We start from the raw sequence: 55,199 nt of genomic DNA, 5'->3' as shown, positions 1-55,199 counted from the left end.
AGCGAGCTCACGCTCGCCGTCGAGGCCGTGCACGCGGCCCTCGACGACGCCGGACTCACTCCCGCCGACGTCGACGGGATGGTCACCTTCACGATGGACACCAGCCCCGAGATCACCGTCGCCCAGGCGGCCGGCATCGGCGAGCTGTCCTTCTTCTCCCGCGTCCACTACGGAGGTGGCGCCGCCTGCGCCACCGTCCAGCAGGCGGCCCTCGCCGTCGCCGCCGGGGTCGCCGACGTCGTCGTCTGCTACCGGGCGTTCAACGAACGCTCGGGCCGCCGCTTCGGCTCGGGCGTCCAGCAGCGGGAGCCCTCCGCCGAAGGGGCCGCGCTCGGCTGGCAGCTTCCCTTCGGGCTGCTCACCCCCGCCTCCTGGGTCGCCATGATCGCCCAGCGCTACCTCCACGCGTACGGCCTGACCCCGGACGCCTTCGGGCATGTCGCCGTCACCGACCGGCGGTACGCGGCCCGCAACCCCGCCGCGTACTTCTACGGCAGACCGATCACCCTCGCCGAGCACGCCGCCTCGCGCTGGATCGTCGAGCCGCTCCGGCTCCTCGACTGCTGCCAGGAGACGGACGGGGGGCAGGCGATCGTCGTCACCTCCGCCGAACGCGCCCGCGATCTGCGGCATCCGCCCGCGGTGATCGTCGCCGCGGCCCAGGGCGCCGGCCGGAACCAGGAGGCGATGACCAGTTTCTACCGCGACGACCTCACCGGTCTGCCGGAGATGGGCGTGGTGGCCGGTCAGCTGTGGCGGACCTCGGGGCTCACGCCGGCCGACATCGACGTGGCCATCCTCTACGACCACTTCACCCCGTTCGTGCTCATGCAGTTGGAGGAGTTCGGCTTCTGCAGGCGTGGTGAGGGGGCCGACTTCGTCGCGGCGGACGCGCTGCCGCTGAACACGCACGGGGGTCAGCTGGGGGAGGCGTACCTGCACGGGATGAACGGCATCGCGGAGGCGGTACGGCAGGTGCGGGGCACATCCGTGAACCAGACACCCGGCGCGGCGAGGACACTGGTCACGGCAGGCACCGGGGTCCCCACGTCCGGTCTGATCCTCGGCACGGACGACTGAGGCGCCCCGGGTCACCCCAGCCCCCGGGTCACCCCAGCGCCCCGGCCGCCCCGGCGTCCACCCCCGCGCCCGGGCCAGGCGCCCCCAGTCATCCCAGCGCCCCGGCCAACCCGCGTCCACTCTCCCGCCCGGCCACCCCACGCCCGCCCCCGGCCACCGGCGCGCCCGGACCCGCCCCCCGCGCCCGGACCCGGCGCCGGCCGGTGGCCGACCCTGAGTACCCCCTCCCTCGGCCTCCACCTTCAGGAGGTCCAGCTGTCCCCACCCCTACAACCTGAGGCGGAGTGCGGTTCGGGACCTGGGGCCGATCCGCCGCCACGTAGCCGCTCCTAGCGTGGAGTCATGACTCCGCCACCCTCCGGCCCCGTCTGCGTCGGTGCCTCCACGGCCGCCGGCTACCCGTCGTTCTCCTCGTACGTGCGGGCCCGCGGGCCCGTCCTCCTGCGTACGGCCCGCTCGCTCACCGCCAACCCGAGTGACGCCGAGGACCTGCTGCAGACCGCCCTCGCCAAGACGTTCGTCGCCTGGGAGCGGATCGAGGACCATCGCGCCCTGGACGGCTACGTCCGCCGGGCCCTGGTGAACACCCGGACGTCCCAGTGGCGCAAGCGCAAGGTCGACGAGTTCGCCTGCGAGGAGCTGCCGGAGCCCGTCGGGCTGCCCGAGCCGGACCCGGCCGAGCGGCAGGTGCTGCACGACGCCATGTGGCGCGCGGTCATGAAGCTCCCCGACCGCCAGCGGGCGATGGTCGTCCTGCGGTACTACGAGGACCTCACCGAGGCCCAGACGGCGGAGGTGCTCGGCGTCTCGATCGGCACGGTCAAGAGCGCCGTGTCCCGCGCGCTGCACAAGCTCCGCGAGGACCCCGAGCTGGCGCCGGTACGGTGACGGCCGGCCTCTGCCAGTAATCACTGGCAATTTCAGTACTCCCGGGTAGTGACATACCGCGTGGTATGTGCGCAGAATCTGCACACCCTTACTACGGCCACGTAGCGCCCACCGGGAGGACGCCGTGCTGAGCACCATGCAGGACGTACAGCTGACCGTGACCCGCATCCTGAAGCACGGGATGACGATCCACGGGAAGTCACTGATCACCACCTGGACCGGTGAGCCGGAGCCGCAGCGCCGCACCTTCGCGGAGACGGGAGCCCGCGCGACCCAGCTGGCGAACGCCCTGCGCGACGAACTCGGTGTGACCGGCGACCAGCGCATCGCCACCCTCATGTGGAACAACGCCGAGCACGTCGAGGCGTACTTCGCGATCCCCTCCATGGGCGCGGTCCTGCACACCCTCAACCTGCGGCTCCCCCCTGAGCAGCTGGTCTTCATCGTCAACCACGCCGCCGACCGGGTCGTCCTCGTCAACGGCTCGCTGCTCCCGCTGCTCGCGCCGCTGCTGCCGCACCTGCCGACCGTCGAGCACATCGTCGTCGCGGGCCCCGGCGACCGCTCCGTCCTGGACGGCGTGGCGCCCCGCGTGCACGACTACGAGGAGCTGATCGCGGGCCGCCCCACCACCTTCGACTGGCCCGAGCTGGACGAACGGTCGGCCGCCGCCATGTGCTACACCTCCGGCACCACCGGTGACCCGAAGGGCGTCGTCTACTCCCACCGCTCCATCTACCTGCACTCCATGCAGGTCAACATGGCCGAGTCGATGGCCCTCACGGAGAAGGACACGACCCTCGTCGTCGTCCCGCAGTTCCACGTGAACGCCTGGGGCCTGCCGCACGCCACCTTCATGACCGGCATCAACATGCTCATGCCGGACCGGTTCCTGCAGCCCGCGCCGCTCGCCGAGATGATCGAGCGCGAGAAGCCCAGCCACGCGGCCGCCGTTCCCACCATCTGGCAGGGCCTGCTCGCCGAGGTCACCGCCAACCCGCGCGACCTCTCCTCCATGAAGCAGGTCACCATCGGCGGCGCGGCCTGTCCGCCCTCCCTCATGGAGGCGTACGACAAGCTCGGCGTCCGCCTCTGTCACGCCTGGGGCATGACGGAGACGTCCCCGCTCGGCACCATGGCCCACCCGCCGGCCGGACTGACCGACGAGGAGCAGTGGCCGTACCGCGTCACGCAGGGCCGCTTCCCGGCCGGCGTCGAGGGCCGGCTGGTCGGCCCCGGCGGCGAACACCTGCCGTGGGACGGCGAGTCGGCCGGCGAGCTGGAGGTGCGCGGCACCTGGATCGCCGGCTCGTACTTCGGCGGTGTCGACGGCGAGGCGATCCGCCCCGCCGACAAGTTCAGCGAGGACGGCTGGCTGAAGACCGGCGATGTGGGCGTCATCAGCCCGGACGGTTACCTCACCCTCACCGACCGCGCCAAGGACGTCATCAAGTCGGGCGGTGAGTGGATCTCCTCGGTCGAGCTCGAGAACGCGATCATGGCGCACCCCGAGGTCGCCGAAGCCGCCGTCGTGGCCGTACCGGACGAGAAGTGGGGCGAGCGCCCGCTCGCGACCGTGGTCCTCAAGGAGGGCGCGACGGCCGACTACGAGTCGCTGAAGGTCTTCCTGGCCACCGAGGGCGGCATAGCCAAGTGGCAGCTGCCGGAGCGCTGGGCGATCGTGCCGGCGGTGCCGAAGACGAGCGTCGGCAAGTTCGACAAGAAGGTGATCCGCAAGCAGTACGCGGAGGGCGAGCTGGACGTCACCCAGATCTGACGCGCCCGCGGGGTCCGGGTCCCGGCCCGGGCCGCGCACGGGGGGTCCGGGTCCCGGCCCGGGCCCTGACCCGATGTCGGGCCCGGGACCGTTCAGAGTCCTGACCCGAGCTCCGGCCCGGGCCCGATCAGAGACCCCCCGAGTCCTGGCCCGCTCAGCGTCCTGTTCCGGCGACTCGGCTTGGGCCCGGGCCCGACCAGAGTCCCGCCCCGAGTCCCGCCGCCGGCCCTCGGCCCGCTCAGCGTCCTGCCCCGGGCTCCGAGCTCACATCGGCACCAACCGGCTCCACGGAGCTAGTTGGTGCCGATCTTCGCGAGCAGGTCGACGATCCGGGCCTGGACCTCGTGGCTGTTGGAGCGCTCCGCCAGGAAGAGGACCGTCTCGCCGGACGACAGCGTCGGCAGCTCGGCCTCGTCGAGATCCGCCGAGGTGTAGACGACGAGCGGCGTGCGGTTCAACTGCCCGTTCGCCCGCAGCCAGTCGATGATCCCGGCCCGGCGGCGGCGTACCTGCATCAGGTCCATCACCACCAGGTTCGGCCGGACCTGCGCGGCCAGCGTGACGGCCTCGGTGTCCGTCGCCGCCCGCGACACCTGCATCCCGCGCCGTTCCAGGGTCGCAGCGAGCGCCTGCGCGATGTCCTCGTTCTCCTCGATGAGCAGCACCCTCGACGGGTGCTGCTCGCTGTCGCGGGGCGCCAGCGCCTTGAGGAGGACGGCGGGGTCGGCACCGTACGCCGCCTCCCGCGTCGCCTGGCCGAGCCCGGCCGCGAGCAGCACGGGCACCTCGGCGGCGACGGCGGCCTGGCGGAGCGACTGGAGCGCGGTCCGGGTGATGGGCCCGGTCAGCGGATCGACGAAGAGCGCGGCCGGGAAGGCGGCGATCTGGGCGTCGACCTCCTCGCGGGAGTGGACGATCACCGGGCGGTAGCCGCGGTCGCTCAGCGCCTGCTGCGTGGAGACGTCCGGCGCGGGCCAGACGAGCAGCCGGCGCGGGTTGTCCAGCGGCTCCGGGGGCAGTTCGTCGTCGACGGGCTGCGGGAGGGGCTTGTTGGCGACCTCGACCGCGCCCCCGGGGCCGTCGAGCGGCTCGGGGCCCTCGGCGGCGCCCTCGGCGGGTGCCCCTATGGCGTACGCGCGTCCTTCGGGGGCCGCCGGAGCGAGCGGGGCGAGCTTGGGCTGCGGATGCGGCTTGGCGGCGGCCTCCGGCCCGACCCCCGAGGCGGGGGCGGGGGTCGAGGCCGGAACCGGACGGTCGCCCTCGGGCGGGGTGGCGAGCTTGCGCCGACGCCCGGAGCCGTTGCTCTGCCCGGTCGGCTGCGCGCCGGTCGGCTGGGTTCCGGTCTGCTGCGTGCCCGTCTGCTGCCCGCCCGCCTGCTGGGCGGCGATCTGCTGGGCGAAGGGAACGCCCTGCCCGAGCGTCCGCACACTGAACGCACGCCCACTCTGCGTCGTGTCCTTCGGCGCGGCCGTCGGCGGGACCTGCGCGGCAGGCGCGGGCATCTCGGGAGGCAGCGGTACGGATCCGGTGCCCGTACGGGTCTCGTCGGCGACACCCGGTCCCCGGCGGCGACCGGTCGGCCCGGGCACCGGGTGCGGCTGCGGAGGCGTGTGGTCGGCGTCCGGCGCGGAGCGCACGGCGTCGTGCCGCCCCTCGTCGCTCACCGGCATCGGCATCGGCGTAGGCAGGGGCTGCGGCTGCGGCTCCGGGAGGGGCTGAGCGGCGGGCATCGCCTGCGGCGCGGGTACGGGACCCGGCGCGGGCGGCGGCTCGGATTCCGGGGCGCGGTCCGCGTCGGCCGGAGGCAGCGCGAATGGGGTACGCGGCCCGGCCTCGGCGGCCGCGGTCCGCTCCTGCGCGGCGAGCGCGCGACGCGCCCGCCGACCGGTGGGCCGGCCCTCGGCCGCCTGCTCCCCACTCGCCACGGCCGGAAGGGCCGCCCGGGAGAGGGCGGGGGCCTCGGCGGGAGCGCCCTGGGCGGGTACGGGAACACCCTGCGGGGGCACGGCTTGTCCGCGCGCGGCGCGTCCCTGCGCGCCCTCGGCCGCCATCACCACGGCGCCCTCGGCGGGCCGGCCACGACGGCGCCCGGTCGGCTCGACAGCATCCGTGTCGCCCGCGTTCTGGGCGGGGATCAGCTCCGCGGGGGCGGCCGGAGCCTCCTCCGTACGACCCCGGCGACGGCCGGTCGGCCCGACCGCACCGGCCCCCGCGCCCGTCCCGGCCCCGGTTTCCGCGCCTGTCCCCTCGGGGACCACCGGGCTCTCCAGGAACGCGTCGGTGGACGCCCGCCGGGCGCGCCGCCGTCCGCCCCCCTGGGTCTCCGAGGCCTGCGCGGGCAGCGCGAGCTGCCCACCGGAAGGCGCGCCCTGCACCCCCGCGCCGGACCGCGTCTCCGCGACACCCGACCCCGACCGCGTCTCCGCGGCGGGCGTGGCGGGAGCTCCGGGCACGGCAAGCTGGGCGGGCGCGGCGGGCGCGGTGGGCGGGGCGGCGACGGTGCCCTTGCCGGCGCCGAGCGGCACCTCCAGGACGTACGCGCCGCCGCTCGTCCCCGGAACCTCGTGCGTCTGCACCACACCGCCGTGCGCGGCCACGATCCCGCGCACGATGGGCTGGTGGACCGGGTCGCCGCCGGCGTACGGCCCGCGCACCTCGATCCGTACGACGTCACCGCGCTGCGCCGCCGCCACCACGATCGTCGAGTCGGCGTATCCGGCGCCCGGCACCACCCGTGCCTTGCCGGTGGAGTCCACACCGGCGACGTCCGCGACGAGGTGCGCGAGCGCGGTCGCGAGCCGTCCCGCGTCCACCTCGGCCTCGATCGGCGGCGCGTGCACGGCGAACTGGGCCCGGCCGGGTCCGATGAGCTCCACGGCGCCGTCGACACCCGCCGTCACGACCCCGTCGAGCAGGACGACGGACTTGTCGAGCGTCTCCACCCCGGTGTCGAGCCGCTGGTAGCCGAGGACGTTGTCCACCAGGGTGGTCATCCGGGCGTACCCGGCGGCCAGGTGGTGGAGCAGCTGGTTGGCCTCCGGCCACAGCTGGCCGGCGTCGTCGGCGGCGAGGGTGGCCAGCTCCGTGCGCAGCTCCTCCAGGGGCCCGCGCAGCGACTCGCCGAGCACGGCCGTCAGCTGCTCGTGCCGGGCGGCCAGCGCCTCGTACCGCTCCTTCTGCCGCTCGGCCTCCCTCGCGTGCCGCTCGGTGAGCTCCGCGAGCTCGGCGGCGTGCTTCGTGGTGAGGCCGGCCAGCTCGGCCGCGTGCTCCTCGGTGAGCTGCTCGTACGGCCGGCGGTCCGTGAAGGTCATCACCGCGCCGACGAGCTGGTCCCCGTCCCGTACCGGCGCGGTCGTCAGGTCGACCGGTACCCGCGAACCGTTCTTCGCCCACAACACCTGCCCGCGGACGCGGTGCTTGCGCCCCGACTTGAGCGTGTCGGCGAGCGGCGACTCCTCGTACGCGAACGGCTCGCCGTCCGCCCGCGAGTGCAGGATCAGCGGGTGCAGCTCCTTGCCGCCGAGGTCGCTGGCGCGGAAGCCGAGGATCTGCGCGGCGGCGGGGTTGACGAGGACGACCCGCCCGTCGGTGTCCGTGCCGACGACTCCCTCGGCGGCGGCGCGCAGGATCATCTCGGTCTGGCGCTGCGAGCGGGCGAGTTCGGCCTCGGTGTCGAGGGTGCCGGTGAGATCACGGACGACGAGCATGAGGAGTTCGTCGCCGGTGTAGGCGCTGTACGAGTCGTAGGCCTCGCGCCCGTCCTCGAGGCTGGCGCTGGTCACCTCGACGGCGAACTCACTGCCGTCCGTACGCCGGGCGATCATCCGCGTCGGCTTGGTGCGGCCCCGCTCGTCGGCGCCCTCGGGACGCCGCATGGAGCCGGGGATCAGCCGCGAGTCGAAGCTCGGCAGCAGATCGAGCAGCCCGCGCCCGACGAGCGCGGTGCCAGGGGTCTCGAACATGCCGAGGGCGATGGTGTTGGCGTTGACGACCGTGCCGTTGCAGTTGACGAGCACGAGGCCGTCGGGGAGGGCGTCAAGTATGGCTGCGAGGCGAGCAGCGCCTCGGGATGGCCTGCTGCTCACGACGACGCTTCCTCCCTGACCCACTGCACCTTGCCCGGCTGGCCGGCCCCATCTTGCCCCTCGGGCCGCAGCCTGTCACTGCAAGGAGTCTAAGGGCAGCGCGGGCGGTCGCGGGGGGAGGTCTCATGCCCCCGGCAACATCCGAACGTCATCCTCACCTCATCCGCGCACGCGGGGCAGCACGGGCTCCAGGTTCTCCCAGCGGTCGATCTCGCACCCGTTGGCCCGGGAGAAGCGGGCGTCGACGGGGCGCCCCTGCCAGTCGCCGGTGACGTGGGCGAGGGCGGACCCGCCGTACTGCTGGGAGCAGAGGGCGTCCGCGGCGACGGGCTTGAAGGGGTCCTGCCCGTCCTTGGCGAGCCGGGCGAGGCGCGCGCAGGCGCGGTCGGCGGCGGGGTGGTCTCCGCGGGGCGTGCTGCCGCCGCAGTCGAGCCGGTACGTGCCGTCGGCGCCCGGGTGCCTGCTCTCGCTGATCGTCACGGTGAGGACGTCGGGCGGCGACAGCAGGGACAGGGGCGGCACGGGCCCGAGCCCGGCGGCGCCGGCGGCGGTCGTGGCGAGGGCGGCGAGGACGAGGCGGTGCAGCATGCGTACTCCAGAGAGGCGGGTCGGTGCGATGGGCTCGGGCCCGTCTCCTCTAACGCTCCGTACTGCCGTTCGTTGCGCAACCGGGATGGGCCGAGGGGCTTTGCTCTCGGCCCCGGAGGGCTAGTACGGTGAAAGCGATTGGTGGCACGCGGCTCGCCTGTGTCATCATCTGCACGCACCACTCGCGCCCGCGCGAGAGATGCGGGGAGGCGTCGCCTAGTCCGGTCTATGGCGCCGCACTGCTAATGCGGTTTGGGTCTTAAAGCCCATCGAGGGTTCAAATCCCTCCGCCTCCGCCCCACCCGAAGCCCCGGCCCACACGGCCGGGGCTTCGGCCGTTTCCACCCCTGGTTTCTCCCCCGCCCCCACCTGGCCTCACCGGCTGCCGACTCGCCGGGGACCACCCGTACGGCGGACGCGACGGACCTGCCCGAGGAGCGCCCGAATGGCGTTTCCGCAGGTCAGAGGGGGTGTGGCTAATGGATTTCGCACTACGGCGCAGGTCATGTAATGTTGTCCACGCAACGCCGACCGGCAAGAAAAAAGCCGGGAAGCACAAGCACTCGTAGCTTAACGGATAGAGCATCTGACTACGGATCAGAAGGTTGCAGGTTCGAATCCTGCCGAGTGCACAGCCTGAGAGGCCCCGGACGAGAGTCCGGGGCCTCTGGCGTTGGGGCCCTACAGCAGTGGAGTGCGGCAACCGGATGAGCCGGAGGGGCGGACGTGGCTGAGGGTGGAGGGTCGCGGTCCCCGCGACGCCTCGGTCAGAGCGTGGGGTGTATAGCCCGCCCAGGAGCTCCGGGGGCCCAGGGAACGGGCGGCCGGCCGAGGATCACCCACCGGGTGACGCGGGTTCTGGCGTCCTGTGGTCGCGGCGACTCGAGGAGGTCCTGGCGGTGTTCCGGGCCGGTGGGGCCGGGCGGAACGGGGCGACAGGGCACCGCGTCAGAGGTGGCCGCTACAGTCGCGGCCATGGGGGATCGGGTGCGCGTGAAGCAGTGCAAGTGGTGCCATCGGCCGCTGGACGAGCGGAGTCGATGGCGGAGGCCGAAGCGGTTCTGCAGCCGCCGGCATCGCGTGAAGTACTGGCTCGGGGAGATCGCGGACCTCCTGTGGGGCTAGCCCCCGCCCAGCCCGGGGATCGGGCCCGGGCCGGCCGGGGCGTGACCGTTAGTCTGAAGATCGTTCTCTTTTCTGATCGTGGGGGTTGGGCATGGCATTGTTCGGAAACGCACACAAGATAGATCCGGCGCAGGCGCAGCAGGACTACGCGCGGCTGCTCGGTCAGGGGGAGCAGATCCACGCCGCGTATCTGCTGATCCGCGACACCATCTTCTTCACGGACCGGCGGCTGGTCCTCGTCGACAAGCAGGGCCTCACCGGCAAGAAGGTCGAGTACCACTCGATCCCGTACCGGAGCATCACCCACTTCGCCGTGGAGACGGCCGGCACCTTCGACCTCGACGCCGAGCTGAAGATCTGGATCTCCGGCAACTCCGTCCCCGTCCAGAAGACCTTCACCAAGGGTGTCGACATCTACGAGGTGCAGGCGATCCTGACGCAGTTCGTCGCGCGCTAGTCCTGCTCGTCCCGCCGCGGCGGTGCGCGTGAGGCCCCCGGTTCCCCGGGGGCCTTCTTCTTTCGGGTGAACGTCCCTTGATTTCATGACAATTGAATATGCCGTCGGCCTACCTTCCCCGGTGGAGGTGAGGCTCGATGGACGAGCAGTACAGGCAGGACGAGCAGTACGGGCAGATGAAGGACGCGATCGACATCAACGACTTCGTGTACGCGGCGACGGGCGCGCGCATGCGGAGGCTGACGATGCCGGACGGGACGCACTGGTTCCCGGCGGTCGATGTGGCCGGGAGTCTCGGGTACGCCAACACGCGGGACGCCCTGAGGCACACCGTCTCGCCCCACCACGCAACATCCGTCGGAGATCTCGTACGAAGCGTCGGCCAGGGCGACGCTTCGCGCGACATCGCGGGTCACGGCTTCAAGAAGTCCCTGCGCATGGTGAATCTCCAAGGGCTCCTCCAACTCGTCAACGCCTGCACCAAGCCCGAGGCCGAGCCCTTCAGGGCCTGGGTCTCCGACGTCGTCGCCACCGTCCAGCGCGAGGGTTCCTACGCCCTCGAAGCGTCTCCCGTGCACTCCGGGTACGCCATGCCCCAGGCCGTCGCCGACATCATCGTGCGGCTCGAGGAGTGGAACCTGCGGCGCGACGAGGAGTTCGCCGCTCGCGAATCGGAGCGCATCGCGGTCATGCGGGAGCAGAACCGGAGCCTCTCGCGCATCGCCGACTCCCTCGAGCGGCTCGCCGTCCCCGCCCAGCGCGACCGGCCCCCCATGACCCCCCAGGAACTCCTCGCGTCCTGGCACGCCGACCATCTCGCCGTCACCGGCGACGTGCACGCCGTCGCCGCCTATCTCGCGCCCGCGCTCGTGCGCGGTGGGGCGCGGTACCGGCTGGAGGAGATCGCACAACGGACCGGGCTCGCGGTCGAGCGTGTGCGGGACTGCGTCGGGCTGCTCGTCGAGCGCGGGTGCATGCGGCAGACCGGGTCCGCCGGCGGCGGGGCGCGGATCTACGTGCTGCCGTAGCGGAGGCCGTAGCGCTAGCCCCGGCGGAGGCCGTGGTGGAAGCCCCGGCGGAGGCGGTCGCGGAGGCCGTAACGGAAGCCCCCGCGGAGGCCGTAACGGAGGCCCCGTGCTGCGGAGACCGCGCCGGAGAGCGCACCGCCCGGTCGCCCGGCTGCGAGACTGGGCAACGACGACCGACGGGTGGAGCGAGCGCGTGGTGTGGCGGTGTGCCGGGATGACGTGGGCCGGGGGTGTGCCCGGGCTCCGTTGGGAGGGCGGGCGCGTGTCCCTGCTCGCGTACGGGCAGGAGATCTCCTTCCGGGCCGTCGGCCGGCGGCTCTGCCCGGGCGCTCGCGGCAACCCCTGCCCGCTGGAAGCGTCCGTTCCCGCGCGGGCCACCGGCGCCCAGTGCCCCGAGTGCGCGCGGCTCGACCGAGCCCACTCGGTCGCCGCCGACACGATCGCCGACGATCCGCGGACGTACCGCGTGTACCTCGCCTGGTTCGGACCCGGGATGACCAAGGTCGGGATCACCGCCGAGCAGCGGGGTGACGCCCGGCTCCTGGAGCAGGGGGCCGTCGCCTTCGGCTGGCTCGGGCGAGGGCCGCTCATGGCCGCGCGGCGGACCGAGGAGCTGCTGCGGCACGCCCTCAAGGTGCCCGACCGGATCCCGTACGCGCAGAAGCGCGCCGTCCGGCACGAGCTGCCGGCTCCCGATGCCCGCCGCCGCGAGATCGAGGAGCTGTACGGGCGGGCCACCACTCTCGCCGGGTGGACCGAGACTCTGGAGCGGCTGGAGTTCCAGGCGTACGACCACGGTGAGGCGTTCGGCCTCGCGGGGCTGCCCCCGCTCTCCGGGACCGTCACCGAGCTCCGCGACGACGGGCTCGTCGCCGGACGTCTCCTCGCCGCCGCCGGTCCCGACCTGCATCTGCTCGACTCCGAGGGGCACTGCCTCGCCCTCGACACCCGTCTGATGCGCGGCTGGGGCCTCGTCGCGGCGGAGGCCGGCACGCCGTCCGTCACCGTGCCCGTCAGGAGGGCGAACACCGACGTCCAGGACGGGCTCTTCCCCACCTGACGGGCTGATCCCCCTGTGAGGACAGGGCCGTCCCTCCCGTAAAGACTTGGATGCCTTCCGGCCGTCGGTATGGACACCCCCGGTCCGCCCGACGGAGGCTGATCCACATGACCCCACGCCTGGTGGCGGCCCTCGAACCGCCGTACCGCACCGCCGTCCTCGCCGCCCGAGCGGAGCCACGGCGTTGACCGGGGAAGAGCCGACGGAGATCGTCGCGCGGCTCGGGATCCCCGGGCTCGTCGACGTCCACACCCACTTCATGCCCCAGAACGTCCTCGACAAGGTCTGGGCGTACTTCGACTCCGTCGGCCCCCTGACCGGCATGGAGTGGCCCATCACCTACCGCGAGGAGGAGGACCGGCGGGTCGCCCTCCTCCGGGAGTTCGGGGTCCTCGCCTTCACCTCGATGCTCTACCCGCACAAGGCCGGTATGGCGCGGTGGCTGAACGGCTGGGCCGCCGACTTCGCCGCCCGGACGCCCGGCTGTCTGCACACCGCCACCCTCTTCCCCGAGCTGGACGCGACGGCATACGTACGCCGGGCCATCGACGGCGGAGCCCGCGTCTTCAAGGTGCACCTCCAGGTCGGGGCGTTCGATCCCAACGACCCTCTGCTGAGCGGTACATGGGGTCTGATCGAGGACGCGGGCGTGCCCGTCGTCATCCACTGCGGTTCCGGGCCCGCCCCCGGAAAGTTCACCGGCCCCGGGCCTGTCGGACAGCTGCTCGCCCGCCACCCCCGGCTGCGGTTGATCGTCGCGCACATGGGGATGCCGGAGTACACCGACTTCCTCGACCTCGCCGAGCGGTACGAAGGCGTCCACCTCGACACCACCATGGCCTTCACCGACTTCAGCGAGCGCCTCGCGCCCTTCCCCGCCGCCGAGCTGCCCCGCCTGCGGGAGCTGGGGGACCGGATACTGCTCGGCTCCGACTTCCCGAACATCCCGTATCCGTACTCCCATCAGCTCCACGCCCTCGAACGGCTCGGGCTCGGGGACGACTGGATGCGGCGGGTGCTGTACGGCAACGGCGCGGCGCTCTTCCCCGAGGTTTCTCAGGGAATTCACAGGTAAGGGAAAGGGAGCTTTCAGTACCTCCGGTCAGCGTGGCCGTATGACTGCGACCAAGCCCCGGGGGCGTGCCGACCGGCGTACGGACCGCCCCACCGACCGGTCCACTGACCGGTCCACCGACCGGCCCGAAGACCGGCGTGCCGACCGGTCCACCGACCGGCCCGAAGACCGGCGCACCGACCGGCGTACCGACATGCTGCGGCCCGACGGCTCCGCCGTCCGCGTCCTCGTCGTGGACGACGAGGCATCCCTCGCCGAGCTCCTCTCCATGGCCCTGCGCTACGAGGGCTGGCAGGTGCACAGCGCGGGCGACGGCGCGGGAGCCCTGCGCGCGGCGCGGGAGTTCCGGCCCGACGTCGTGATCCTCGACGTGATGCTGCCCGACATGGACGGCCTCTCCCTGCTCGGCAGGCTACGGCGCGAGCAGCCGGAGGTGCCGGTGCTGTTCCTGACCGCCAAGGACGCCGCCGAGGACCGGATCGCCGGCCTGACGGCGGGCGGCGACGACTACGCCACCAAGCCCTTCAGCCTGGAGGAGGTCGTGGCGCGGCTGCGCGGGCTGATCCGGCGCTCCGGCGCGGCGCAGGTGCGCGGCGGGTCGCTGCTCGTCGTCGGCGACCTGACCCTGGACGAGGACAGCCACGAGGTCACCCGGGGAGGCGAGTCGATCCACCTCACCGCCACCGAGTTCGAGCTGCTGCGCTACCTCATGCGCAATCCGCGCCGGGTGCTCAGCAAGGCGCAGATCCTCGACCGGGTGTGGTCGTACGACTTCGGCGGTCAGGCCAACATCGTCGAGCTGTACATCTCCTACCTGCGGCGGAAGATCGACGCCGGCCGGTCCCCCATGATCCACACCCGGCGCGGGGCGGGCTATCTGCTCAAGCCCGGCGAGTAGCCCGCCGATGCGCCGCCCCCGCTCAGGCGCGCTCCGTGCCCGCGGGTCACGGCCGTCTTCGAGCAGGTGACGGTCGACGGGGCCACCCTCTGCGACCTGCCCCGCGCCAGCTAATCGCTATACAGCGTACGAGAGTCCTTGTACGGTGTACGAGACCGAGTCCCGTACACCGTACAAGGAGTGCTGTCCCATGACGGCGACGACCGCCGCGAACGAACCCACCGCCGGGAAGGCCACCCCCGGCGGACACCCGCAGCGCTGGCTGATCCTCGGCGTCATCTGCCTCGCCCAGCTCACCGTGCTGCTCGACAACACCGTCCTCAGCGTCGCCATCCCCTCGCTGACCTCCGAGCTCCACGCCTCGACCAGCGACATCCAGTGGATGATCAACGCGTACTCGCTCGTCCAGTCGGGCCTGCTCCTCACCGCCGGCAACGCCGCCGACCGCTACGGCCGCAAGAAGCTCCTCGCCGCCGGTCTCGCGCTCTTCGGACTCGGCTCGCTGGCCGCCGGACTGGCCGACTCCACCGCCCAGCTGATCGCCGCCCGCGCGGGCATGGGCGTCGGCGGTGCGCTGCTCATGACCACCACGCTCGCCGTCGTCATGCAGATCTTCGAGGACTCCGAGCGGGTCAAGGCCATCGCGCTGTGGGCCACCGTCAGTTCGCTCGGCTTCGCCGCCGGACCCCTGATCGGCGGTGTCATCCTCAACCACTTCTGGTGGGGAATGATCTTCCTCATCAACATCCCGGTCGCGGTCGTCGGCCTGATCGCCGTCCTCAAGCTGGTCCCCGAGTCGAAGAACCCCCAGGGCGAGCGTCCCGACCTGCTCGGCGCGCTGCTCTCCACCGTCGGTATGACCGCCGCCGTGTACGCGATCATCACCGGCCCGGAGCACGGCTGGACCTCCGCCGAGGTGCTGGTCCCGGCCGCGATCGGCGTGGTCGTCCTCGGTGCCTTCGCCCTGTGGGAGCTGCGCGTTCCGTATCCGATGCTCGACATGCACTTCTTCCGCAACCAGAAGTTCGTGGGCGCGGTCGCCGGCGCGATCCTCGTCATGTTCGGCATGGGCGGCTCGCTCTTCCTGCTCACCCAGCACCTTCAGTTCGTCCTCGGGTACGAGCCGCTCGAAGCCGGTCTCCGGATGGCCCCGCTCGCGCTGACCGTCGTCGCTCTCAACCTCACCGGTGTCGGCCCGCGGATCGTCATGAAGCTCGGCACCCCGCCCACCGTGGCGGTCGGCATGACCCTGGTCGCGGGCGGTCTCGCCTCGATCGCCCTCATCGGCGGCGGCACCGACGGCAGTTACTGGGGCATGCTCCTCGGCCTGGTCCTCATGGGCGTCGGCCTCGCCGTCTCCAACCCCGCCATGGCGAACGCGATCATGAGCGCGATCCCGCCGGAGAAGGCGGGCGTCGGCGCCGGGGTCAACGGCACCCTCGCCGAGTTCGGCAACGGCCTGGGCGTCGCCGTCCTCGGCGCCGTGCTCAACGCGCGCTTCGCCGCGCTCGTCACCGTCACCGCGACCTCGCTGCCCGCGGCGCTCGCGGCGGCCGGGAGCGCCGCCGAACGGGCGGCGATCTCCGACGCCTTCGCCTCCGGGCTCCAGACCAGCCAGCTGGTCGGCGCGCTCGCGGTCTTCGCGGGCGGCCTGCTCGCGGCGGCGCTGCTCAGGCGTGCCGAGCGCGCGCAGGGTACGCCGGGCGGGGAGGGTGCGGAGCGTACGCAGGGTATGGAGCGCGCGGAGGGTACGGAGGGCGTGGAGGGCGCGAAGAGCATGGACGGCGCCGGGAAGCGGGAAACCGCTGCATAGCATGGGGACGGACCGCTGACAGACGGAGGAACGCGATGGTCAAGGCAGCCGACCGGGCCAGGAACCCGGCGCGTTCCAGCGTCTGGCTGGAGAAGCGGGCCGCCCGCGCGGGGGGCGGCCCGGCCGGGCTCGATCGCGATCGGATCGTGGCGACCTCGATCCGGCTCCTGGACGAGGAGGGCCTCGGCAAGCTGTCGATGCGCAAGCTCGCGGCCGAGCTGGGCGTCACGGCGATGTCGCTCTACTGGTACGTGGACACCAAGGACGACATCATCGAGTTCGCGCTCGACGCCGTCTACGGGGAGATCGACCTCGCCGCCGTCGACGCCGCCGAGGGCTGGCAGGGCCGGATCCGCGCGCTCGCCCTCGCCTACCGCCGGATGCTCGCGCGCCACGCGTGGGTCTCGCCGTGCGCCGGCTCGTTCCTCAACATCGGACCGAACGCGATCGCCGTCGGCACCAAGATCCAGGAGGCCGTGAGGGACACCGGCCTGCCGCTGCGCGGTCAGCCGGGCGCGATGTCGGCGGTGTTCCAGTTCGTGTACGGCTACGGGACGCTGGAGGCGCAGTTCGGGCGGCGGGCGGCGGAGGCCGGAATGTCGCAGGACGACTTCTACACGGAGTCGGTCTCGGCCTTCCGCGACGACCCGGAATTCGGGGTCCAGATCCAGGACATGAAGGAGATCCTGGACGAGCGCGCCACGCACGGCAGCGTCAGCGACATCTGGGAGCGGGACTTCGACTACGCCCTCGACATCCTCATCGCCGGCATCGAGGTCATGGCCGGCCGCCTTTCCTGACACCCGTCCTGCCCTGACACCCCGCCTTTCCTGACACCCGGCCTGTCCTGACACCGGCCTGTCCTGACACCGGCCTGCCCTGACACCCGTCCTGCCCTGACACCCGGCCTGTCCTGACACCCGGCCTGTCCTGACACCCGTCCTGCCCTGGGCGCCCGTCTCGCCATGACCGCCCGCCCGTGACGATTCGGTCGGGCGGTCAGGGCCCCGGGACTTCCCGTACCGCCTGGATGTCCAGCGTCACCCGCAGCGTGGCGCCGATCGCCGCGATGCCCGCCGACACCACCTGGTTGTACGTCATGGCGAAATCCTCACGCCGCAGTTCGGCCTCCGCGCGGAACGCCGCCCGCGACCCGCCCCACGGATCGGCGCCCGTACCGAGGTAGGTCAGGTCCAGCGGGACCTGCCGCGTCACGCCGCGCAGGGACAGCTCGCCGTCCACGGTCCACCGGTCCGGGCCCGCCGCCCGCAGGCCCGTGCTGCGGTACGTCATCTCGGGGAAGCGGTCCACGTCCAGGAAGTCCTCGGACCTCAGATGCTTGTCCCGCAGGCCGTTGCCCGTGTCGACGGACGCGGCGGCGATCACGGCCTCGACCCGTGACGCCAGGACGTCCGGCGCGATCTCGATCCGGCCGGTGAACTCGGTGAACCGGCCGTGCACGCTGGAGATCCCCAGGTGCTGCGCCACCGCGCCCACCGACGAGTGCGCCGCGTCCAGGATCCAGGCACCGGGCGGCGGCAGTTCCGTACCGCCCGCGCGGGCCAGCACGACCGTGCCCACCTCCGCCCGTCCGGCGCCGCCGACCAGGGCCGTCCGCGCGTCCGGCGCGTAGCCGAGGGCGGTCACGACCACGGTGTACGCACCGGGAGCCAGCGTGCCGTCCGTCCGTACGACTCCGTCCGCGTCCGCGGCCGCCCGCAGGACCTGCCCGCCCGACCCGTCCGTCACGGTCACCACCGCGTGCTGGACCGGCCACCCGTCGCGGGTCCGTACCTGTGCGTGCAGTCCCATCCGTACCCTCACTCTTCCCAAGAACAACGGGGCGGCAGGCAGGCGGTCCGGCCGTCCCCTGCCTTCTCGCCCGCCCGCCTGCCGCCCCGGACCCGGCCGCGCCTCCGCTCGACGCGCGGCCGGGGGTCGGTCACTCGCCCGGGTGGGCGAGTTCGATGTCGTGGCCGTCGACGCCCGTGCCGCTCACGGTCAGCCGTCCCGCCACGGGCGGGTAGCCGGTCGCGATGAGCGTGTACTCGCCGGTGTCCAGGTCCGCGAAGGCGTACGCGCCGTCCGCGTCCGTCGTCGCCGAGGCCGTCACGTTCCCGGCGGCGTCGACCAGCGTCACGCGGGCGTCCGCCAGCGGCCGGTGGTCGCGGCCCGCGCGGACCGTCCCGTGGACGACCGCCCCGGCCTCGAGGGCCACGTCGAGCCGGGTCACGCCCTGGCCGCCGATCTCGACCGGCAGCGCCTGCGGCCGGCGGCCGGTGGCGGTGACCGCGACCGTGACCGCGCCCGGCACCAGCTCGCCGAAGGCGAAGCCGCCGTCCGCGCCGGACTTCCCGGTGGCCAGCACCTCACCCCGTACGTCCGTGATCACGACCATCGCGCCCTCCACGGGCGCGCCGCCGTCCGCGGCGGTCACCGAGCCGGTGAGCCCGCTGGTGCCGGTCAGGAGCACGTCGTGGGTGAGCGGACCGTCGTTCACGACGACCGTGGAGGCCTGCGGCTGGAAGCCGTCGGCCGAGGCGATGAGGACGTACGAGCCGGCGCCCGGGGCGTCCACGGCGTACCGGCCCTCGTCGCCGACGGCCGAGCGGCCGAGCTGCTGCCCGCCGAGCGAGATCAGCGTGAGCGTCGCACCGGCGACGTCCGTGCCCTCGGCCGTACGGACCGTTCCGCCGATGGTCAGACCGGTGGAGAGGGCGACGGGCGTGTGCGGGGCAGGCGCTTCAGCCGCCGCGGGGGCGGTGGGGGGTGCGGGGGTTGCGGGGCCCGTACCGCTCTTCAGCGCGACCTCCTTGATGAACAGCGTCACCAGGAAGGCGAGCAGGGCGAACGGCGCCGAGTAGAGGAAGATGTCGGCCACACCGTGTCCGTACGCGTCCTCCATGACGGTACGGATCGGGGCCGGCAGCTTGTCCATGTCCGGGATGGAACCGCTCGTACCGCCACCGCCACCGCCGTTGCCCAGGCCCGCGGCCTTCGGGCCGAGGGCGGCCATGCCGTCCTGGACGTAGTGCGTGACCCGGTTGGCCATCACCGCGCCGAGCGCCGAGACGCCGATCGCGCCGCCCAGGGAGCGGAAGAAGGTGACGACGGAGGAGGCGGAGCCCAGGTCGGCCGGGGCCACCTGGTTCTGCGTGCACAGCACCAGGTTCTGCATCATCATGCCGAGGCCGAGACCCATCACGCCCATGAAGAGCGCGATGTGCCAGTACTCCGTGTCGTAACGGATCGTGCCGAGCAGACCGAGGCCGCCGGTCGTCAGGGCGCCGCCGCTGACCAGCCATGCCTTCCACTTGCCGGTCTTGGTGATGACCATGCCGGAGACGGTGGAGGAGACGAACAGGCCCGCGATCATCGGGATGGTGAGGACACCGGACATGGTCGGCGACTCATTGCGGGCCAGCTGGAAGTACTGGCTGAAGAAGACGGTGCCGGCGAACATCGCGACGCCCACGAAGAGCGAGGCGAGCGAGGCCAGGGTGATGGTGCGGTTACGGAAGAGGCGCAGCGGGATGATCGGCTCGTCGGCCCTCGACTCGACGAGCACGAAGAGCGCGCCGAGCACGATGGAGCCGCCGACCATGGCGGCCGTCTGCCAGGACATCCAGTCGTACTTGTCGCCCGCGAAGGTCACCCAGATCAGGAGGAGGGAGACCGCGGCGCTGATGACGAAGGCACCGGTCCAGTCGACCTTGACCTTGCGCTTCACCACCGGCAGCTTCAGGGTCTTCTGCAGCACCAGGAGCGCGATCAGCGCGAAGGGCACGCCGACGTAGAAGCACCAGCGCCAGCCGAGCCAGTCGGTGTCGGTGATGACACCGCCGAGCAGCGGGCCGCCGACCGTGGCGACGGCGAAGGTGGCGCCGAGGTAGCCGCTGTACCGGCCGCGCTCACGCGGGGCGATCATGGCGGCCAGGATGATCTGGGAGAGGGCGGTCAGACCGCCGACGCCGATGCCCTGGACGACGCGGCAGGCGATGAGCATGCCGGTGTTCTGGGAGAGCCCGGCGACGACCGAGCCGGCGACGTAGATCAGCAGGGCTATCTGGACGAGCAGCTTCTTGGAGAAGAGGTCCGCGAGCTTGCCCCACAGCGGGGTGGTCGCGGTCATCGAGAGGAGCGCGGCCGTGACGACCCAGGTGTAGGCGGACTGGCCGCCGCCGAGGTCGGTGATGATCTGAGGGAGGGCGTTGGAGACGATCGTCGAGGACAGGATGGCGACGAACATGCCGAGCAGCAGCCCGGAGAGCGCCTCCATGATCTGCCGGTGCGTCATGGGCGCCCCGCCGGAGGCGTGGCCGCCCGCCTCCTTCGACGGAGCAGGGGTTGTCGTGGCCATGAACTTCCTTTGCTTCTACGCGTGGTGGGCCCGGCAGTCCCCGAAGGAGTCGCGGAGGCGGGCGAGCAGGGTGGTGAGCAGTGCGACGTCTTCGTCGGACCAGTCCGCGAGGTTGTGCGTGAGCATGGCGGTCAGTCGGCGGTCGAGCTCGGTGAGCTTTTCCCTGCCCTCGGGGGTGAGGTGGAGGATGCGCGAGCGCCGGTCGGCCGGGTCGGGCAGCCGCTCGACCCAGCCGCGGTCGACGGCGTGGGAGACGTGCCGGCTGCTGACCGACATGTCGACGGCCATCCGCTCCGAGATCCGGCTCATCCGCATGTCCCCGTCGTGCTTGAGCAGGGCGAGGACGATGGCGGTCCCGCTGGGACAGTCGGCGGGCAGGGAGCGGGCCATGCCGCGCTTGACCGCGCCGATGGCGCTCACCTGTCGGGCGAGGTTCTCGTACCGGTTGTCCACTGTGACCTCATGACCCCATGCATCTTGTTGCTTAGGGCAACCATAGAGATGGATGGTTGCTCCAGGCAAATTAAATCGGTCAAACGGCGCTAAAGAATCGGCAAAGGGGAGCCGGTGGGGTGGCGCGGCGGTGCGTCGGGACCCGGCGGACCTGGGGGAATCGGTGCCTGAGCCGTGCCTGTGCCGTGCTGGAGCGGTGCCCGAGCGGTGCTGGAGGCTGTCGGGGCTTGGGCAGGGAAGCCGGGGTTCGCTAGGGTCCTGGCTCATGGCACACAACCCCCAAGCTCCGTACGGTCAGGGCCCCGGCCCCGAGGGCAACTACGACCCCGCCGGCAGCACCCAGATGTTCCGCGCCTTCGTCGACGAGGGCGCCCCGCAGGGGGGCGGCCGTCAGGCGGCGGCGCCCCCGTCCTCCGGCCCCCGGGTGGGCCTCATCGTCGGCGTGATCGCGGCGATCGTGGTCGTGGCGGCGGTGGCCTGGCTGGCGCTGGCCTGACGTCTGGGGTGGGTGTGTGGGCCGGCCCCGGGCGGCTCCGGGGTTCCGGGGCGGTCCTCATGCCCCACCGGTCACCGTTCGGTGGCCGACTGAGAGAACGGTGAACCGTGGACGAGGACGAGTGGCTGAGACGTCACGGCCTGCAACCTGACGAGCGCGGACTCGACGAGGTGCGCGCGCTGCTCGCCGAGCAGATCCGGCTCGAACGCCGAGCGCAGGGCGACGGCGACACGATCCTGATGAAACTCTGCTGCGTCCAGCTCTTCCGGGCGGGCGCACTCGATGACGTGCTGCTCATCTGGCGCGCCAAGACGGCCAGCTTCGACGCCGATTGCTCGATCGACGTCCAGCTCCTGTGCGGCGCCGGGCTCGAGCGCACCAAGGCGTACCTGGCCGCGCACGGCTCGGAGGAAGCGGCGTCGGCGCTGAAGCGCGTGCGGTATTGCGAAGCGGCGGAGGACTTCGACGACTTCTCTCCGGAGCAACGGTTCGCCTATTACGCCGGGTACTACGCGTAGTCGCGCCCGCAGCCGCTCCCGTGCAGGGCCCCGTGGGTCGTCGAGCCGCTGACCGAGTACGGAGCCCCCGGACGTGGTGGACCTGGTCGAGGGGCCCGACTACGCGTCGATCCAGCGCCGTACCGCGTCGATGGTGGTCTCCGGCGAGGTGTTGAAGCAGAGCCGGATGCCGGGTACGGCCTCGGTGAGGACGTTCACGAGCCGCTCGAACAGCAGGGTGTGCTCCGGAATCATGCGTACGCCACCGCCGATCATCGCCAGGCCGAAGTCCCCGCCCTTCAACCGCTCCCGCACGGCGGCCTCCGCGCTGTCCGGGGAGGGGTCGACCAGACAGGTCACGACATCGAGCCCCGCATCGCGCAGCGCGGCCTTCCCCACCGCGATCCGTGCGGTGAGGGCCGGCTCGTCCATGCCGTCGGGCAGCGTGCTGTAGTCGAGCGAGCGGGGATGCAGCCCGATGGACAGGACCTTCGTGGTCTTCTCCATCAGCTGCTCCTCACCCGGGTTTTCGCGGCGGTCAGGTCGTGCCTCTGCATGCTGCCCGTACCCTTCCCTCAACTCGCCTACGAGAGCGGCGGATTCGCGGGCGGACAGCGCGTCCGCCCCGGGCACATCATAGGTCCGGGCGTGCCGCGCGGAGAGGGACGGAACGTCACCGGGACGGACACGGTCCGGCCGGAGCGCGCAGGCGGAGGGCGCGCGTGTGGCCGCGGCGCCCCCGGGAGCGCGCACCACCCCCTACGTTCCGTGGTCGATCCTCTTCTCCCGCATCAGCTCCTCCAGCTCCGCGTCGGACAGCGGATGCAGGGTGTCCAGCAGCCGGCGCAGCCCGGCCTCGTCGGGGGTCTCGCTGGTGACCTCGGCCTCCGCGTTCCCGACACGGCGGGTGAGCGTGAGGGCGCGGGAGGCGCCGTGGACCGTGCGCAGCTCGCCGCGCGCGTTCGCCGTGCAGGTCACGCCGGGCGCCAGGAACTCGGGACAGCGGAGGGTGGGGGTGAGGACCGGGCGCAGGGTGAGAGCCACGTACGCGAACGTGTCCTCCCGGACCGCGCGGTAGTCGACGGAGAAGTACGCGGGGCCGGCCGTGGCGCGGGACACCCGCATGCCGGGTGGCGCGGTGCCCAGGTACAGCAGCTCCGAGCGCTCGCGGTACCGGGCGATCTCCGCCTCGTGCCGGCGGTGCTCCGCCTCCGCCGGGCCGACGTAGCCCCCGTAGGCGACCGCGGCCGCCAGTGTGGCCACCGCGCCGACGCGGACCCATCGGTCCGGTACGAACAGCGCGGCGGCCACGGCGTACGGCACGCCGACCAGCGCGAACCGGACGCCGGCGCTCCCGAGGTCGGCGCCCGCACCGTAGGCGGCGAACCCCGCCCCGACGCCGAGGGTGCCGAGGACGAGGACCAGGGCCGCCCAGCCGAGCCGCAGCGGCACGGTGCGGCACAGGGGCACCAGGGTCCGGGCCGGTGTGCCGGACATGGCCAGCAGGCCCACGGTCAGTGCCCCGCCCAGCGCGAGGAGGGGCAAGGCCGCACCGGGCCCGCCGCCCCAGCCGGCGGCGAGCAGTCCGAAGCCGAGCGTCGGCACCACGGCGGTCATGGTGGCCCAGACCAGGAGGAGATGGAGGGCCGTCGGCGCACGTCTGCCACTCGTCATACCGCGGATGGTGTCAGCCGGTGGCCCGGCGGCACATGGGTTTTCGTACTCAGGGTGGAGATGCCCGGGCCTGCCCGGCGGATGGTGCCGGACAGGTCCGGGCGAGGGAGACCCGAGCGGACCCGAGAGGGCTAGCGCTTCAGCGTGAAGGTGAAGTCGCCGGAGAGCCTGCCGCTCAGCCGGACCGCCGACACGAGATTGCCCTCCGTGATCAGCCGCTCGACCTCGGCCCGTGAAAGACCGCAGCCGTCAGCGATCAGCCGCACCGGCCGGACGGGGATCCGGGCCGCGAAGCGGACCGCGATGTCGATCACCTCGCGGTCCAGGTGACCGGATCCGCCGGTGTCGAGGCGCCAGGCGCCGGACCAGTCGAGGGCGATGCGGTTACGGCGCCGCACCACCGGGTCCCGCAGTAGCTCGGCCGCCAGGCCGGGGTCGTTGTCGTGCATCCGGTCCAGCAGCTCGGGTCGTACGGAGCGCACGGTGGCCCGCTCCAGGATCGTGAGCTTCGCCGTCTCCCCACAGCCTGTGCAGAGCACGAGGAGCCAGGCGTCGAGGAGCTTGTGATGGGCGTTGACGCGGAACTTGCCGTTCGCCCGGAAGCGTTCGGACGCGCACGCGTGGCAACGGCGGAGGACAAGCGGAAGGCAGGTGGGCATGACCACCCAGTTTTCGAGCACAGAAATACACCGGTCTCAGTGAGAAGTCCGCAGCAAAAAGGAGCGCGGCGCAGATGCGCGACGCGCGACAGATCAGCTCTCGGGAGGTCTCACACGGTGTACAACGGGGCGTCCTTGCCTGGGCGACGTGGTCGGCAGCACGGTAGTGGCGCCCGGCGGCGTCGCTCCACCGGTTTTCGCCGGGCTCCTCGCGACGCCGGTGTCATTTCCAGGTCGCGGTGACCTTCCGGGTGTCGACGTGCATGCCGAGCGGTACGCGCCAGGAGTCCACGCAGACCGTGTACGTCCGGGTCTTCGTCGTGCCGGCCGCGAGGGGCGTGGGCAGGGGCTGGGTCGACTCGATCGTCGCCCAGTCGACGCCGAGCGCCCCGATGATGTGGGTGGCGAAGGTGACGGTGCCCGAAGTGGCCGCGGTGCCGCCGGTGTTGCGGAAGGTGAGGGTGACCCGCTCGCACCACCGTTTGTCGGCGTCCGCCAGCACGGGAGCCGAGAGGGTGAGCGTGGCCGGGGTGGCCGGGGGCCGGGGCACCGGGGAGGGCGGTGGGGGCGGCGGCGTCGTGCCCGGGGGCGGCGCGGTCGCCGTGCGGGGCGGGACCGTGGCCGGCGTGCCGGGCGCCGTGCCGGGGCGCGAGGTCCCGGAAGCCGTGCCGCTCGCCGTATCCGTGTCCGTACCCCCGTCCGGGGCTCCGGCCGGCGGTGCCGGGGTCGCCCCCGGTGGTCGCCCTGGTCGTGGAGAGGGCGAGGAGGTGCTGGAGGTCGTACCGCTCGCCGAGGGCGACGCGCCGTCGAGCGGGATCAGCGTCACCGCTCCCGACGGCTTCACCGCGCCCTTGGGGGAGGAGCCGGCGCCGACCGCCGCGTACCCCTCGCCCTGGCCTCCGCCGCACGCGGTCAGCGCTCCGCCGAGGCAGAGCGCGACCACCGTCAGAAGTGATCCCTGTCGTCGCCGCATGGCGCCAGTGTTGCTGACGCCATGTCAGTTCGGAACCGAAACGGCGAACTTCACCCGTGCGCGGGTGCTCAGTCCGCGATCAGGCCCTGACGCAGCTGTGCCAGCGTCCTCGTCAGAAGCCGCGAGACGTGCATCTGCGAGATGCCGACCTCCTCGCCGATCTGCGACTGCGTCATGTTGGCGAAGAAGCGCAGCATGATGATCTGCCGCTCCCGGGGCGGGAGTTTGGCGAGCAGCGGCTTCAGGGACTCGCGGTACTCGACCCCTTCCAGGGCCGTGTCCTCGTACCCGAGCCGGTCCGCGAGCGAGCCCTCGCCGCCGTCGTCCTCCGGGGAGGGGGAGTCGAGCGAGGAGGCGGTGTACGCGTTGCCGACCGCGAGGCCGTCGACGACGTCCTCCTCGGACACCCCGAGCACGGCGGCCAGTTCGGGCACGGTCGGGGAGCGGTCCAGCTTCTGGGCGAGATCGTCGCTCGCCTTGGTCAGCGCGAGGCGCAGCTCCTGGAGCCGGCGCGGGACGCGCACGGACCACGAGGTGTCGCGGAAGAAGCGCTTGATCTCTCCGACGACCGTCGGCATGGCGAACGTCGGGAACTCCACGCCCCGCTCGCAGTCGAAGCGGTCGATCGCCTTGATCAGGCCGATGGTGCCGACCTGGACGATGTCCTCCATCGGCTCGTTGCGGGAGCGGAAGCGCGCCGCCGCGTACCGCACGAGCGGCAGGTTGAGCTCGATGAGGGTGTCACGGACGTAGGTCCGGTCCGGGCTGTCGGCGGCGACGCCCGCGTCGTCCAGGGCGCGCAGCCGGAGGAAGAGGGAGCGGGAGAGCGTGCGGGTGTCGAGGGCTTCCGGCGTGACGACAAGCGGCGGGACGGCAAGCGGCGCGGCGGACTCGGCACTCTCCGCCGTCGGCTGGACCGGCATCGGTACCGGCGTCTGCGCGGGCGTGAGCGTGAGCACCTTCGAGCTGCCCTGTTCTGCGGACATGCCACCCCCTTGAGGTCGCGGACGGTCGCGGCGGCCACGACCATCGGAGGAACGCAGCCTCCACCTGAATACCGGAGGCGGGGCTGCGGCAAACGCGGTTCCAGCAGAATGTCACATGTCGGCAACACGCTGTAGTGACTTGTCGACATGGCGTGGGTGAATATCCGCAGGAAACAAGGGGTGTACGGCATTTGGTGCGCCGCAAGTCCCGCCAGAACTGCTCCGAACCGGTCTACCCGTTTCAGCTACGCCTCGATCCTGTTTGCGGATCTCAATCGGGCGAAGCTCCGGGCGAGGAGTCTTGACACATGCATCTGCGAGACGCCGAGTTCCTGACTGATCTGGGACTGCGTCAGGTTGCTGTAGTAGCGGAGCATCAGAATCCGCTGTTCGCGCTCGGGCAGTTGTACGAGCAGATGCCGTACGAGGTCCCGGTGCTCGACACCGGCGAGCGCCGGGTCCTCGTAACCGAGCCGGTCGAGCAGTCCGGGCAGCCCGTCACCCTCCTGCGCCGCCTCCAGCGAGGTGGCGTGGTAGGACCGTCCCGCCTCGATGCAGGCCAGTACCTCGTCCTCACCGATCTTCAGCCTCTCGGCGATCTCGGCGGTGGTGGGCGAGCGGCCGTGGGCGGTCGTGAGGTCCTCGGTGGCGCCGTTGACCTGGACCCAGAGCTCGTGGAGCCGGCGGGGCACGTGGACGGTCCGTACGTTGTCCCGGAAGTAGCGCTTGATCTCGCCGACGACGGTGGGCATCGCGAAGGTCGGGAACTGGACGCCGCGGTCCGGGTCGAAGCGGTCGATGGCGTTGATCAGGCCGATGGTGCCGACCTGGACGACGTCCTCCATCGGTTCGTTGCGGGAGCGGAAGCGGGCCGCCGCGTACCGCACGAGCGGCAGGTTGGCCTCGATCAGCGCCCCGCGCACCCGGTCGTGCTCCGGGGTGCCGGGCTCCAGCTCCTTGAGCTGCCCGAAGAGCACCTGGGTGAGGGCGCGGGTGTCGGCGCCCCGGGTCGACTGCGGCCGGGTGGACTGGGGCCGGTGGGAGTGCGGTCGCGTGGACTGCGGCCGGGTGGGCTGCGGCCCGGGGCGCGGGGTGTCCGGGCCGCCGGTCTCGTTCTGGGGCGGGACTTGAGGCGCTGTACTGGCCGGCACGTTCACGCCACCCCTTTGGTTCGTCTTGCGGTCGACTGTGGCTGGTCAACTACGGTCAAACTCAACCATCAAAAGCGGTCATAGCATCACAAGACATGTCCACTGTGTGCAAGCACCGCATCACCACGTGTTGACGACGCGCACACCCAGAAGGCCCCCCGCCGTGACGGCGAGGGGCCTGGGAAAAGCGGTGGGGCCGGGCCTAGAACGCGTAGTCCGCGATCACCCACGTGGCGATCTCCCGCCACAGGGTGACGCCCGCCTGGTGGGCCGGGTGGTCGAGGTAGCGCTGGAGCGCATCGGCGTCGTCGACGGCGGAGTTGATGGCGAAGTCGTACGCGATCGGCCGGTCGCTGATGTTCCAGCCGCACTCCCAGAACCGCAGCTCCGGGATCTCCTTCTCAAGACCCTCGAACGCCTCGGCGGCGGCGATGGCGCGCGGGTCGCCCTTCGCGATGCCGTCGTTGAGCTTGAACAGGACCAGATGGCGGATCACAGCAGGACTCCTCGTCGATCTTCTAGTTGACGAGTTCGGTCATGAACTCGCCGACGCCCTGTGCGGCGGACGATATGCCCTCGAACCCTACCTGGACGAGATCGGCGGCCCTGTCGGGGGAATTGATGATCGTGTACAGCACAAAGACCACGACCGCGTAGAGCGCGACCTTCTTCGCTTGCGCCATCTGCCGCGCCCTCCCCTAAGTGCACCCCTGCGTGGACGCGTGAGTCTAACCGAGCGACTTCGGCCGGCTCATGGGGTTCCTCGGGGGGTCTGGGACCGCGTACCGGCGTCGCGAAGGACCGCGTTGTGGCCGCCGGAGCCGAGGTGTTTCTCGGCTCCCGGATCCTTTACCGGACGGTCGACCACCTGGCGGTACGGCCCGGTTAGGTTTCCGGCATCCGTCGATCGCTGGAGGGTGTCATGAGTGTGGTCAACCTGTTCGACGTCGCGGCCGGACTGCCCGCCGCCTGGCGGTCGCAGGCCCTCGGTCACGTCGGGACGGCCTGTGTGAAGGTCCTCCGCATGGACGAGCTGCCGGTCGAGGAGGAGGTGCACGAGGTCGCGGAGGCGTTGATCGTCCTCGACGGCACGCTGGAGCTGCTCGTGGACGGCGCGCCGGTGACGGTGGATCCGGGCGGGCTCTGCCTGGTCCCGGCGGGCGCGCGGCACGCGGTCCGGCCGGGGAGTGGCGGCACGCTGGTGATCGTGGAGGTGCCGGAGGACCGGTGAACCGCCGCCCCTGACGCGCGGGTTGGGCGAGGCTGCCGCGAGGCCGTATGCAAAACACCCCGCCGATCTGCATTCCTGCAGTTCAGCGGGGTGTTGCTGGCGGTAGCGGAGGGATTTGAACCCTCGGTGACTTGCGCCACACTCGCTTTCGAGGCGAGCTCCTTCGGCCGCTCGGACACGCTACCGAGAGAGAGCTTAGCCCAAAGAGGCCCCGGCGATGAAATCCGTATCGCCGCGCAGGTCAGCGGGCCCGGAAGAAGGCCGTGAGCCGCGCCGAACACTCCTCGCCGAGGACGCCGTGGATCACCTCGGGGCGGTGGTTCAGGCGTCGGTCCCGTACGAGGTCCCAGAGCGAACCGGCGGCGCCCGCCTTCTCGTCGAGCGCGCCGAAGACCACGCGGTCGACCCTGGACTGCACGAGCGCGCCGGCGCACATCACACAGGGCTCCAGGGTCACGACGAGCGTGCAGCCGGTCAGCCGCCACGCGCCGGTCTTCGCCGCGGCCCGGCGCAGGGCCAGGACCTCGGCGTGCGCGGTCGGGTCACCGGTCGCCTCGCGTTCGTTGTGCCCGACGGCGAGGACGGCGCCGTCCGGGGACAGCACGACCGCGCCGACCGGTACGTCACCGGCCGGCACGGCCTGTTCGGCCTCGGCGAGGGCGAGCCGCATGGCTTCCCGCCAGGGGTCCCGTACGGGATCGGGTACTGCTTCGGTCACTAGCGCACGGTCTCCAGCACCTCCGCGGCGCCCAGCGCGTCCGCGATCTCCGCCAGCGCGTCGCTCTCCAGCGCCAGCAGCCTCCTCTCGGACAGGCCCAGATCCTCGAGGATGAGCCGGTCCCCGACCGGCGCGGCCGGTACGGCCTCGGCGGCGGGGTCCGTGTCCTCCTCGTCCTCGCGGTCCAGAGGCTCGCCGTCCTCCGTGCCGTCCAGGTCGAGAGCGTCCAGGACATCGGCGTCGGCGTCCTGGTCGTCGCCGAGGAGTTCCTTGGTCAGGATCTCCCCGTACGAGGAGCGGGCGGCGGCCGCCCCGTCCGACACGTAGATGCGAGGGTCGTCCTCGCCCTCGACGCGGAGAAGGCCGAACCAGGCGTCCTCCTGTTCGATGAAGACGATGACCGTGTCGTCGTCGATCGAGGCCTCGCGGGCCAGCTCGATCAGATCCGACAGGGTCTCCACGTCGTCGATCTCTGTGTCGCTCGCTTCCCACCCGTCTTCGGTGCGCGCGAGCAGTGCGGCCAAGTACACCGTGACTCTCCCACTGATCAGAGGTGTGAGGATTCGGCGGTGCCCTCCTGGCGCCCCGCCCAATCGGCATCGTGGCAGAAACAGCGCCGTCAGGAGAGGTCTTCGGCTCTTGCGTCGTGCATCAGTCTGATCCGGACGGTGGAGGGACGGGCGCGTGGCACCGGCGCACGGCCCCGGCGCACAGGCGGCGCACTCGCGGCCGACGGGCGCCGCGAACCTCACCAGCGGAAGGTCCGCATCCGCATGGCCTGGCGCATCCTGGCCGCCCGCGCGCGCCGGGGCTGGACGCGCTCGCGCAGCGCCTTCGCCTCGTGCAGCTCGCGCAGGAACTGGGCGCGGCGCCTGCGGCGCTCCGCGTCGGTCTCCGGCGGCGTCTCGCCGCCCCCCGCGTCGGCCGGCTCTGCCGGGTCTGCCGGGTCGGGCATGGGCCACACCACCCCACGACTGGTCCTGTGCCACCACCTTCCCTCCACGGCGAGGGTTGATGCCAGTGCGGGCTACTGTTGGACCCATGCGTCTCCACGTCGTCGATCACCCGCTGGTCGCCCACAAGCTCACCACGCTGCGCGACAAGCGCACGGACTCCCCGACCTTCCGCCGTCTCGCCGACGAGCTGGTCACCCTGCTCGCCTACGAGGCGACCAGGGACGTGCGCACGGAGCAGGTCGACATCGAGACCCCCGTGACGCCCACGACCGGTGTGAAGCTGTCGTACCCGCGGCCGCTGGTGGTCCCGATCCTCCGCGCCGGCCTCGGGATGCTCGACGGCATGGTGCGGCTCCTCCCGACCGCCGAGGTCGGTTTCCTCGGCATGATCCGCAACGAGGAGACGCTGGAGGCGTCGACCTACGCGACGCGGATGCCGGAGGACCTCTCGGGCCGCCAGGTGTACGTCCTGGACCCGATGCTGGCGACCGGCGGCACGCTCGTCGCGGCGATCCAGGAGCTGATCAAGCGCGGCGCGGACGATGTGACCGCCGTCGTGCTGCTCGCCGCCCCGGAGGGCGTCGAGATCATGGAGCGCGAGCTGGCGGGCACGCCGGTGACCGTCGTGACCGCCTCGGTCGACGAGCGCCTCAACGAGAGCGGCTACATCGTGCCGGGCCTCGGTGACGCGGGCGACCGCATGTACGGGACCGCCGACTAGGGGGACCCTGAGGGCCGGGCCGTGGGGCCCGGCCCGTACGTCAGCACTTACCGGTGGGCGCGGGCTTGGGCTTGTTGAGAGTGGCCAGGGCCGCGTCCGCCGTCGTCTTCGGGTCCAGGTTCTTGAAGGCGGTTCCGATGATGAGGTCCACGTCCGCCGTGGCGCGGGTGTCGGTCTTGGTCGTGGCGCCCTTCAGCTGGGTGCCGAGGACGGAGAAGGCGCCCTTGGTGGCGCCGGGAGCGCCGAGCAGGATTCCGGCGCCGGGGACCTTCTTGTCGTACGCGGGGGGTGCGTTCCCGACCTTGCCGATGGCGAAGCCGCGCTTCTTGAGCTCGTCGGCGGTCGTCTTCGCCAGCCCGCTGCGCGGGGTCGCGTTGTAGACGTTCACCGTGATCTGCCCGGGCTTGGGCAGCGCGGCGACGGGCGCGGCCGTCGCCTTGGGGGCGGGTTTGCAGTCGGTGCCGCGAGCGGCTGTGGTCCTGGTGTCGTCGCCGCCGGTGAAGACGTCGACGAGCTGCAGCGTCCCCCACCCGGCCGCGCCCAGCAGGACCACGGCGGCCCCGGCCGCGAGGACGATCCTGCGCCGACGGCGGGGGCGTCGCATGCGCGGGTATGTGTCGCCCGTGATGCGGTATTTTCCGCCCATTCCGGGGGGAGTGAGCATGCTCATGGACGCAGCGTAATGCCGCTGGTCGAGGATGCCTACTGGATGATCATGTGATCGCGTCCGGATGGGCGGGAAGAGCCCCCGAAAGGATCAGTGGACACGGGTCCGGCGGCGCCACGGCGCCGGTCCGGCGGTCTGCGCCCGAATGGGTGAGGCGGTCCCGCGCGAGGCGGTCCTGCGGTCAGTCCATCTCCAGGACGCGGGCGTGCAGCACCTGTCGCTGCTGGAGCGCCGCGCGCACCGCGCGGTGCAGCCCGTCCTCGAGGTAGAGGTCGCCCCGCCACTTCACGACGTGCGCGAAGAGGTCGCCGTAGAAGGTGGAGTCCTCGGCGAGCAGCGTCTCCAGGTCCAGCTGGCCCTTGGTGGTGACCAGCTGATCGAGGCGGACCGGGCGCGGGGCGACGTCCGCCCACTGCCGGGTGCTTTCCCGGCCGTGGTCGGGATACGGCCGGCCGTTTCCGATGCGCTTGAAGATCACACGGAAAGCCTACCGGGCAAGCGGCTCCCGGCGCAGCCACGCGAGCCCGGTGGGATGCTGGGGCAAATCACGTCAAACCGGGACTCGGGGCTCTGGTGAACGGGAGCGAACAGTCGCCGGTCGGCCAGATCGCGGCGGGGTGCGCCTTCGCCGGAGCCGCACTCGATCTGGGGGCCCTGCCGCGGACGGGACGGTTCACCCGGACGCGCCGGTCCGCATCCCGCTCCCGCTTTTGACGCCGATGCCGATGCCGATGCCGCTTTTGACGCCGATGCCGCTCCCGCTCCCGATGCCGATGAGGAAGGGGTGGGACGGGGATCTCCCCCGCCCCACCCCTCCCGGAGATCGGGCCTGCTGGGTGTTACTCCGTGACCTCGTGGTCGTGCCCGTCGTGGAGGCCGCCGCCGCTGCCGGCGTCGCCCTCGGTCGGGACGGAGACGACCGGCTTCTTCAGGGAGCTGATGTCGTGGGCGTACGTGCCCACGGCGTTGGCGATGACGTCGATGTTGGCGTCGAAGGCCGTCATGTTGATGTTCGACAGGTCGTCACCGGCGGCGTGGTAGTTCACGTCGTACGCGACACCCGCCGTCCCGCCGAACTTGGCCGCCTGCGCGGCCGTCTTGATGCCCTCGGCGCCCGTGAAGGTACCGCCCGAGGGGATGCCGACCTCGATGAACGGACCGTAGTCCGAGCGTCCCGTGAAGTCGGTGCCCTCGTGCGGGAGGCCGCGCTTGTCCATGAACTCGTTGATGTCGCGCTCGAGCTGGGCGGAGCCCTCCGGGCCGGGGCCCGCGCCGACGTTGTCCGAGTTGTCGCCGTCGTACACGAACAGGCCGTAGTTCGGCGAGGCGATCATGTCGAAGTTGAGGTAGAGCTTGACCTCCTTCTTGTCGAGCTCGCTCATGTTCGCGACGTAGTGCTCGGAGCCGAGCAGGCCGTTCTCCTCGGCCGACCACCACGCGAAGCGGACCTTGTTGCGGACCTTCGCCTTCGACTCGGCCAGTTCCAGGGCGGCCTGGAGCAGACCGGCGGAACCGGAGCCGTTGTCGTTGATGCCGGGGCCGGCGGTCACCGAGTCGAGGTGCGCGCCGAGCATCACGGTGTTGGCGGCGTTGCCGCCCTTCGTCTCCGCGATGACGTTGTTGGTGGTGCGGTTCTCCTGGAGCTGGCGGATCTCGAAGGAGATGTTCACCGGGCCCTTGGCCAGGTCGGCGGCGAGCTTCTCGCCCTCGGCCTGGGAGACGCCACCGGTCGGGATCTTGCCGGCCGCCGGGTCGCCGAGCGTGCCGGAGAGCGCGCCGTCGGTGTTGTTGTAGATGATCGCGCCCGCGGCGCCCGCCGCCGCGGCGTTCTCCTGCTTCACCGCGAAGGTGCAGCCTCCGCGCTTGATCAGGGCGATCTTGCCGGTGAAGGCCGAGGACGCGAAGTCGCCGGGCTCGCAGCCGGTGGTGCCGTCGGCGTCGACGGGGACGGCCGCCAGGTCGGCCTTGATCCCGCCGACCGGCGTCGACTTGGTGTAGGTCATCGCCGCGATCGCGATGTCCCGGGGCGCCGGAGATATGACGGCCGCCTTCTGGGCGAGCGTCTCGGTGTAGACGAAGCTGAACTTCTGGTACGAGACGTTGTAGCCGGCCTTCTTGAGCTGCTGGTACACGTACGCCGCCGAGGCGTCGTGTCCGAGCGAGCCGGCCGCGCGGTGACCGCCGGCCGAGTCGGCGATCGCCTGGAATGCCTGAAGGTGCTTGTAGGCGCCCTGGGCGGACGTCTCACGGACCAGCTTCTTCGACAGCTTCGCGGCGTCCCGGGCGGGCTTGGCCCCGGGGTCCGAAGTGGCGGTGGCGGGGGAGGCGGCGGCCAGCAGGAGCGGGGTGGCGAGTGCGGCTGCGGCCAGGGTGGCCGCGGCTCTGCGAGAGGATGCGTTCACAGAGGTCCTTCCCGATGCGAACGAGGGTTGAGGGGAAGTTAGCGATCTCGAGTGGCTCCTGTGAACAGCTGCGCGACAATTCCTGTCGAGTTGAGCAGGATTGGCATCCGGACCGTTCAACTTCCGGATGATTTGGATGCTTTCGCGGCGCGCTTCGCCTCCTGCTTGAAAGCCCGCACCTTCGCCAGCGACTCCGGTCCGGTGATGTCGGCGGCCGAGCGGTACGCGCCGGCCTCGCCGTACGCGCCCGCCGCCTCCCGCCAGCCCTCGGGGCGTACGCCGTACTGCTTGCCGAGCAGCGCGAGGAAGATCTGCGCCTTCTGCGCCCCGAAGCCGGGCAGCGCCTTCAGCCTGGCCAGCAGCTCCTTGCCCGTCCCCGCGTCCGCCCAGACGGCCTCGGCGTCACCGCCGTACTCGTCGACGAGGAACTGGCACAGCTGCTGGATCCGCTTCGCCATCGAGCCGGGGTAGCGGTGCACGGCGGGCTTCTCGGAGAGCAGCGCGCCGAACGCCTCGGGGTCGTACGCGGCGATCCGTCCCGCGTCGAGATCGTCCGTGCCGAGGCGCTGGGCGATCGTGTACGGCCCGGAGAACGCCCACTCCATGGGTACCTGCTGGTCGAGCAGCATGCCGACGAGCGCGGCGAGCGGGGAGCGGCCGAGCAGCTCGTCGGCCTCGGGCTGCTGGGCGAGGTGGATCTCGGTGGTCATGGACCGATGATCGCGCCGGAGAGGGGGCGGTGCACGGCCGGTCACCCTCCCCCCGACTCCATCTGGAGGTACGCCCTCCGGGAACGCTCGGCGGCCGGCCTGGGAAGGGCCGGGATGCCGCAGAGCACGTCGGCGCCCCCGGGGCGGTACGGGTCACCGTCGGCGCGCACCGGCCGGGCCGGCGCCTTCAGCGGGCGGGTCCGGGTAGTTTCGCGGGATGGACGGGTTGAGGGAGTGGGGCACCGCCCTCGCGGGGGTGCGGGTCGTCGGGCTGGGCGAATCGACGCACGGTACGGCCGAGTTCTTCCGGCTCAAGCACCGGCTGATCGAGTTCCTCGTCGTCGAGCACGGCTTCCGTACGGTCGCGATGGAGGCGAGCGCCTCGGCGGCCCCGGCGGTCGACGCGTACGTACGGCGGGGCGAGGGCGAGGCGGCCGCCGTGCTGGCCGGGCTCGGCTTCTGGACCTGGCGGACCCGGGAGGTCCTGGACCTCCTGGAGTGGATGCGGGCGTACAACCGGGGCCGCCCGGCGGACGACCAGGTCGGGTTCGCCGGGATCGACCCGCAGCGGTGCGGGGCGTCGGTGGCGTACTTCGGGGAGCGGGGGCGCGGTCTCTCGGTCCTCGCGGACGCGAACCCGGGGCAGCACCCGGAGCTGCGGGACGTCCTGATGCCGGCGGCGGCGGCGGTGGCCGCCGGGGCAAGGGAGCCGGAGGCCGTACGGCACGCGCGCATCCTGGCGCGGGCGGCGGACCTGGTGACGCGGGAGCGGGCCGAGGTGTACGCGGCGCGGGACGGGTACATGGCCGACGCCGTCGACGAGCTCCTGTCCGGTACGGACGCGGGTGTCGCGCTGTGGGCGCACAACGGTCATGTGGCCACGTCCGGCGCGGCGCTCGGCGCGCGACTGCGGGAGCGGTACGGCTCCGCGTACTACGCCCTCGGGCTCGTCTTCGGCGAGGGCGCCTTCCGGGCGCGCCGGATGTGGCCGGGGCCGTGGGGGCCACGGACGAGGCGCCCGTCCCCGGTGGCGGTCAACCGGCTGGGGCCCGCGCCGGAGGGCACGCTGGAGGCGTTCCTCGCGGCCCGGACCCCGGGCGCGCACCTGGTGGACCTGCGGGCCGCGGCGCGCGCGGGCGAGACGTGGGTACGGCAGACGTACACGACCCGCACCCACGGCGCGTACGTCTCGCGCTGGGCCTACCGGTGGAACGTCACCCCGACCGTGCCGGCGGAGGAGTACGACGGGCTGGCGTACGTCCCCGTGTCCAGCCCGTCGCGGCCCCTGACCGCGTGAGACCTCAGGCGCCCACGTACGCCTTGAGGTGCCGTGCCGTCAGGGTGTCGCCCTTCTCGACCAGGTCGGCGGGGGTGCCCTCGAAGACGATCCGGCCGCCGTCGTGGCCCGCGCCCGGGCCGAGGTCGATCAGCCAGTCCGCGTGGGCCATGACCGCCTGGTGGTGCTCGATCACCACGACCGTGTTGCCGGCCTCGACGAGCCGGTCCAGGAGGGCCAGGAGCTGGTCGACGTCGGCCAGGTGAAGGCCCGTGGTCGGCTCGTCGAGGACGTACACCGCGCCCTTCTCGGCCATGTGGATCGCCAGCTTCAGGCGCTGGCGCTCGCCGCCCGAGAGGGTGTTGAGGGGCTGGCCGAGCCGGAGGTAGCCGAGGCCGACGTCGTTCAGGCGGCCGAGGATCGTCCGTGCCTGGCCCTTGGCCGTGAAGAAGTCGTACGCCTCCTCGATCGACATCGACAGGACCTCGTGGATGTTCTTCCCGTCGAGGGTGTAGGAGAGCACCGCGCCGGTGAAGCGCCGGCCCTCGCACTCCTCGCAGACGGAGGCGACGCCCGCCATCATCGCCAGGTCGGTGTAGACGAGCCCCAGCCCGTTGCAGGTCGGGCAGGCGCCCTCCGAATTGGCGCTGAAGAGCGCCGCCTTGACTCCGTTGGCCTTGGCGAAGGCGGTACGGATCGGGTTCAGCAGTCCCGTGTACGTCGCCGGGTTCGAGCGGCGCGAGCCGCGGATCGGGGACTGGTCGGCGACGACGACACCCTCCCGGCCCGGCAGGTTCCCGTGGATGAGGGAGGACTTGCCGGAGCCGGCCACGCCCGTGACGACGGTGAGGACTCCCGTCGGGATCTCGACGCTCACGTTCCGCAGGTTGTGCTGGTTCGCCCCCTCGATGGAGAGCGAGCCGGTCCGGGGCCGTACGTCCGGGCGCAGCTTCGCCCGGTGCGCGAGGTGGTCGCCGGTCAGCGTCCCGGAGGTGCGCAGACCGGGCACGTCACCGGAGTAGCAGATCTCGCCGCCCGCCGAGCCCGCCCGCGGGCCGAGGTCGACGACGTGGTCGGCGATCTCGATGACCTCCGGCTTGTGCTCCACGACCAGGACGGTGTTGCCCTTGTCGCGCAGCCGCAGGAGCAGGTCGTTCATCCGCTGGATGTCGTGCGGGTGCAGTCCGGTGGTGGGCTCGTCGAAGACGTACGTGATGTCGGTGAGCGAGGAGCCGAGGTGGCGCACCATCTTCACGCGCTGGGCCTCGCCGCCCGAGAGGGTGCCGGCGGCCCGGTCCAGGCTCAGATAGCCGAGACCGATCTCGACGAGGGAGTCGAGGAGCTCGCGCAGATTGGCGAGGAGCGGGGCGACGGAGGGGTCCTCGATCCGGCGGACGAAGTCCGCCAGGTCGCTGATCTGCATCGCCGAGCACTCGGCGATGTTCACTCCGTCGATACGGGAGGAGAGCGCCGCCCGCGTGAGGCGGGTGCCCTCGCACTCGGGGCAGGTGCGGAAGACCACGGCCCGGTCCACGAAGGCCCGGATGTGGGCCTGCATGGCCTCCCTGTCCTTGGCGAGGATGGTCCGCTGGACCTTCACGACGAGGCCCTCGTAGGTGAAGTTGTTGCTGCCGACCCTCACCTTGCAGGACGGCTTGTGGAGGAAGTCCGCCCACTCCTCCTCGGTGAAGTCCCGCAGCTTCTTGTCGGGGTCGTAGAAGCCGGAGTGGGCCATGACCTGCCAGAGCCAGGAGTCCACGGCGTAACCGGGCACGGTGATCGCGCCCTCGTTGAGCGACCTGCTCCGGTCGACGAGCTCGTCGACGTCGATGTCGGAGATCTCGCCGACGCCCTCGCAGCGCGGGCACATGCCCTCGGGCAGGTTGAAGCTGAAGGCGCCGGAGGTGCCGATGTGCGGGGTCCCGAGGCGACTGAAGACGATGCGCAGCATCGTGTACGCGTCGGTCGCGGTGCCGACCGTGGAGCGGGAGTTGGCGCCCATCCGCTCCTGGTCGACGACGATCGCGGCGCTGAGGTTGTGCAGCCCGTCCACGTCCGGCCGGCCGAGGCTCGGCATGAAGGACTGGAGGAAGGCGCTGTAGGTCTCGTTGATGAGCCGCTGCGACTCGGCGGCGATGGTGCCGAAGACGAGCGAGGACTTCCCGGAGCCGGAGACCCCGGTGAAGACGGTGAGGCGGCGCTTGGGGAGGTCGACGGAGACGTCCTTGAGGTTGTTCTCCCGGGCTCCGCGGACCTGGATGACGTGGTGGCTGTCCGCTGCGGCGGGGGTGGTCATGGTGCGCCTCCGATGGTGGTCCCAATCTCCGTACACGGTACTCTATACAACGTACAAGGTGCCGGGGTCATTCCCTGCCCGATCCCTCGCCGGATCTGGCTCGTTCTCCGGGGTGACTCGGACGTGATCCCTGACCTGATTCCTGACCTGCGAAAATGGGTGCCATGGCGAAGGAGCGGAGCAGTGGCGCGGGTGATCCGGCGCGGACCCTGGAGCTGCTGTGGCGGGACGGTGCGACGGTGCCGGGCAGTCGGCGCGGTCCCCGGCAGGGGCTGACCGTCGACGCGGTCGTCGACGCGGCGATCGGTCTGGCCGACGAGGGCGGGCTCGACGCGCTCACCATGCGCGCGGTCGCCCAGCGCCTCGGGGTGACCCCGATGACGCTCTACACGTACGTACCGGGCAAGGCCGAGCTGCTCGATCTGATGCTGGACGCGGTCTTCCTGCGTATGCCGAGGGCCGCCTTCGGGGCGGACGAGCCCTGGCGGGAACGGGTGACGGCGGTCGCCGACGCCAACCGCGCGCTGTATCTGCGCCACCCGTGGCTGGTGGAGCTGCGCGTCCACCGCCCGCCGCTCGGCCCGGGGGTGATGACGAAGTACGAGCATGAACTCGGCGCCTTCGAGGGCATCGGGCTCGACGACGTGGCCATGGACTCCGCGCTCACGCACGTGCTCGGTTTCGTCCAGTCCGTGGCGCGGACGGAGCTGGACGCGCGGGCCGTGGAGCGGGAGAGCGTGCTGTCCGACCACGAGTGGTGGGCCGCGCACGAGCCGCTCCTGAACCGGATGCTCGACCCGGACCGCTTCCCGCTGGCGTCACGGGTGGGGGAGGCGTCGGCGGTGGCGTACCAGGGGCTGTACGACGCCGGCCACGCGTACGCCTTCGGTCTGGCCCGCGTACTGGACGGGCTCGCGGCGCTCATCGCCCGAGGCGCAGCACCTCGTTGAGCCCTGCCTTGAGTTCGTCGGCGGAGATCTTCCGCTCGACCGACAGGTGGTGCATGAGGCTCGGCGAGAACGGCGCGAGCAGGAGGTGGGCGAGGAGCGCGCTGTTCGCCTCGGGCCGCAGCCGCGCGAGCAGCACGGCGACGTGTGTGTGCATGGCGAGGTACGCGCCGCTCGTGTAGCGCGCGCTGGGGGCGGCGGCCTGGGCCGCGAGCAGGAGTTCGCGCTGCTCGATGACCCGGTCGACCAGGGCGTCGAGGAAGGCGTGCAGCCGCTCGTCGTCGGGGGCGCCGGGACCGAGCGGGGGCGGGCCGCTCATGTACGCCTCCTGGAACTGCCGTTCCCGGTCGTCGAGGAGGGCCCAGAGGAGCTGGGACACATCGCCGAAGCGGCGGTAGACCGTGCCGACGCCGATGCCGCTGGCGTGGGCGACCTGGTTCATGGTGACGGCCTCGGGCCCCACCTCGGCGACGATCCGCGCGGCCGCGTCGAGGATCTTGCGCCGGTTCCGTGCGGCGTCGGCCCGCTCGGGGGCGGCGCGCCCGGTGGTGGGGAGCAGGGTGATGCCGGGGAGGGCCTGCCGGGCCGCGGGGCCCGGTCCTGGTCCGTCGGCGCCTGGCAGTCCCGCGGCTGGCTCTTGTCCCGGTGCGTGTCCGCCGGCGCCTGCCAGTCCCGCGGCTGGCTCATGTCCCGGTCCGGGACCGGGCGCCCCTGGCTCCAGTCCCGCGCCTGGCTTTTTCGCGCTCATCCCGCCCGCCTGCCCTTCGTCCCGAGCCTCCCCGGTCCGCCCATGACACGAGGTCCGCCCATGACACGAGCATAACGGAGCGCTATCCGGTTCCTCATGACTTCCCCTTGCGAAGTGGATCGGTATCCGTTTAGTCTCTACTCGTTGAAACGGAACGGAATCCGCTTTAAGGGGCTCGTCATGTCCGTCAAGGTTGCTGTCATCTACTACTCGGCCACGGGGAACGTGCACGAGCTCGCCCAGGCCGTCGCCGAAGGGGCCGAGAAAGCCGGTGCGGAGGTCCGACTGCGCCGTGTGCCCGAGCTCGCCCCCGACGCCGCCATCGACTCCAACCCGGCCTGGCGCGCCCATGTCGACGCCACCGGTGACATCGAGACCGCCACGCTGGACGACCTGGAGTGGGCGGACGCCTACGCCCTCGGATCGCCCACCCGGTTCGGCAACGTCGCCGCGCAGCTGAAGCAGTTCATCGACACCTCGGGCGGGCTGTGGCAGCAGGGCGTCATGGCCGACAAGCCGGCGACCGCCTTCACCAGCGCCCACAACGTGCACGGCGGCAACGAGTCGACGCTGCTCGCGCTCTACAACACCTTCCACCACTGGGGCTCGGTGATCGTCTCCCCCGGTTTCACCGACCCGTCCGTCTACGCGGCGGGCGGCAACCCCTACGGGACGGCGCACCCGGGGTCGAGCGGCGCCCCGGAGGAGAACGTCCTCCAGGCCGCGCGCTACCAGGGCGCACGGCTCACGAAGATCGCCAAGCGGCTGAACGGCCTCGCGGTCGACTGACGCCGTCCGGATCTGCGCGACGCCTGATCGACGCCTGCTCGACTTTCGGTCGATCCTCATCGCCTTCGAGAGGGCCGGGACTCCGTACGTCACGGGGTCCCGGCCCTCCTCGCGTCCACGCCGCCCCGGCCGGGGGAGCGGGCGTCCGGGGTACCGTCCTCTCCGTACGGGGGGTCCGTCGACGAGCAGAGAAGGCGCCCGCCATGAACCCTCCCCCCACGAACCCTTCGCCCCTCTCCGGTTCGCTCGACGTCGACCAGGCCCACGCCCGCCTCGGCGGCGAGGGCCTGACCGTCGTCGACGTCCGTACCCCCGCCGAGTACGCCTCCGGGCACCTGCCCGGTGCGCTGAACGTGCCGCTCGACCGGCTCGGCCGGGCCGTGTCGGCGCTCCAGGAGGCGGCGGGCCGGGGCGAGGTGCTGCTCGTCTGCCAGTCGGGGGGCCGGTCCGCCGCGGCCCGTGCGCAGCTCTCCGCGAGCGGTGTGGCCACGCTCGACCTGGCCGGCGGCACCGGCGCTTGGGTGGCGCGCGGCCATGAGCTGGTCCGTCCCGCCCGCCCGGAGGGCGGGCCGGTGAAGCCGGTCTGGGCGATGGAGCGACAGGTGCGTCTCGCCGCGGGCACGCTCGTCCTGATCGGTCTGGCCCTCGGCCTGCTCCTGCACCCCGCCTGGCAGCTGCTGTCGGCGGGGATCGCCGGCGGGCTCGTCTTCTCGGCGCTGACGAACACCTGCGGCATGGCCGTGGTGCTCGGGAAGCTCCCGTACAACCAGGGCGCGGCGGCCGGTGCCGGTCTCGACGCGACGCTGGAGCGGCTGCGCCGCGGTTAGACGCCAGGTCGCGTGCCGGTCGAAAAGACGATCCTGGCAGGTCGTGTACCGAGCGAGGAGTGGGTCGGTCCCGTCAGGTCGCGTACCGGCCGAGGAGTGGGTCGGTCCCGTCAGGTCGCGTACCGGCCGAGGAACATGTCGACCCCGTCACGTACGAGGCGCTCGGTGAGGTCCTCGCTCAGCTCGGTGCCGTACTGGTCGAAGACCATCTGCGGGAAGACCAGGAGCGAGTAGAGATGGATGACCGCGACCTCCAGGTCCGGGATCTCCAGCCGGCCGCGGTCCGCGAGGCTGCGCAGGGCGTCGGCGACGGCCGGGTGATGGCCGGCGGGGCCGTGCTCGCGCCAGGCGCGGCCCAGTTCGGGGAAGCGGTGCAGCTCGGCCGCGACGAGCGTGCGCAGCGCGCGGACCTCGTCGTTCTCGCGGACGGCCCGGACCCAGGCGTGGGCCGCGTGGACGAACGCGGCGCGCAGGTCGTCGGCGTCGGCCAGGCCCGCGAGGTCCGGTCCGGTGTCGTCGGCGCCCGGCCGTAGCGGCTCGTCGAGCGCCCCCGCGACGACGGCGGTGAAGAGCGCTTCCTTGCTGCCGAAGTGGTTGTAGACGGTCACCTTCGAGACGCCCGCCTCGGCGGCGATGGCGTCCATGCCCACCCCGAAGCCCTCGCGGAGGAAAAGCCCGCGGGCCGCGTGCACGATGGCCTCCCGCTTGCGGGCGGCGCGGGGTCCGGCGGGGGCGGGCTTGGAGGTCCGGTCGCTCATGATCCGACCCTATCGACATACCTGTACCGTTGAGTTCATCTGAACTGAACAGTACAGTTCATCTATGACTCATGCCGAGACCCGCGCGCACCACCACCCTCCCGCCCCCGCGCTCCCTCGTCGCTGGACGGCCCTCGCGCTGATCTGCGTGGCCCAGTTCATGCTGATCCTCGACGTCACCGTGGTGAACGTCGCGCTCCCGCGGATGGCCGCCGACCTGAACCTCGCCCGCACCTCCCTGACCTGGGTGGTCACCGCGTACACCCTCTGCTTCGGCGGGCTCATGCTGCTCGGCGGCCGGCTCTCGGACGCCCTCGGCGCCCGCCGCACCCTGCTCGCCGGGCTCGCCGTGTTCACCGCCGCGTCCCTGGTGTCCGGCCTGGCCGTGAACGCCCCGATGCTCATCGGCGGGAGGATCGCCCAGGGCGTCGGCGCCGCGCTGCTCTCCCCGGCCGCGCTCGCGCTGGTCACGACCTCCTTCCACGGCGCCGAACGTGCCAGGGCCCTCGGTGTGTGGGCCGCCGTCGGCGGCACCGGCTCCGCCGTCGGCGTCCTGCTCGGCGGCGCGCTGACCGACGGACCGGGCTGGCCCTGGATCTTCTACGTCAACGTCCCCGTCGGCCTCGCCCTGCTGGCCACCCTCCCGGTGATCGTCCCCGCCTCGGTCCGTACGCCCGCCCGCCTCGACGTCCCGGGCGCGCTGCTCGTCACGGCCGCGACCGGCTCCCTCATCTACGGCCTGGTGCAGGCGGGCGACACCGGCTGGACCTCCCCGGCCACGCTGCTGCCCCTGCTCGGCTCGCTCCTTCTGTACGGGATCTTCGCGGCGGTCGAACGGGCGAGCCGCGCCCCGCTGATGGACCTGCGCATGTTCACCCGGCGCCCGGTCCTCGCGGGCTCGTTCCTGATGCTCGTCGCGACCGCGCTGCTGATCGCCTTCTTCTTCCTCGGCTCGGTCCAGCTCCAGCGGCTCCACGGGTTCAGCGCCTTCCGCACGGGCCTGGTCTTCCTCCCGGTGGCCGTCACCACGGCCGTCGGCGCGCACCTCGCCTCCCGCCTGGTGGGCTCGGCCGGTCCTCGCGCCTGCGCGACCGCCGGCATGACGATCGCGGCCCTCGGCTGCCTCCCCCTGGCCCTCGTCACCCCGGGCACCCACGCCTGGGCCACGCTCCTCCCGGCCCTCTCACTGGCCTCGCTCGGCCTTGGCGCGGTCTTCGTCACGGCCACCACCACGGCCCTGGGCCTGATCGCCCCGCACGAGGCCGGCCTCGCCTCGGGCATCGTCAACACCTCCCACGAGGTGGGCGGTTCGATCGGCGTGGCCCTGGTCTCCACCCTCGCGGCGGCGAGCATCCAGGGCCCACCCGGCACGACGACCGGCTTCACGGCGGCCTTCACCCTCTGCACGGCCCTCGCCACGGCGGCAGCCCTGGCCGCCCCGGCCCTGATCCCCCACGGCAAGCCCCGCCCGACGGGCGGACCGCACGTTCACTGACGTTCGCTGACGTCCAGTGACGTCCGGTTACGTCCGGTTACGTCCGCCGACGTTCAACGACCGAGCCGGGACGCCCTCGTGCGCAGGTAGTGGCGTTCCGGGATGCTGAGGGTGAGGCGGGCCGCCTCCTCGTAGGCCGTGCGGGCCTCTTCCGTCGCGCCCGTGCGTTCGAGGAGGTGGGCGCGGACCGCCTCGAGGCGGTGGTGGTGTTTCAGGCGGGGTTCCAGCGCCGCGAGTTCGGTGAGGCCCGCCTCCGGGCCGTGGACCATCGCGACGGCCACCGCGCGGCCGAGTTCCGCCATCGGGTCGGGGGCCTGGGCGACCAGGAGGTCGTAGAGGGCCAGGATCTGCGGCCAGTCCGTGTCCTCGGGGCGCGCCGCCTCGTCGTGGAGGGCCGCGATCGCCGCCTGGAGCTGGTACGGGCCGGGCGGTCCCTCCGTCAGGGCCTCCTCGACCAGGGCCGTGCCCTCCGTGATCGCGGCGGAGTCCCAGAGCGTGCGGTCCTGCTCGTCCAGGGGGATCAGCTCGCCGTGGCGGCCGGTGCGGGCCGCGCTGCGGGCCTCCGTCAGCAGCATCAGCGCCAGCAGACCGGTCACCGCGCCCTCGCGGGGCAGCAGGCGGCGCACGGCCCGGGTCAGCCGGATCGCCTCGCGCGCCAGGTCCGCCCGGTGGAGGGTGGGGCCCGAGGTGGCGGTGTAGCCCTCGTTGAAGATCAGGTAGAGCACCTGCAGAACCGTGGCCAGGCGGGCGTCCCGGTCCTCCGGGCCCGGAGGGCGGAACGGGTGGTCCCGGAGCTTCGCCTTCGCCCGGCTGATCCGCTGCGCGATCGTCGCCTCCGGTACGAGATGGGCCCGGGCGATCTCCGCGGTCGTGAGACCACCCACCGCGCGCAGGGTCAGCGCGATCCGCGCGGTGGGCGCGAGCGTCGGGTCGCAGCAGAGGAAGAGGAGCGTCAGGGTGTCGTCGTCGGACGGCGCGGCCCGGGTCTCGCGGAGCTCCAGCCGCGCCGCCGTCGCCTCCCGCCGGGCCCGCGCATCGTCCGCCCGCAGCTGGTCGGTCAGCCGCCGCGAGGCCACCCGGATCAGCCAGCCGCGCGGATTGGCGGGCGTCCCCGCCTCGGGCCACTGGCGTGCGGCGGCCAGCAGGGCCTCCTGTACGGCGTCCTCGGCGGCGTCGAAGTGCCCGTACCGGCGTACGAGCGCGCCGAGGACCTGCGGCGCGTGCCGGCGCAGCAGCTCCTCGACGGTCTCTTCGACGGTGTCGGCGCGCATCGTCGCGGTCTCTTCGACGGTCTCCGCGAACACTGTCGCGGTGTCCTCGACGGTCTCCTCGGACATCGTCGCGGTGTCCTCGACGGTGTCCTCGACGGCCTCCTCCGCGCTCCCGTCGCTCATGCTCAGGAGGTGAAGAGCTCGGACTCGGGGCGCTCGTCGATCTGCCGGATCACCACCGGGTACTCGGGCGCTCCGGCCGGCTGCGGACACCGGGCCACGCGCGCCGCGATCTCGGTGACCCGCTCCAGGCTCGGGCAGTCGAGCACCCAGTACCCGGCCAGCAGCTCCTTCGTCTCCCCGTACGGCCCGTCCGTGACCACCGGCCGGCCGTCCTTGTCGACGCTCACGAACCGGGTCCGCGCCGGCTCGACGAGCCCCTGGGCGTCGACGAGCTCACCCGACTCGGCGAGGTCGTTGTTGATCGCCTCCATGTGCTCGAACATCGCCTTCAGGTCCTGCTCGCTCCAGACGGGGCTCTGCGCGGAACCCTTGCCGCTCATGGCCTCGTAGTCGACCTGAGCGCCCTGCACCATGACGAGGTACTTCATGACGTCCTCCGTGGTTCGTGGTTTCCGATTCCAGGCTTCCGATTCCAGGTTTCCGCTCTCACGTTTCCGGGTTCTCGGTTGCCTTTCACAGGGGACGTCGGAGCCGGGCGCCGATTCTCGACACCTCGCGGGGACCGATCCGAATTCTTCGCGGATTCCACCCACGCGCACCACGGCCGAGCCCGCACGCCCTGCTCTTCAGGGGCGCAGGAAGCGGCGGTCCCGTTCCGTCACGTCGCCCAGCGGACCGGCCGCGCGCAGGACGACGTCCAGGACGCCGTCGGGATCGGCCGCGTAGCTGTGCGCGAACCATGGCATGTTCGCCTCCACCACCGCCCACCGCTCCAGGCCGGTGTTCGGGTCCTTGGCCGGTCCGACGTCGACCGCGACCGCGCTCGGCAGCGACGCCCCGGCCGCGGTCAGAAGACGTTCGCCGAAGCGCCGGGCCCCGGCCGTGAGGGGCCCGGGGTCCAGACGGCCGTACACGGCGTACCGGCTCCCCGTGACGATCCGGCCGTCGAGTGCGAACAACCGGTACTCGGCGGCGAAGCTCACCACGTCCGAGACGAGGACCGCGGTGTCCGGCGGCAGCCGTCCCGGCTCCCCTTGTGCGAGCCTCCCGCCGTCCGCGTACACGGCGGGCGGGAACGACTTGTCGCCCGGCGGCTTCACGAACGCGGGGCGCCGCAGACTCGTCCGGGCGTCGCCCAGGGTCGTCAGGGTGACGCGACGGGCGGTGAACTCCTCGGGGAGGTCAGCGAGCCACGCGTCCGCCGGTTCGAGCAAGCCCAGGCCGAACGGTGCGGCGATCCGGTCGGCCAGCAGCGGCCCGCCGTACCAGTGGTGCGCCGGCCGCCCGGGCGCGAACGGCTCGGGCGGACCGTCGAGACCGTCCAGGACCCGTACCCCCATGCCCCGGCGCGCGGCCGCCTCGGACAGCAGGAGCGTCGTGGAGGTGCGCTGCGGCGAGGTGAGCAGGACCGCCGTCTCACCCATGGGCGGCGTCCGCGGCCAGGCCCTCGGCACCCTGCGGGGCCGTGCCCCCGGTCGCCAGTTCCTTCTCCAGCGGGGCGCGGAAACGGGGCGTCACCCGCACGTCGCCGACCCAGCCCGCCAACCGCTCCGTCTCCGCCGCGACCGCCGCCCTGCCCTCCGCGCCCACGTCCGACAGCAGCCGGTGGACGATCTCGCCGTCCGGGCGCTGGGCCCACATACCGACGACCCGGCCGTTCCACCACACCGTCGGGCCGATGTTCCCGCTGCGGTCGTACAGCAGCGGCTTGTGGGCCGGGTCGACGTACCAGTCGCGGTGCAGCCAGCCCATCGCCGTCGGGTCCAGGGCGGGCAGCAGCGCCGCCCACGGCTCCGCATCCGGTACGGGCACGGTGTCGTCCGGCAGGACGTAGCCCGTGCCCTCGGTCAGCTCCACCGCCTCCGCGCCGAGCGCGGCCAGTGCCTTGCGGACGTCGGAGACCTTCCAGCCGGTCCACCACTTCAGGTCGGCCTCGGTCGCCGGCCCGAACGCCGCCAGCCACCGCCGTACGAGCTCGGCGTGGGCGTCGGCGTCACCCGGGTCGGGGCGTTGCGGGGTCAGCGTCCAGCGGAAGCGGCTGGAGGTCCAGGTGCCCTGCGGCCGGCCGCGCGCGATCCGGCCCTCCATGCCGAGGACGCGGAGCAGCCGGCTGGAGAGCGGCTGGTTCCCCTCCTGGCGCGTGCCGACCCCGTAGAGGTACTGGACGCGCAACCGCGGGACGGCCTGGCCCAGCTCGGCGCCGGTGGCCTCGCCCCTGGCCGCCAGCTCCGCGACGAGCAGGCGCTCGGTCTCCGCCAGCCACTCCTCGTCGTACGCGCTGCCCTTGCGCAGGTCCTTGAGCAGCGTGGCGCGCTCGCGGGTGGCGACGTCACGCGTGGTGGAGGCGTGCACGGCCGGCACGAGGTCGGTCGGGAAGACGAAGATCGTGTGCCGCATCCCGTGCATCCGGGTCAGCGTCCGGTCCTCGTACAGGGCCCGTTCCAGCTCCCGTACCGGCCCTTCGACGCCCGCCTTCCCGCTCAGCCGGGCTCCCACGGAGAGGAACACGCTGGCGGGGTCGGTCGCGTGCAGGGCCACCAGCGCCTCCGCCACCTCTTCCACGCTCGCGGCCCGTGCGGCCCCTGCCAGCCGATGTCGCACGGCGAGCCGGGCCCTGCGCTCCTCGGCCCCGATACGGCGAACGGTCCCCGTAGGGGCCGTGGCGGTCCCCGTGCGTGGCTTGGTCGTGCCCGTACGGGGCTTGGCGTCACTCAGGGACGTGGCGGTCCCCGTACGGGGCTTGGCCGTCTCCCCACGGGGCTTGGCCGTCTCCCCAGGGGGCTTGGTCGTGCCCGTAGGGGCCGTGGCGACCCCCGTGAGGGCCCTACCGGTCTCTGCTTCCGCCGTGCCGTGTCCCGTAAGGGCCTTGCCCGTCCCCCTCCGTGGCTTGTCGTCTGCCGTGCCGGCCTTGTCGGTACCCGTACGGGTGGCCTTGTCGATCCCCATGCGGCAAGCATGGACCAGCGGCGGGGCCGACAAGCCGGTTTCGGCCCGCCCTCGGTTCCCGGCCCACCGGTGGGAAGCTCCTCAATGGCTCCAGCCCGTCACGGTTCCACCCCGTCACGGTTCCAGCACCTCAACGGCTCCAGCCCCACACCGATGCAGCCGCCGGGCTCCCACGCGCCTAACCCGCCGCGCGGTCCGTGACCGGGCGGCGCCGCAGTGTCGCGTCGTCGAGGGACGGCGGGCGCCAGACGCCGTCCGGCTGGTAGAGGTTCGTGCCGGGCGGGACGATCTCGTCGATGCGGTCGAGGACCTTGTCCTCGAGGACGAGCGGGGCGCCCTTCAGCAGCGTCTCCAACTGTTCCCCCGTCCGAGGGCCGATGATCACCGAGGTCACTGCCGGGTGCGCGGCCGCGAAGGCGAGCGCCAGCTCGGGCAGCGAGCAGCCGATCTCCTCCGCGAGCGTGACGAGTTGCTCGACGGCGTCGAGCTTGGCGGCGTTGCCGGGGATCGTCGGGTCGAAGCGGTGCGGGGTGAGCGCGGCGCGCCCGCTGGTGAGGTCGATCGGCCGGTCCTTGCGGTACTTCCCGCTGAGGAACCCGGACGCCAGCGGACTCCAGGTCAGCACCCCCATTCCGTACCGCTGCGCCACCGGCAGCACCGAGCCCTCGACGCCCCGCGCGAGGATCGAGTACGGCGGCTGCTCGGTGCGGAACCGGCGCAGACCGCGCCGCTCGGCGACGTGGTGCGATTCGGCGATCTCCTCGGCGGGGAAGGTGGAACAGCCGAACGCCCGGATCTTGCCCTGGGTCTGGAGGTCGCCGAGGACGGCGAGCGTCTCCTCGATGTCCGTGCGGTGGTCGGGCCGGTGGACCTGGTAGAGGTCGATCCAGTCGGTGCCGAGCCGCCGCAGGCTCTCCTCCACGGCCCGAATGATCCAGTGGCGCGAGTTCCCGCTGCGGTTGCGGCCCTCGCCCATCGGGAAGTGCACCTTGGTGGCGAGGACGGTGTCCTGCCGCCGACGGGGGTCGCGCAGCGCCTTGCCGACGATCTCCTCGGACTCGCCCGCGGAGTACATGTCGGCGGTGTCGACGAAGTTGATGCCCTGGTCGAGGGCGGCGTGGATGATCCGTACGGAGTCGTCGTGATCCGGGTTGCCGACGGCGCCGAACATCATGGTGCCGAGGCAGTACGCACTCACTTCGATGCCGGTCCCGCCGAGTACGCGATAGCGCATGTAGACCTCCTTCTCGGCGCGTGACTCTAGGAGTTGGAGTGCGCTCCAGCGCAAGGCCGGCCGGGCACGCACGAGGCGAGGAAGTCCACGAGCAGGCGGTGGAGGGCGTCGGGCCGTTCCAGATGGACGTCGTGCCCGGTGCCGGGGACGCTCGCCGACCGGATGCCGGGGCGGCGCAGGACCATGCCGTCGAACTCGGCGGGCGTGACGATCCCGTTCTGCGCGATCACCGCGAGCGTCGGGCAGTCGACCGCCTCCCACTCCGCCCGGAAGGCGCGGGTGACGTTCTCGGCGAGCGAGCGCACCATCACCTCGGGATCGAACCGAGGCCACAGTCCGCCGTCCCGTTCCTCCAGGCCGTCCGCCCACCCTTCCCCTACGGGCCCGCCCCCGAGGAAGCGGACCGCCGCCTCCCGCGAGGCGAAGGGCACCGGCCAGGAGGCCAGCCACCCACCGGTCTCGGCGGTGAGGCCCTCGTCCGCCCTGGCGGGGCCGGCGTCGACCAGCACGAGGCCGCTCAGCCGGCCGGGATGCGCGGCAGCGGTGAGCAGGGCGGTGTGGCCGCCGAGCGACTGTCCGACCAACACCGGTCGCTGGAGGTCGAGTCGGTCGAGTACGGCCACGACATCGGCGACGTACGCGGCCCGCGAGGTGTCCTCGGGGAGCCGCTCGCTGTGCCCGTGCCCGCGCTGGTCCACGGCGACGACCCGGTGCCCGTCCGCGTGGAGCCGCTCCGCCACCGCGTCCCACTCACCGGCATGGCCGGCGAGCCCGTGCAGCAGGACCACGGCGGGGCCCGAACCGCCCCGGTCACGGCAGGACAGCCGTACCCCGTCGCGGACCACCACCCGCTCCGACCAGGCCGTACGGGCGCCCCTACGGGTGCTGCCGGCGGTCGCAGGGGCGCCCCTACGGGTGCTGCTCACGGTCCCGGTCCCGGGGGTGCTGCTCGCGGTCCCGCCGGCGGGCGTACGGGTGCTCTCGGCGGTCATGCGGGCGCTCCCGACGGGGTGAGGAGGGCGTCCGCGACCGAGGTGCGGGCGTAGAGGACGGACCGGCCGCTGCGGTGCGCGGTCACGAGGCCCGCGTTGCGCAGCGCCATCAGGTGCTGGGAGACGCCGGCGGCCGACAGCCCGCACCGGCCGGCGAGTTGGGTGGTGGAGGCGGGAGTGTCGAGCTCGGTGAGGAGCAGCGTGCGGGAGCGGCCGAGGACGGCGGCGACCGCGTCCGTCGCGTCGGTCGGGCGCGGCTCCCAGAGGTTGCCGATCCCCCGCGCTGGATAGGCCAGTTGGGGCGGATCCGGCGCCACCGCGCGGGTCAGGACGCGGGGCCACGCGAACGCCGAGGGGACGAGCAGCAGCCCGGAACCGACCTGGTCGCGGGTCACCAGCGCGCAGTGGCGGCGGACCAGGTGGAGGGTGTCGTCGTCCCACCGAACGGTCTCGTGGAGTTCGCTCAGGACGCGCGCCGAACCGTGTTCGGCGACCTGCCGGGCGCGGTGGAAGAGATCGGCTTCGAGGAGCCGGCGGATACGGGCCCAGTAGGGGGCGAGGGCGAGTTCCCAGTACGTCTCGATCTCGGCGGCGACCTTTTCCAGGGCCTCCTCGGGGGCCTCGCGCAGCAGGCGGAGCCGGGGCGAGGGGCGGTGCCCGGCAGGCTTCTCGGCCTCGAGGGCGTCCAGGTCCTCGCGTACCCGCGCGGGCGGGGACGCGCGCATCGCGTCCAGCTCGGCGGCGAGGGTGGGGAAGGAGGTGGCGGGGGTCGGGTTGAGGAAGTCGGCGAGATGGCCGCGACCCGGGATCAACTCAGCCAGCCACCCGTCACCGAGCCCCGCCCGCGCGAGCCGGGGCCGTACCTGCGCGGCCCAACGCCGGTGCGGCGGCGGTTCGGAGGGGTGCCGGAGCATCCGGAAGCTGGTGACGACCTCCCACATGGGGGAGACGGCGAACCGGGTCTGCGCCAGGTCGGCCGCCGAGAACGTGAGTCCGGCTTCCATACACCCCCCCTTCCCCAAAGATCGATTCGGTCTGAGCTTAATCAATGGATCGTCATGGCGTCTCGGCCGCAGTCTCCTCGCATGCCCTCCTCCTCTTCCTCGCCGTTCTCCTCCTTCCGGGAACTGCCGTCCACCGTGTGGACCGTCTTCGCCGGCACGGTCATCAACCGCCTCGGCTTCATGGTCACGCCCTTCCTCGTCTTCTTCCTCGCCGCGCGTGGTGTCGTGGGGCCCGAGACCGCGTACGTCCTCGGTGCCCTGGGCGCCGGCAATCTGCTGGGCCCGGCGGTGGGCGGCGTCCTGGCCGACCGCGTCGGCCGGCGCCCGACCATGCTGATCGGGCTGCTGGGCTCGGCCGCGGCGCAGGGCGCGCTCTTCGTGGCGCCGGGCGTGTGGACGATGGCCGCGGCAGCGCTGCTGATCAGCGCGACGGGCGCGATGGTCGGCCCGGCCGCGTACGCGCTGATGGCCGACGCGGTCGACGCGGAACGCAGGCAGGGCGCGTACGCCCTGCTCGGTTGGGGCGTGAACATCGGTACGGCGGTGGCGGGTGTCCTGGGCGGCTTCCTGGCCGCGCACGGCTACTGGCTGCTGTTCGCGGTCGACGCCGCGACGATGATCGTCTACGCCGTCGTCGTCGCGACCCGGCTGAACGAGCCACCGCGCACGAAGGCCGCGCACGAAGACCGCTCGGACGCCGACTCGGGCACCCGGTCCGATGACGGCGCGCGGGACGGTTGGGGCGACAGGGCACGGGACGGGATCGGTTACGGCGTGGTGTTCCGGGACCGGTTGGCCCTCGCCCTCCTGCCTCTCTTCGGCATTCAGCTCTTCGTCTACTCCCTCACCGAGGTCGCCCTGCCGCTCGCCGTCCACGACAGCGGCCTCTCTCCGGCGGTGTACGGGGCGATGGCGGCGGTCAACGCCATCCTGGTGGTCGCCCTCCAGCCCTTCGTCACGGCCCGGCTCGCCCACCTTCCCCAGCTGCGGGTCCAGTGCGCGGGCAGCGTGCTGATCGCCGTCGGCGTGGCGCTGACGGGTCTCGCCGAGGGCATCGTCGGGTTCACGGTGTCCGTGGTCGTGTGGTCCCTGGGCGAGGTGTGCGTGGCGGGCATCGCGGCCACGGTCGTCGCCAACCTGGCCCCGGCCCACGCGCGTGGCCGCTATCAGGGGGCGTTCGGCTGGACCTGGGGCGTCGCCCGGTTCGGCGCGCTCACCCTGGGCGTCTCCCTCTACACGGGTCTCGGCCCGGCGGTCCTCTGGTGGACGGCCCTGGCCCTGGGGAGCCTCACGGCGGCACTGACCCTCGCCCTGACGGGCCGGGTCGGCCGCCGCACGGCCCACGCCCTGGCGGCATGACGTGGGACGGACAACGAAGAAGGGCCCCGCAGCAAGCTGCGGGGCCCTTCGACATCGTGCCCGGTGAGGCACTGGCGGAGGATACGAGATTCGAACTCGTGAGGGGTTGCCCCCAACACGCTTTCCAAGCGTGCGCCCTAGGCCACTAGGCGAATCCTCCGCCGCAAACAATACAAGACGTTGAGGGGTGCTCGCGAACGTGATCCACAACGGTTCACCGAGACCCGTCCCGGGGGACGGAGTGGTCTCCGGAATCGGGTACCCTGGGCGCAGCCCCTCACGTGGCGCTATCTGACTGAACTCCCCCAGGGCCGGAAGGCAGCAAGGGTAGGTCGGCTCTGGCGGGTGCGTGGGGGGCGCTTGCGTTTCCGGGCATGCCCGGGTTGTCGGTGGGCGCCTATAACCTCGTATACGTGTCGTCTCTCGCGCTGTACCGCCGCTATCGCCCCGAGTCCTTCGCCGAGGTCATCGGGCAGGAGCATGTCACCGACCCGTTGCAGCAGGCCCTGCGGAACAACCGGGTCAATCACGCGTACCTGTTCAGCGGGCCCCGTGGGTGCGGAAAGACGACCAGTGCGCGCATCCTGGCGCGCTGTCTGAACTGTGAGCAGGGTCCCACTCCCACCCCCTGCGGGGAGTGCCAGTCCTGCCGTGACCTGGCGCGGAACGGGCCGGGTTCGATCGATGTCATCGAGATCGACGCGGCCTCGCACGGTGGTGTGGACGACGCCCGTGACCTGCGCGAAAAGGCGTTCTTCGGCCCCGCTTCGAGCCGGTACAAGATCTACATCATCGACGAGGCGCACATGGTCACCTCGGCGGGTTTCAACGCCCTGCTGAAGGTGGTCGAGGAGCCGCCGGAGCACCTCAAGTTCATCTTCGCCACCACCGAGCCCGAGAAGGTCATCGGGACGATCCGGTCCCGGACGCACCACTACCCCTTCCGGCTCGTGCCCCCCGGCACCCTGCGGGACTATCTGGGCGAGGTCTGCGGCCGCGAGGGCATCCCCGTCGAGGAGGGCGTGCTGCCGCTCGTGGTCCGGGCCGGCGCCGGGTCCGTGCGTGACTCGATGTCCGTGATGGACCAGCTGCTGGCCGGAGCCGCCGCGGACGGTGTGACATACGCCATGGCGACCTCTCTCCTCGGGTATACGGACGGGTCGCTGCTCGACTCGGTGGTGGACGCCTTCGCCGCCGGTGACGGTGCGGCCGCGTTCGAGGTCGTGGACCGGGTTGTCGAGGGCGGCAACGACCCGCGCCGCTTCGTCGCCGACCTTCTGGAGCGGCTGCGGGACCTGGTGATCCTGGCCGCCGTGCCCGACGCCGCCGAGAAGGGGCTCATCGACGCGCCCGTGGACGTCGTGGAGCGCATGCAGGCGCAGGCGTCCGTGTTCGGCGCGGCCGAGCTGAGCCGGGCGGCCGACCTCGTCAACACCGGCCTGACCGAGATGCGGGGGGCCACCTCGCCGCGCCTGCAGCTGGAGCTGATCTGCGCGCGCGTGCTGCTGCCCGCCGCCTTCGACGACGAGCGCTCGATCCAGGCACGGATCGAGCGACTCGAGCGCGGGGCCGCCTCGGGCCCGGCGCCGGTCTTCACCACCGGCGGGCCCGCCCCCGCCATGGGTTACGTCCCCGGACCCGAGGCCCACGCCCCGACGGCACCGGTGCAGCAGGCCCCCGCACCGGTGCAGCAGGCTCCGGCGCCCTCCCAGCAGGCTCCCGCCCCCGTCCAGCAAGCCCCCGCACCCGCCCCGGCCGCCGCTCAGCAGCCCGCTCCGGCCGCCGAAGGCCCGCGCCCCGGTGCCTGGCCCGGAGCCGCCACCCCGGCCGGCCCCGCCGCGCCGAGCGCCCCCGCCCCCGGCGCCTGGCCGGGGGCCTCCTCGCCCGCTCCCCAGCGGGCGCCCGCCCCGGCCGCCCCCGCGGCCCCCGCTCCGGCACCGGCTGCCGGCGGTGACATGGCCCAGGGCGCCGCGCAGGTGCGGAACATGTGGCAGCCGATCCTCGACGCCGTGAAGAACCGGCGGCGCTTCACCTGGATCCTGCTCAGCCAGAACGCCCAGGTCGCCGGGTTCGACGGCACGACCCTCCAGCTCGGCTTCCTCAACGCCGGTGCCCGCGACAACTTCGCGAGCAGCGGCAGCGAGGACGTGCTGCGGCAGGTCCTGGCCGAGCAGTTCAACGTGCAGTGGAAGATCGAGGCGATCATCGATCCCTCGGGCGGTGTCACCCCGCCCCCGGCCGCGGCCAACTTCGGCGGTGGCCGCCCGGCCCAGACCTCCGCTCCCGCCGCGCCCCCGCAGCAGCAGTGGGCTCCTCAGCAGCAGGCTCAGCCGACCCAGCAGGCCGCGTCGTACGGGCAGTCCCAGCAGGCGCCGTCCACCCCGCCCGCGCAACAGCACCAGCAGGCGTCCGCCCCCGCCTCCGTACCGCAGAACCGGCCTTCGGCCCCCACGACCGTCCACCACGCGCCGCCGCCCGTCGCGCCCGAGGACGACGTGCCGGAGGAGGACGATCCCGACCTCGTCGACTCCGCCCTCTCCGGCCACGAGCTGATCGTTCGCGAGCTCGGAGCCACGGTTGTGGAGGAATACACGAACGAGTAGGGC

At 72.2% G+C, this 55,199-nt stretch carries 51 protein-coding genes, 4 tRNA genes and 1 other RNA gene (1 of these 56 only partly in view); 24 read left to right on the top strand and 32 right to left on the bottom strand.

From position 1 onward, the window contains the following. The 3 genes from ACZ4VW_RS11545 to ACZ4VW_RS11535 form a co-directional block, all read left to right on the top strand. Positions 1–1,080, top strand: the 3' portion of a protein-coding gene (locus ACZ4VW_RS11545; protein WP_467961008.1) for a lipid-transfer protein. Its footprint begins 87 nt before the window's first position; 1,080 of the gene's 1,167 nt are visible here — the last part of the coding sequence; the start codon falls outside the window, past its left edge; it ends in the stop codon at positions 1,078–1,080. Between the two features lie 342 nt (positions 1,081–1,422). Next, positions 1,423–1,968 carry a SigE family RNA polymerase sigma factor gene (locus ACZ4VW_RS11540; RefSeq protein ID WP_467961006.1) on the top strand — a complete coding sequence of 182 codons (546 nt, stop codon included), beginning with the start codon at positions 1,423–1,425 and terminating at the stop codon, positions 1,966–1,968. Between the two features lie 124 nt (positions 1,969–2,092). Further along, positions 2,093–3,745, top strand: coding sequence for a long-chain fatty acid--CoA ligase (locus tag ACZ4VW_RS11535; protein WP_467961004.1), 1,653 nt, complete (start codon positions 2,093–2,095; stop codon positions 3,743–3,745). A 293-nt stretch (positions 3,746–4,038) separates the two neighbouring features. On the opposite strand, the gene ACZ4VW_RS11530 is transcribed toward ACZ4VW_RS11535, so the two are convergent. Continuing rightward, positions 4,039–7,830 (bottom strand): PAS domain-containing protein, encoded by a 3,792-nt coding sequence (locus ACZ4VW_RS11530; RefSeq protein WP_467961002.1) that lies wholly within the window; start codon positions 7,828–7,830, stop codon positions 4,039–4,041. Positions 7,831–7,989: 159 nt separating this feature from the next. Continuing rightward, entirely contained in the window at positions 7,990–8,418 is a 429-nt protein-coding gene (locus ACZ4VW_RS11525; protein WP_467961000.1) for an SSI family serine proteinase inhibitor, read from the bottom strand. Positions 8,419–8,623: 205 nt separating this feature from the next. Here ACZ4VW_RS11525 and ACZ4VW_RS11520 point away from each other — a divergent pair. From ACZ4VW_RS11520 to ACZ4VW_RS11480, 9 genes are all read left to right on the top strand, one after another. Further along, a tRNA-Ser gene (locus ACZ4VW_RS11520) sits at positions 8,624–8,714 on the top strand. Positions 8,715–8,977: 263 nt separating this feature from the next. Continuing rightward, positions 8,978–9,050: transfer RNA gene (locus ACZ4VW_RS11515), tRNA-Arg, on the top strand. Between the two features lie 584 nt (positions 9,051–9,634). Beyond that, entirely contained in the window at positions 9,635–10,000 is a 366-nt protein-coding gene (locus tag ACZ4VW_RS11510) for a PH domain-containing protein (protein ID WP_467960998.1), read from the top strand. 137 nt (positions 10,001–10,137) lie between these two features. After that, positions 10,138–11,028: a BRO-N domain-containing protein gene (locus ACZ4VW_RS11505; protein ID WP_467960996.1), complete on the top strand. Its 891-nt coding sequence runs from the start codon at positions 10,138–10,140 to the stop codon at positions 11,026–11,028. 214 nt (positions 11,029–11,242) lie between these two features. After that, a complete protein-coding gene (locus ACZ4VW_RS11500; protein ID WP_467960994.1) occupies positions 11,243–12,088 on the top strand; it encodes a DUF2797 domain-containing protein in 846 nt (281 codons plus the stop codon). A 184-nt stretch (positions 12,089–12,272) separates the two neighbouring features. Beyond that, complete coding sequence (locus ACZ4VW_RS11495; protein ID WP_467960992.1) at positions 12,273–13,163, top strand: amidohydrolase family protein; 891 nt, start codon at positions 12,273–12,275, stop codon at positions 13,161–13,163. 193 nt (positions 13,164–13,356) lie between these two features. Next, positions 13,357–14,061 carry a response regulator transcription factor gene (locus ACZ4VW_RS11490; protein WP_467961848.1) on the top strand — a complete coding sequence of 235 codons (705 nt, stop codon included), beginning with the start codon at positions 13,357–13,359 and terminating at the stop codon, positions 14,059–14,061. A 190-nt stretch (positions 14,062–14,251) separates the two neighbouring features. Continuing rightward, complete coding sequence (locus tag ACZ4VW_RS11485) at positions 14,252–15,874, top strand: MFS transporter (RefSeq protein ID WP_467960990.1); 1,623 nt, start codon at positions 14,252–14,254, stop codon at positions 15,872–15,874. A 35-nt stretch (positions 15,875–15,909) separates the two neighbouring features. Then, entirely contained in the window at positions 15,910–16,674 is a 765-nt protein-coding gene (locus ACZ4VW_RS11480; RefSeq protein ID WP_467960988.1) for a TetR/AcrR family transcriptional regulator, read from the top strand. A gap of 199 nt (positions 16,675–16,873) precedes the next feature. Here the strand turns inward: ACZ4VW_RS11480 and ACZ4VW_RS11475 are convergent, their stop codons facing one another. The 3 genes from ACZ4VW_RS11475 to ACZ4VW_RS11465 form a co-directional block, all read right to left on the bottom strand. Beyond that, complete coding sequence (locus ACZ4VW_RS11475; protein ID WP_467960986.1) at positions 16,874–17,686, bottom strand: YceI family protein; 813 nt, start codon at positions 17,684–17,686, stop codon at positions 16,874–16,876. Between the two features lie 130 nt (positions 17,687–17,816). Then, the gene (locus ACZ4VW_RS11470; RefSeq protein WP_467961846.1) at positions 17,817–20,171 is read right to left on the bottom strand and encodes an MFS transporter; all 2,355 of its coding nucleotides are present in this window, start codon (positions 20,169–20,171) and stop codon (positions 17,817–17,819) included. Positions 20,172–20,249: 78 nt separating this feature from the next. After that, positions 20,250–20,687, bottom strand: a complete 438-nt coding sequence (locus tag ACZ4VW_RS11465; RefSeq protein WP_467960984.1) for a MarR family winged helix-turn-helix transcriptional regulator — start codon at positions 20,685–20,687, stop codon at positions 20,250–20,252. Between the two features lie 265 nt (positions 20,688–20,952). On the opposite strand from ACZ4VW_RS11465, the gene ACZ4VW_RS11460 reads away from it, so the two are divergent. Together ACZ4VW_RS11460 and ACZ4VW_RS11455 are read left to right on the top strand one after the other, a co-directional pair. Next, positions 20,953–21,183 carry a hypothetical protein gene (locus ACZ4VW_RS11460; protein ID WP_467960982.1) on the top strand — a complete coding sequence of 77 codons (231 nt, stop codon included), beginning with the start codon at positions 20,953–20,955 and terminating at the stop codon, positions 21,181–21,183. Between the two features lie 107 nt (positions 21,184–21,290). Beyond that, entirely contained in the window at positions 21,291–21,701 is a 411-nt protein-coding gene (locus ACZ4VW_RS11455) for a hypothetical protein (RefSeq protein ID WP_467960980.1), read from the top strand. A gap of 99 nt (positions 21,702–21,800) precedes the next feature. Here the strand turns inward: ACZ4VW_RS11455 and ACZ4VW_RS11450 are convergent, their stop codons facing one another. The 8 genes from ACZ4VW_RS11450 to ACZ4VW_RS11415 all read right to left on the bottom strand — a co-directional run bounded on the left by ACZ4VW_RS11450 (position 21,801) and on the right by ACZ4VW_RS11415 (position 27,806). Continuing rightward, positions 21,801–22,187 carry a hypothetical protein gene (locus ACZ4VW_RS11450; RefSeq protein ID WP_467960978.1) on the bottom strand — a complete coding sequence of 129 codons (387 nt, stop codon included), beginning with the start codon at positions 22,185–22,187 and terminating at the stop codon, positions 21,801–21,803. Positions 22,188–22,439: 252 nt separating this feature from the next. After that, a complete protein-coding gene (locus tag ACZ4VW_RS11445; RefSeq protein WP_467960976.1) occupies positions 22,440–23,354 on the bottom strand; it encodes a hypothetical protein in 915 nt (304 codons plus the stop codon). 131 nt (positions 23,355–23,485) lie between these two features. Beyond that, positions 23,486–24,034: a DUF1062 domain-containing protein gene (locus tag ACZ4VW_RS11440; RefSeq protein ID WP_467960974.1), complete on the bottom strand. Its 549-nt coding sequence runs from the start codon at positions 24,032–24,034 to the stop codon at positions 23,486–23,488. Positions 24,035–24,236: 202 nt separating this feature from the next. Further along, complete coding sequence (locus ACZ4VW_RS11435) at positions 24,237–24,986, bottom strand: hypothetical protein (protein WP_467960972.1); 750 nt, start codon at positions 24,984–24,986, stop codon at positions 24,237–24,239. A gap of 68 nt (positions 24,987–25,054) precedes the next feature. Next, positions 25,055–25,972: an RNA polymerase sigma factor SigF gene (locus ACZ4VW_RS11430; RefSeq protein ID WP_467960970.1), complete on the bottom strand. Its 918-nt coding sequence runs from the start codon at positions 25,970–25,972 to the stop codon at positions 25,055–25,057. A 245-nt stretch (positions 25,973–26,217) separates the two neighbouring features. After that, on the bottom strand, positions 26,218–27,123 hold the full coding sequence (locus ACZ4VW_RS11425; protein WP_467960968.1) for an RNA polymerase sigma factor SigF: 906 nt from the start codon (positions 27,121–27,123) through the stop codon (positions 26,218–26,220). 202 nt (positions 27,124–27,325) lie between these two features. Then, on the bottom strand, positions 27,326–27,619 hold the full coding sequence (locus tag ACZ4VW_RS11420) for a Dabb family protein (protein ID WP_467960966.1): 294 nt from the start codon (positions 27,617–27,619) through the stop codon (positions 27,326–27,328). Positions 27,620–27,641: 22 nt separating this feature from the next. Further along, entirely contained in the window at positions 27,642–27,806 is a 165-nt protein-coding gene (locus ACZ4VW_RS11415) for a hypothetical protein (RefSeq protein ID WP_355110869.1), read from the bottom strand. 239 nt (positions 27,807–28,045) lie between these two features. Here ACZ4VW_RS11415 and ACZ4VW_RS11410 point away from each other — a divergent pair, with 239 nt between their 5' ends. Next, positions 28,046–28,354, top strand: coding sequence for a cupin domain-containing protein (locus ACZ4VW_RS11410; protein ID WP_467960963.1), 309 nt, complete (start codon positions 28,046–28,048; stop codon positions 28,352–28,354). 97 nt (positions 28,355–28,451) lie between these two features. On the opposite strand, the gene ACZ4VW_RS11405 is transcribed toward ACZ4VW_RS11410, so the two are convergent. The 4 genes from ACZ4VW_RS11405 to ACZ4VW_RS11390 all read right to left on the bottom strand — a co-directional run bounded on the left by ACZ4VW_RS11405 (position 28,452) and on the right by ACZ4VW_RS11390 (position 30,027). Then, a tRNA-Ser gene (locus ACZ4VW_RS11405) sits at positions 28,452–28,539 on the bottom strand. A gap of 56 nt (positions 28,540–28,595) precedes the next feature. After that, positions 28,596–29,024: a tRNA adenosine(34) deaminase TadA gene (gene tadA, locus ACZ4VW_RS11400; protein WP_467961844.1), complete on the bottom strand. Its 429-nt coding sequence runs from the start codon at positions 29,022–29,024 to the stop codon at positions 28,596–28,598. A 47-nt stretch (positions 29,025–29,071) separates the two neighbouring features. After that, positions 29,072–29,602: a tRNA adenosine deaminase-associated protein gene (locus tag ACZ4VW_RS11395; protein WP_467960961.1), complete on the bottom strand. Its 531-nt coding sequence runs from the start codon at positions 29,600–29,602 to the stop codon at positions 29,072–29,074. Between the two features lie 218 nt (positions 29,603–29,820). After that, on the bottom strand, positions 29,821–30,027 hold the full coding sequence (locus ACZ4VW_RS11390) for a hypothetical protein (protein WP_467960959.1): 207 nt from the start codon (positions 30,025–30,027) through the stop codon (positions 29,821–29,823). 86 nt (positions 30,028–30,113) lie between these two features. Between ACZ4VW_RS11390 and upp the strand changes: the two genes are divergently transcribed. Then, positions 30,114–30,749, top strand: coding sequence for a uracil phosphoribosyltransferase (gene upp, locus ACZ4VW_RS11385; protein ID WP_355110873.1), 636 nt, complete (start codon positions 30,114–30,116; stop codon positions 30,747–30,749). 40 nt (positions 30,750–30,789) lie between these two features. On the opposite strand, the gene ACZ4VW_RS11380 is transcribed toward upp, so the two are convergent. The 4 genes from ACZ4VW_RS11380 to ACZ4VW_RS11365 all read right to left on the bottom strand — a co-directional run bounded on the left by ACZ4VW_RS11380 (position 30,790) and on the right by ACZ4VW_RS11365 (position 34,528). After that, on the bottom strand, positions 30,790–31,419 hold the full coding sequence (locus ACZ4VW_RS11380; protein WP_467960957.1) for a LytR C-terminal domain-containing protein: 630 nt from the start codon (positions 31,417–31,419) through the stop codon (positions 30,790–30,792). Between the two features lie 178 nt (positions 31,420–31,597). Further along, positions 31,598–31,894, bottom strand: a complete 297-nt coding sequence (locus ACZ4VW_RS11375; protein WP_009067182.1) for a type II toxin-antitoxin system VapB family antitoxin — start codon at positions 31,892–31,894, stop codon at positions 31,598–31,600. Between the two features lie 361 nt (positions 31,895–32,255). After that, on the bottom strand, positions 32,256–33,818 hold the full coding sequence (locus ACZ4VW_RS11370) for a M28 family metallopeptidase (protein WP_467960955.1): 1,563 nt from the start codon (positions 33,816–33,818) through the stop codon (positions 32,256–32,258). Between the two features lie 116 nt (positions 33,819–33,934). Further along, positions 33,935–34,528 carry an HhH-GPD-type base excision DNA repair protein gene (locus ACZ4VW_RS11365; protein WP_467960953.1) on the bottom strand — a complete coding sequence of 198 codons (594 nt, stop codon included), beginning with the start codon at positions 34,526–34,528 and terminating at the stop codon, positions 33,935–33,937. 217 nt (positions 34,529–34,745) lie between these two features. Between ACZ4VW_RS11365 and ACZ4VW_RS11360 the strand changes: the two genes are divergently transcribed. Continuing rightward, on the top strand, positions 34,746–35,825 hold the full coding sequence (locus ACZ4VW_RS11360; RefSeq protein ID WP_467960951.1) for an erythromycin esterase family protein: 1,080 nt from the start codon (positions 34,746–34,748) through the stop codon (positions 35,823–35,825). A 4-nt stretch (positions 35,826–35,829) separates the two neighbouring features. On the opposite strand, the gene ACZ4VW_RS11355 is transcribed toward ACZ4VW_RS11360, so the two are convergent. Next, positions 35,830–38,100: an ATP-binding cassette domain-containing protein gene (locus ACZ4VW_RS11355; RefSeq protein ID WP_467960949.1), complete on the bottom strand. Its 2,271-nt coding sequence runs from the start codon at positions 38,098–38,100 to the stop codon at positions 35,830–35,832. A 164-nt stretch (positions 38,101–38,264) separates the two neighbouring features. Between ACZ4VW_RS11355 and ACZ4VW_RS11350 the strand changes: the two genes are divergently transcribed. Then, positions 38,265–39,050 (top strand): TetR/AcrR family transcriptional regulator, encoded by a 786-nt coding sequence (locus ACZ4VW_RS11350; protein ID WP_467960947.1) that lies wholly within the window; start codon positions 38,265–38,267, stop codon positions 39,048–39,050. Here the strand turns inward: ACZ4VW_RS11350 and ACZ4VW_RS11345 are convergent. Continuing rightward, entirely contained in the window at positions 39,022–39,795 is a 774-nt protein-coding gene (locus tag ACZ4VW_RS11345) for a TetR/AcrR family transcriptional regulator (protein ID WP_467960945.1), read from the bottom strand. The two genes, ACZ4VW_RS11350 and ACZ4VW_RS11345, sit on opposite strands and share 29 nt — an antisense overlap. A 180-nt stretch (positions 39,796–39,975) precedes the next feature. On the opposite strand from ACZ4VW_RS11345, the gene wrbA reads away from it, so the two are divergent. Then, positions 39,976–40,584 carry an NAD(P)H:quinone oxidoreductase gene (gene wrbA, locus ACZ4VW_RS11340; protein WP_467960943.1) on the top strand — a complete coding sequence of 203 codons (609 nt, stop codon included), beginning with the start codon at positions 39,976–39,978 and terminating at the stop codon, positions 40,582–40,584. Between the two features lie 203 nt (positions 40,585–40,787). After that, positions 40,788–41,411: a rhodanese-like domain-containing protein gene (locus ACZ4VW_RS11335; protein WP_467960941.1), complete on the top strand. Its 624-nt coding sequence runs from the start codon at positions 40,788–40,790 to the stop codon at positions 41,409–41,411. 110 nt (positions 41,412–41,521) lie between these two features. Here the strand turns inward: ACZ4VW_RS11335 and ACZ4VW_RS11330 are convergent, their stop codons facing one another. Beyond that, a complete protein-coding gene (locus ACZ4VW_RS11330; RefSeq protein WP_467960939.1) occupies positions 41,522–42,169 on the bottom strand; it encodes a TetR/AcrR family transcriptional regulator in 648 nt (215 codons plus the stop codon). Between the two features lie 64 nt (positions 42,170–42,233). Between ACZ4VW_RS11330 and ACZ4VW_RS11325 the strand changes: the two genes are divergently transcribed. After that, complete coding sequence (locus ACZ4VW_RS11325; protein WP_467960937.1) at positions 42,234–43,664, top strand: DHA2 family efflux MFS transporter permease subunit; 1,431 nt, start codon at positions 42,234–42,236, stop codon at positions 43,662–43,664. Positions 43,665–43,717: 53 nt separating this feature from the next. Here ACZ4VW_RS11325 and ACZ4VW_RS11320 read toward each other — a convergent pair whose 3' ends face one another. The 7 genes from ACZ4VW_RS11320 to ACZ4VW_RS11290 all read right to left on the bottom strand — a co-directional run bounded on the left by ACZ4VW_RS11320 (position 43,718) and on the right by ACZ4VW_RS11290 (position 51,234). Then, positions 43,718–44,935 (bottom strand): RNA polymerase sigma factor, encoded by a 1,218-nt coding sequence (locus ACZ4VW_RS11320; protein WP_467961842.1) that lies wholly within the window; start codon positions 44,933–44,935, stop codon positions 43,718–43,720. Between the two features lie 125 nt (positions 44,936–45,060). Beyond that, on the bottom strand, positions 45,061–45,486 hold the full coding sequence (locus ACZ4VW_RS11315; RefSeq protein ID WP_467960935.1) for a YciI family protein: 426 nt from the start codon (positions 45,484–45,486) through the stop codon (positions 45,061–45,063). 198 nt (positions 45,487–45,684) lie between these two features. Then, on the bottom strand, positions 45,685–46,482 hold the full coding sequence (locus tag ACZ4VW_RS11310) for an ATP-grasp domain-containing protein (RefSeq protein WP_467960933.1): 798 nt from the start codon (positions 46,480–46,482) through the stop codon (positions 45,685–45,687). Continuing rightward, positions 46,475–48,004 (bottom strand): winged helix DNA-binding domain-containing protein, encoded by a 1,530-nt coding sequence (locus ACZ4VW_RS11305; RefSeq protein ID WP_467960931.1) that lies wholly within the window; start codon positions 48,002–48,004, stop codon positions 46,475–46,477. The genes ACZ4VW_RS11310 and ACZ4VW_RS11305 overlap by 8 nt, the downstream gene beginning before the upstream one ends. 178 nt (positions 48,005–48,182) lie before the next feature. Further along, positions 48,183–49,238 (bottom strand): aldo/keto reductase, encoded by a 1,056-nt coding sequence (locus tag ACZ4VW_RS11300; protein ID WP_467960929.1) that lies wholly within the window; start codon positions 49,236–49,238, stop codon positions 48,183–48,185. Positions 49,239–49,264: 26 nt separating this feature from the next. Continuing rightward, a complete protein-coding gene (locus ACZ4VW_RS11295) occupies positions 49,265–50,230 on the bottom strand; it encodes an alpha/beta fold hydrolase (protein ID WP_467960927.1) in 966 nt (321 codons plus the stop codon). Beyond that, the gene (locus ACZ4VW_RS11290) at positions 50,227–51,234 is read right to left on the bottom strand and encodes an ArsR/SmtB family transcription factor (protein WP_467960925.1); all 1,008 of its coding nucleotides are present in this window, start codon (positions 51,232–51,234) and stop codon (positions 50,227–50,229) included. The genes ACZ4VW_RS11295 and ACZ4VW_RS11290 overlap by 4 nt, the downstream gene beginning before the upstream one ends. A gap of 81 nt (positions 51,235–51,315) precedes the next feature. Between ACZ4VW_RS11290 and ACZ4VW_RS11285 the strand changes: the two genes are divergently transcribed. Next, a complete protein-coding gene (locus ACZ4VW_RS11285; protein WP_467960923.1) occupies positions 51,316–52,593 on the top strand; it encodes an MDR family MFS transporter in 1,278 nt (425 codons plus the stop codon). Positions 52,594–52,665: 72 nt separating this feature from the next. Here ACZ4VW_RS11285 and ACZ4VW_RS11280 read toward each other — a convergent pair. After that, positions 52,666–52,753, bottom strand: a tRNA-Ser gene (locus tag ACZ4VW_RS11280). A 108-nt stretch (positions 52,754–52,861) separates the two neighbouring features. Here ACZ4VW_RS11280 and ffs point away from each other — a divergent pair. Further along, an RNA gene (gene ffs / locus ACZ4VW_RS11275) (signal recognition particle sRNA small type) lies at positions 52,862–52,960 on the top strand. Between the two features lie 46 nt (positions 52,961–53,006). Beyond that, positions 53,007–55,196 carry a DNA polymerase III subunit gamma and tau gene (locus tag ACZ4VW_RS11270; protein ID WP_467960921.1) on the top strand — a complete coding sequence of 730 codons (2,190 nt, stop codon included), beginning with the start codon at positions 53,007–53,009 and terminating at the stop codon, positions 55,194–55,196. Positions 55,197–55,199: the final 3 nt, after the last annotated feature.

The sequence above is a fragment of the Streptomyces sp. NPDC029139 genome, assembly GCF_055564335.1.
The sequence above is the reverse complement of the archived record's forward strand: the minus strand, read 5'-3'. Positions and strand labels throughout refer to the sequence as shown.

Bases quoted from the DNA above. Each gene is read 5' to 3' on its own strand.
- ACZ4VW_RS11480 (WP_467960988.1), top strand. From the start codon at position 15,910: ATGGTCAAGGCAGCCGACCGGGCCAGGAACCCGGCGCGTTCCAGCGTC.
- ACZ4VW_RS11325 (WP_467960937.1), top strand. From the start codon at position 42,234: ATGACTCATGCCGAGACCCGCGCGCACCACCACCCTCCCGCCCCCGCG.
- ACZ4VW_RS11500 (WP_467960994.1), top strand. From the start codon at position 11,243: ATGACGTGGGCCGGGGGTGTGCCCGGGCTCCGTTGGGAGGGCGGGCGC.
- ACZ4VW_RS11450 (WP_467960978.1), bottom strand. From the start codon at position 22,187: ATGGAGAAGACCACGAAGGTCCTGTCCATCGGGCTGCATCCCCGCTCG.
- ACZ4VW_RS11320 (WP_467961842.1), bottom strand. From the start codon at position 44,935: ATGCGCGCCGACACCGTCGAAGAGACCGTCGAGGAGCTGCTGCGCCGG.
- ACZ4VW_RS11295 (WP_467960927.1), bottom strand. From the start codon at position 50,230: ATGACCGCCGAGAGCACCCGTACGCCCGCCGGCGGGACCGCGAGCAGC.
- ACZ4VW_RS11285 (WP_467960923.1), top strand. From the start codon at position 51,316: ATGCCCTCCTCCTCTTCCTCGCCGTTCTCCTCCTTCCGGGAACTGCCG.
- ACZ4VW_RS11505 (WP_467960996.1), top strand. From the start codon at position 10,138: ATGGACGAGCAGTACAGGCAGGACGAGCAGTACGGGCAGATGAAGGAC.
- ACZ4VW_RS11345 (WP_467960945.1), bottom strand. From the start codon at position 39,795: ATGAGCGCGAAAAAGCCAGGCGCGGGACTGGAGCCAGGGGCGCCCGGT.
- ACZ4VW_RS11415 (WP_355110869.1), bottom strand. From the start codon at position 27,806: ATGGCGCAAGCGAAGAAGGTCGCGCTCTACGCGGTCGTGGTCTTTGTG.
- ACZ4VW_RS11475 (WP_467960986.1), bottom strand. From the start codon at position 17,686: ATGGGACTGCACGCACAGGTACGGACCCGCGACGGGTGGCCGGTCCAG.
- ACZ4VW_RS11410 (WP_467960963.1), top strand. From the start codon at position 28,046: ATGAGTGTGGTCAACCTGTTCGACGTCGCGGCCGGACTGCCCGCCGCC.
- ACZ4VW_RS11360 (WP_467960951.1), top strand. From the start codon at position 34,746: ATGGACGGGTTGAGGGAGTGGGGCACCGCCCTCGCGGGGGTGCGGGTC.
- ACZ4VW_RS11490 (WP_467961848.1), top strand. From the start codon at position 13,357: ATGCTGCGGCCCGACGGCTCCGCCGTCCGCGTCCTCGTCGTGGACGAC.
- tadA (WP_467961844.1), bottom strand. From the start codon at position 29,024: ATGCGGCTCGCCCTCGCCGAGGCCGAACAGGCCGTGCCGGCCGGTGAC.
- ACZ4VW_RS11330 (WP_467960939.1), bottom strand. From the start codon at position 42,169: ATGAGCGACCGGACCTCCAAGCCCGCCCCCGCCGGACCCCGCGCCGCC.
- ACZ4VW_RS11430 (WP_467960970.1), bottom strand. From the start codon at position 25,972: ATGTCCGCAGAACAGGGCAGCTCGAAGGTGCTCACGCTCACGCCCGCG.
- ACZ4VW_RS11380 (WP_467960957.1), bottom strand. From the start codon at position 31,419: ATGAGCATGCTCACTCCCCCCGGAATGGGCGGAAAATACCGCATCACG.
- ACZ4VW_RS11435 (WP_467960972.1), bottom strand. From the start codon at position 24,986: ATGCGGCGACGACAGGGATCACTTCTGACGGTGGTCGCGCTCTGCCTC.
- ACZ4VW_RS11485 (WP_467960990.1), top strand. From the start codon at position 14,252: ATGACGGCGACGACCGCCGCGAACGAACCCACCGCCGGGAAGGCCACC.
- ACZ4VW_RS11335 (WP_467960941.1), top strand. From the start codon at position 40,788: ATGAACCCTCCCCCCACGAACCCTTCGCCCCTCTCCGGTTCGCTCGAC.
- ACZ4VW_RS11305 (WP_467960931.1), bottom strand. From the start codon at position 48,004: ATGGGGATCGACAAGGCCACCCGTACGGGTACCGACAAGGCCGGCACG.
- ACZ4VW_RS11355 (WP_467960949.1), bottom strand. From the start codon at position 38,100: ATGACCACCCCCGCCGCAGCGGACAGCCACCACGTCATCCAGGTCCGC.
- upp (WP_355110873.1), top strand. From the start codon at position 30,114: ATGCGTCTCCACGTCGTCGATCACCCGCTGGTCGCCCACAAGCTCACC.
- ACZ4VW_RS11460 (WP_467960982.1), top strand. From the start codon at position 20,953: ATGGCACACAACCCCCAAGCTCCGTACGGTCAGGGCCCCGGCCCCGAG.
- ACZ4VW_RS11470 (WP_467961846.1), bottom strand. From the start codon at position 20,171: ATGACGCACCGGCAGATCATGGAGGCGCTCTCCGGGCTGCTGCTCGGC.
- ACZ4VW_RS11540 (WP_467961006.1), top strand. From the start codon at position 1,423: ATGACTCCGCCACCCTCCGGCCCCGTCTGCGTCGGTGCCTCCACGGCC.
- ACZ4VW_RS11365 (WP_467960953.1), bottom strand. From the start codon at position 34,528: ATGACCACCGAGATCCACCTCGCCCAGCAGCCCGAGGCCGACGAGCTG.
- ACZ4VW_RS11525 (WP_467961000.1), bottom strand. From the start codon at position 8,418: ATGCTGCACCGCCTCGTCCTCGCCGCCCTCGCCACGACCGCCGCCGGC.
- ACZ4VW_RS11350 (WP_467960947.1), top strand. From the start codon at position 38,265: ATGGCGAAGGAGCGGAGCAGTGGCGCGGGTGATCCGGCGCGGACCCTG.
- ACZ4VW_RS11390 (WP_467960959.1), bottom strand. From the start codon at position 30,027: ATGCCCGACCCGGCAGACCCGGCAGAGCCGGCCGACGCGGGGGGCGGC.
- ACZ4VW_RS11315 (WP_467960935.1), bottom strand. From the start codon at position 45,486: ATGAAGTACCTCGTCATGGTGCAGGGCGCTCAGGTCGACTACGAGGCC.
- ACZ4VW_RS11310 (WP_467960933.1), bottom strand. From the start codon at position 46,482: ATGGGTGAGACGGCGGTCCTGCTCACCTCGCCGCAGCGCACCTCCACG.
- ACZ4VW_RS11300 (WP_467960929.1), bottom strand. From the start codon at position 49,238: ATGCGCTATCGCGTACTCGGCGGGACCGGCATCGAAGTGAGTGCGTAC.
- wrbA (WP_467960943.1), top strand. From the start codon at position 39,976: ATGTCCGTCAAGGTTGCTGTCATCTACTACTCGGCCACGGGGAACGTG.
- ACZ4VW_RS11510 (WP_467960998.1), top strand. From the start codon at position 9,635: ATGGCATTGTTCGGAAACGCACACAAGATAGATCCGGCGCAGGCGCAG.
- ACZ4VW_RS11445 (WP_467960976.1), bottom strand. From the start codon at position 23,354: ATGACGAGTGGCAGACGTGCGCCGACGGCCCTCCATCTCCTCCTGGTC.
- ACZ4VW_RS11290 (WP_467960925.1), bottom strand. From the start codon at position 51,234: ATGGAAGCCGGACTCACGTTCTCGGCGGCCGACCTGGCGCAGACCCGG.